At 40.4% G+C, this 53,288-nt stretch carries 43 protein-coding genes (1 of these 43 only partly in view); 27 read left to right on the top strand and 16 right to left on the bottom strand.

Annotated features, from left to right (window positions below; translation table 11 throughout):
* Both drmB and drmC read left to right on the top strand, forming a co-directional pair.
* Positions 1–107, top strand: the 3' end of a protein-coding gene (drmB, locus tag H6G14_RS15585; RefSeq protein ID WP_190568269.1) for a DUF1998 domain-containing protein. The gene continues 1,753 nt to the left of window position 1, outside the view; 107 of the gene's 1,860 nt are visible here — the last part of the coding sequence; its start codon lies off the left edge, out of view; the stop codon is at positions 105–107.
* The gene (drmC, locus tag H6G14_RS15590; RefSeq protein WP_190568270.1) at positions 104–907 is read left to right on the top strand and encodes a DISARM system phospholipase D-like protein DrmC; all 804 of its coding nucleotides are present in this window, start codon (positions 104–106) and stop codon (positions 905–907) included. Before drmB ends, drmC begins: the two co-directional genes overlap by 4 nt.
* Positions 908–1,360: 453 nt before the next feature.
* On the opposite strand, the gene H6G14_RS15595 is transcribed toward drmC, so the two are convergent.
* Positions 1,361–1,582 carry a helix-turn-helix transcriptional regulator gene (locus H6G14_RS15595; RefSeq protein ID WP_224311777.1) on the bottom strand — a complete coding sequence of 74 codons (222 nt, stop codon included), beginning with the start codon at positions 1,580–1,582 and terminating at the stop codon, positions 1,361–1,363.
* Between the two features lie 151 nt (positions 1,583–1,733).
* On the opposite strand from H6G14_RS15595, the gene H6G14_RS15600 reads away from it, so the two are divergent.
* The 6 genes from H6G14_RS15600 to H6G14_RS15625 all read left to right on the top strand — a co-directional run bounded on the left by H6G14_RS15600 (position 1,734) and on the right by H6G14_RS15625 (position 7,323).
* Positions 1,734–3,284, top strand: a complete 1,551-nt coding sequence (locus tag H6G14_RS15600) for a hypothetical protein (protein WP_011316681.1) — start codon at positions 1,734–1,736, stop codon at positions 3,282–3,284.
* Between the two features lie 133 nt (positions 3,285–3,417).
* Positions 3,418–4,005 (top strand): hypothetical protein, encoded by a 588-nt coding sequence (locus H6G14_RS15605; RefSeq protein WP_190568271.1) that lies wholly within the window; start codon positions 3,418–3,420, stop codon positions 4,003–4,005.
* A 279-nt stretch (positions 4,006–4,284) separates the two neighbouring features.
* The gene (iscB, locus tag H6G14_RS15610; RefSeq protein WP_190568272.1) at positions 4,285–5,562 is read left to right on the top strand and encodes an RNA-guided endonuclease IscB; all 1,278 of its coding nucleotides are present in this window, start codon (positions 4,285–4,287) and stop codon (positions 5,560–5,562) included.
* Between the two features lie 142 nt (positions 5,563–5,704).
* Positions 5,705–6,661 carry a hypothetical protein gene (locus H6G14_RS15615; RefSeq protein ID WP_242053451.1) on the top strand — a complete coding sequence of 319 codons (957 nt, stop codon included), beginning with the start codon at positions 5,705–5,707 and terminating at the stop codon, positions 6,659–6,661.
* 97 nt (positions 6,662–6,758) lie between these two features.
* Positions 6,759–7,049 (top strand): GIY-YIG nuclease family protein, encoded by a 291-nt coding sequence (locus H6G14_RS15620; RefSeq protein WP_190568304.1) that lies wholly within the window; start codon positions 6,759–6,761, stop codon positions 7,047–7,049.
* Complete coding sequence (locus H6G14_RS15625; protein WP_190568273.1) at positions 7,018–7,323, top strand: DUF3155 domain-containing protein; 306 nt, start codon at positions 7,018–7,020, stop codon at positions 7,321–7,323. The genes H6G14_RS15620 and H6G14_RS15625 overlap by 32 nt, the downstream gene beginning before the upstream one ends.
* 270 nt (positions 7,324–7,593) lie before the next feature.
* On the opposite strand, the gene H6G14_RS15630 is transcribed toward H6G14_RS15625, so the two are convergent.
* Positions 7,594–9,225 (bottom strand): cyclic peptide export ABC transporter, encoded by a 1,632-nt coding sequence (locus tag H6G14_RS15630; RefSeq protein ID WP_190568274.1) that lies wholly within the window; start codon positions 9,223–9,225, stop codon positions 7,594–7,596.
* Positions 9,226–9,477: 252 nt separating this feature from the next.
* Here H6G14_RS15630 and H6G14_RS15635 point away from each other — a divergent pair, with 252 nt between their 5' ends.
* The 4 genes from H6G14_RS15635 to H6G14_RS15650 all read left to right on the top strand — a co-directional run bounded on the left by H6G14_RS15635 (position 9,478) and on the right by H6G14_RS15650 (position 19,868).
* Complete coding sequence (locus H6G14_RS15635) at positions 9,478–10,761, top strand: flavin-containing monooxygenase (RefSeq protein WP_190568275.1); 1,284 nt, start codon at positions 9,478–9,480, stop codon at positions 10,759–10,761.
* Between the two features lie 137 nt (positions 10,762–10,898).
* The gene (locus tag H6G14_RS15640; RefSeq protein WP_190568276.1) at positions 10,899–11,078 is read left to right on the top strand and encodes a hypothetical protein; all 180 of its coding nucleotides are present in this window, start codon (positions 10,899–10,901) and stop codon (positions 11,076–11,078) included.
* 167 nt (positions 11,079–11,245) lie between these two features.
* On the top strand, positions 11,246–18,556 hold the full coding sequence (locus H6G14_RS15645) for a LamG-like jellyroll fold domain-containing protein (protein ID WP_190568277.1): 7,311 nt from the start codon (positions 11,246–11,248) through the stop codon (positions 18,554–18,556).
* A gap of 310 nt (positions 18,557–18,866) precedes the next feature.
* Entirely contained in the window at positions 18,867–19,868 is a 1,002-nt protein-coding gene (locus H6G14_RS15650) for a hypothetical protein (protein WP_190568278.1), read from the top strand.
* A gap of 50 nt (positions 19,869–19,918) precedes the next feature.
* Here H6G14_RS15650 and H6G14_RS15655 read toward each other — a convergent pair whose 3' ends face one another.
* The 3 genes from H6G14_RS15655 to H6G14_RS15665 form a co-directional block, all read right to left on the bottom strand.
* Positions 19,919–21,343, bottom strand: a complete 1,425-nt coding sequence (locus tag H6G14_RS15655) for an AAA-like domain-containing protein (RefSeq protein ID WP_190568279.1) — start codon at positions 21,341–21,343, stop codon at positions 19,919–19,921.
* A 66-nt stretch (positions 21,344–21,409) separates the two neighbouring features.
* Positions 21,410–22,159, bottom strand: coding sequence for a MinD/ParA family ATP-binding protein (locus tag H6G14_RS15660; RefSeq protein WP_190568280.1), 750 nt, complete (start codon positions 22,157–22,159; stop codon positions 21,410–21,412).
* Positions 22,160–22,197: 38 nt separating this feature from the next.
* Complete coding sequence (locus H6G14_RS15665; protein ID WP_190568281.1) at positions 22,198–22,596, bottom strand: hypothetical protein; 399 nt, start codon at positions 22,594–22,596, stop codon at positions 22,198–22,200.
* Positions 22,597–23,056: 460 nt separating this feature from the next.
* Here H6G14_RS15665 and H6G14_RS15670 point away from each other — a divergent pair, with 460 nt between their 5' ends.
* A complete protein-coding gene (locus tag H6G14_RS15670) occupies positions 23,057–25,099 on the top strand; it encodes a hypothetical protein (protein WP_190568282.1) in 2,043 nt (680 codons plus the stop codon).
* A 621-nt stretch (positions 25,100–25,720) separates the two neighbouring features.
* Here H6G14_RS15670 and H6G14_RS15675 read toward each other — a convergent pair.
* On the bottom strand, positions 25,721–26,617 hold the full coding sequence (locus H6G14_RS15675; protein ID WP_190568283.1) for a pyridoxamine 5'-phosphate oxidase family protein: 897 nt from the start codon (positions 26,615–26,617) through the stop codon (positions 25,721–25,723).
* Between the two features lie 133 nt (positions 26,618–26,750).
* Positions 26,751–27,347 (bottom strand): glutathione S-transferase family protein, encoded by a 597-nt coding sequence (locus tag H6G14_RS15680; protein WP_190568284.1) that lies wholly within the window; start codon positions 27,345–27,347, stop codon positions 26,751–26,753.
* Positions 27,348–27,605: 258 nt separating this feature from the next.
* Here H6G14_RS15680 and H6G14_RS15685 point away from each other — a divergent pair, with 258 nt between their 5' ends.
* On the top strand, positions 27,606–31,283 hold the full coding sequence (locus tag H6G14_RS15685) for a WD40 domain-containing protein (protein ID WP_190568285.1): 3,678 nt from the start codon (positions 27,606–27,608) through the stop codon (positions 31,281–31,283).
* Between the two features lie 4 nt (positions 31,284–31,287).
* Here the strand turns inward: H6G14_RS15685 and H6G14_RS15690 are convergent, their stop codons facing one another.
* Positions 31,288–31,506 (bottom strand): hypothetical protein, encoded by a 219-nt coding sequence (locus H6G14_RS15690; RefSeq protein ID WP_190568286.1) that lies wholly within the window; start codon positions 31,504–31,506, stop codon positions 31,288–31,290.
* Between the two features lie 30 nt (positions 31,507–31,536).
* On the bottom strand, positions 31,537–31,713 hold the full coding sequence (locus tag H6G14_RS15695) for a DUF4278 domain-containing protein (protein ID WP_190568287.1): 177 nt from the start codon (positions 31,711–31,713) through the stop codon (positions 31,537–31,539).
* Positions 31,714–31,982: 269 nt separating this feature from the next.
* Here H6G14_RS15695 and H6G14_RS15700 point away from each other — a divergent pair, with 269 nt between their 5' ends.
* Complete coding sequence (locus H6G14_RS15700; protein ID WP_199326176.1) at positions 31,983–32,825, top strand: peptidoglycan-binding protein; 843 nt, start codon at positions 31,983–31,985, stop codon at positions 32,823–32,825.
* Positions 32,818–34,095 (top strand): tetratricopeptide repeat protein, encoded by a 1,278-nt coding sequence (locus H6G14_RS15705; protein WP_190568288.1) that lies wholly within the window; start codon positions 32,818–32,820, stop codon positions 34,093–34,095. The genes H6G14_RS15700 and H6G14_RS15705 overlap by 8 nt, the downstream gene beginning before the upstream one ends.
* Before the next feature lie 90 nt (positions 34,096–34,185).
* Here the strand turns inward: H6G14_RS15705 and H6G14_RS15710 are convergent, their stop codons facing one another.
* Complete coding sequence (locus H6G14_RS15710; protein ID WP_190568289.1) at positions 34,186–34,587, bottom strand: endonuclease NucS domain-containing protein; 402 nt, start codon at positions 34,585–34,587, stop codon at positions 34,186–34,188.
* Positions 34,588–34,661: 74 nt separating this feature from the next.
* Positions 34,662–38,255, bottom strand: coding sequence for a WD40 domain-containing protein (locus tag H6G14_RS15715; RefSeq protein WP_190568290.1), 3,594 nt, complete (start codon positions 38,253–38,255; stop codon positions 34,662–34,664).
* Positions 38,256–38,403: 148 nt separating this feature from the next.
* Here H6G14_RS15715 and H6G14_RS34505 point away from each other — a divergent pair, with 148 nt between their 5' ends.
* Entirely contained in the window at positions 38,404–38,532 is a 129-nt protein-coding gene (locus tag H6G14_RS34505) for a ubiquitination-like system serine protease family protein (RefSeq protein ID WP_242053452.1), read from the top strand.
* A gap of 215 nt (positions 38,533–38,747) precedes the next feature.
* On the opposite strand, the gene H6G14_RS15725 is transcribed toward H6G14_RS34505, so the two are convergent.
* On the bottom strand, positions 38,748–39,230 hold the full coding sequence (locus H6G14_RS15725) for a hypothetical protein (protein WP_190568306.1): 483 nt from the start codon (positions 39,228–39,230) through the stop codon (positions 38,748–38,750).
* Positions 39,231–39,406: 176 nt separating this feature from the next.
* Here H6G14_RS15725 and H6G14_RS15730 point away from each other — a divergent pair, with 176 nt between their 5' ends.
* The 4 genes from H6G14_RS15730 (at position 39,407) to H6G14_RS15740 (ending at position 41,785) form a co-directional block, all read left to right on the top strand.
* Positions 39,407–40,489 carry a tyrosine-type recombinase/integrase gene (locus H6G14_RS15730; protein ID WP_190568291.1) on the top strand — a complete coding sequence of 361 codons (1,083 nt, stop codon included), beginning with the start codon at positions 39,407–39,409 and terminating at the stop codon, positions 40,487–40,489.
* Between the two features lie 316 nt (positions 40,490–40,805).
* Positions 40,806–40,964, top strand: coding sequence for a hypothetical protein (locus H6G14_RS15735; RefSeq protein ID WP_190568307.1), 159 nt, complete (start codon positions 40,806–40,808; stop codon positions 40,962–40,964).
* Positions 40,961–41,083: a hypothetical protein gene (locus H6G14_RS34030; RefSeq protein WP_277884317.1), complete on the top strand. Its 123-nt coding sequence runs from the start codon at positions 40,961–40,963 to the stop codon at positions 41,081–41,083. Before H6G14_RS15735 ends, H6G14_RS34030 begins: the two co-directional genes overlap by 4 nt.
* A gap of 231 nt (positions 41,084–41,314) precedes the next feature.
* The gene (locus H6G14_RS15740) at positions 41,315–41,785 is read left to right on the top strand and encodes a hypothetical protein (RefSeq protein WP_242053454.1); all 471 of its coding nucleotides are present in this window, start codon (positions 41,315–41,317) and stop codon (positions 41,783–41,785) included.
* 60 nt (positions 41,786–41,845) lie between these two features.
* Here H6G14_RS15740 and H6G14_RS15745 read toward each other — a convergent pair whose 3' ends face one another.
* The 4 genes from H6G14_RS15745 to H6G14_RS15760 all read right to left on the bottom strand — a co-directional run bounded on the left by H6G14_RS15745 (position 41,846) and on the right by H6G14_RS15760 (position 48,619).
* Positions 41,846–46,732, bottom strand: a complete 4,887-nt coding sequence (locus tag H6G14_RS15745) for a CHAT domain-containing protein (RefSeq protein ID WP_190568293.1) — start codon at positions 46,730–46,732, stop codon at positions 41,846–41,848.
* 50 nt (positions 46,733–46,782) lie between these two features.
* Positions 46,783–47,541, bottom strand: coding sequence for a DUF1822 family protein (locus H6G14_RS15750; RefSeq protein WP_190568294.1), 759 nt, complete (start codon positions 47,539–47,541; stop codon positions 46,783–46,785).
* The gene (locus H6G14_RS15755) at positions 47,538–48,233 is read right to left on the bottom strand and encodes a hypothetical protein (protein WP_190568295.1); all 696 of its coding nucleotides are present in this window, start codon (positions 48,231–48,233) and stop codon (positions 47,538–47,540) included. Before H6G14_RS15755 ends, H6G14_RS15750 begins: the two co-directional genes overlap by 4 nt.
* A gap of 125 nt (positions 48,234–48,358) precedes the next feature.
* Positions 48,359–48,619 (bottom strand): HNH endonuclease, encoded by a 261-nt coding sequence (locus H6G14_RS15760; RefSeq protein ID WP_185569292.1) that lies wholly within the window; start codon positions 48,617–48,619, stop codon positions 48,359–48,361.
* Positions 48,620–49,069: 450 nt separating this feature from the next.
* On the opposite strand from H6G14_RS15760, the gene H6G14_RS15765 reads away from it, so the two are divergent.
* The 6 genes from H6G14_RS15765 (at position 49,070) to H6G14_RS15790 (ending at position 53,205) form a co-directional block, all read left to right on the top strand.
* Positions 49,070–49,588, top strand: a complete 519-nt coding sequence (locus tag H6G14_RS15765; RefSeq protein ID WP_190568296.1) for a hypothetical protein — start codon at positions 49,070–49,072, stop codon at positions 49,586–49,588.
* A gap of 27 nt (positions 49,589–49,615) precedes the next feature.
* The gene (locus H6G14_RS15770) at positions 49,616–50,179 is read left to right on the top strand and encodes a GNAT family N-acetyltransferase (RefSeq protein ID WP_190568297.1); all 564 of its coding nucleotides are present in this window, start codon (positions 49,616–49,618) and stop codon (positions 50,177–50,179) included.
* Entirely contained in the window at positions 50,176–50,715 is a 540-nt protein-coding gene (locus H6G14_RS15775) for a hypothetical protein (RefSeq protein ID WP_190568298.1), read from the top strand. Before H6G14_RS15770 ends, H6G14_RS15775 begins: the two co-directional genes overlap by 4 nt.
* A 335-nt stretch (positions 50,716–51,050) precedes the next feature.
* Positions 51,051–51,350, top strand: a complete 300-nt coding sequence (locus tag H6G14_RS15780; protein WP_071524687.1) for an HNH endonuclease — start codon at positions 51,051–51,053, stop codon at positions 51,348–51,350.
* A 398-nt stretch (positions 51,351–51,748) separates the two neighbouring features.
* Complete coding sequence (locus H6G14_RS15785) at positions 51,749–52,351, top strand: siphovirus Gp157 family protein (protein WP_190568299.1); 603 nt, start codon at positions 51,749–51,751, stop codon at positions 52,349–52,351.
* A 425-nt stretch (positions 52,352–52,776) separates the two neighbouring features.
* A complete protein-coding gene (locus tag H6G14_RS15790) occupies positions 52,777–53,205 on the top strand; it encodes a hypothetical protein (RefSeq protein ID WP_190568300.1) in 429 nt (142 codons plus the stop codon).
* Positions 53,206–53,288: the final 83 nt, after the last annotated feature.

Consider the following 53,288-nt stretch of genomic DNA (forward strand, 5'->3'; position numbering starts at 1 on the left):
CTGAATCTTCCTGCGAACGTGGTAACGAATTTCTTGACCGGGCGCTTGTCGTAGCTACAGTTGAGGGTTTGGGTGCTGAGTTTTTTCTCAATCAGGAATTGTCATGACAGCGTTTCTCCAACTGAGCCGACCAGTTTTGCTCAGTTTGGCTACAGCCTTTGAAACAGGAAGGCTTCATTCACCCTTTAACATATCAACTATTAAAACCTACGTCCCAGAAATTCTCAGTAGCAGCGTTGTTGAGGAACTTAATCGACTTAATGCAATGGGTGCTAGTCCTGACCACATAGCTTACACATTGCGTCTACTAGCAGCAGAACGGTCAGCATCACAGGAAATACACGACAGAGTAGAGTTGGTTTGGACAGGACAGGAGGTTGTTGGTTCCCAAAGCCGCGATACTAGCGTTGTCGTGCGCGAGTTATTCAGCACGGCCAAAAGTAGCATCCTCATTTCTAGTTTTGCTGTTGACAAAGGGAAAAAAGCACAAGCTTTGTTTGGTGTGCTGGCTTCCCGGATGGATGCAAATCCAGAGATAAATGTCAGGATGTTCCTTAATGTGAAGCGATCGCACAACAATAAATTACCAGAGTCAACGCTTCTCAAAGAGTTTGCAGACACATTCCGTAAAGAGATATGGACGGGACAACGCTTACCAGAAGTGTTTTATGACCCCCGTTCGCTCGCCCCAGGTACAGGTACAAAAGCCTGTCTTCATGCGAAATGTGTTGTTGTAGATGAAGAACGCCTGCTTGTAACTTCAGCCAACTTTACTGAAGCCGCCCACGAACGCAATATTGAAGCTGGTGTACTAATTGATGACCCTGTAGCTGCTAAAGGAATGCGATCGCAGTTTGAAACTTTAGTGGCAAAAAATATACTACGTCGAGTACCGGGAATTCAATGATTTGACTAATTTCGCTGCTAAAGCATATGCGCTGGCAGCTGAATGTGATTGTGAAGCAGGTTGTCCAAGGTGTCTACATTCAACTGGTTGTCCGCAGCATAATGAAGCACTGCATAAAGACTTGGGTTTGTTTTTGTTAGATGCAATCAGTCAGGCAGTGTAGAACATTTGCGCCTACTGGGTTGAATAATTGCATCTTATACCGTATCAGATTTGACCAAGCCCACAAATGCTACTTGATACTGTTCACCCTGAATATTTCATACAGATCTATTTTTGATTCTGTAATTGCTACTGCCTGTGTTATCGCATATTCACCTTCCTGTTTCTTATTGTCCGTTAGTGCTTTGGTATTCGACAAGTAAATTAGCAAATCATCGGCTGATAATAGCTTGGTAATAGTTAAGTGCTATTCTCTCTTCCTTTGTAATCTTTAAAAACAATAGGAAATTTTCAATCTTGGTATTGTGAAGCATTAGCTATGGATTCCTTAACTGCTTGGTCTAATTCCTCAATTGAACATCCATAAAGCTTACATAATGCTGCTGTCTGATCAATTCTTAGTTTTGGTATAGTACGCCCTTTCTCCCAATTGCGTACAGAAGATTCTCCAACACCAACTTTACTAGCTACATCGACGGTTCTGAGATTTAACCGCTCTCTTAACTGCTTCATATCCATTACAGTAACTTTACCATTTGCATTACCGCAACGGGTTGACGCTTTTAGTTAACACAAGTAGAATTAGTAACAGAAAGCCGCTGCACTCGACTTCCAGGAAGAATCGCAACGGCTAACGTCAACCCCTTGCGAGGTCAATATAATCATGACACAACTGCAAGGAGCGATCGTAGTTTTACCCGACAACCAAGCGATCGCCCAATTAGAATTAGAGCAATATATCGAAGAACAAGCCGATGCCATTGCTCCTTTTGCAATAACTTACAGCTTCGATTACAACCAATTTAAAAAACCTGAACTACAAAGCAAAGCCCGAACAACGTTGGGTAACTTCTTAGGGTTTGTTCGCCAGACCTTTGATGGTTTATTAGAAAGTGGTCGAGCTTTGCAGCATGTCTATGACGACTGCATCGCTATGGCCACTGATGGGAAAAAGATTTTTGCAGCATGGCTCGATAGCCCTGACTTTGGGGCATCACGCTACATTGCTAAAGCCTCAATGGAAATATACACTTGGTTTGAGAAGCTTCCGAAAAGGTTACAACGCCTTGTGCGCGAGAAAGTACAGAATTGGAGCGTTGCAGCCCTGCGTCAGTTAACTCAAATCTCAACTGACTTAGTGAAGGAGCTGGTAGGTACTGGGAAAAAGACAGTAGCACAAATTAAAGCGGCAGCAACCTCAAAACTGCCTACTCCTAAAGCAAATACTCTTTATAACTCTAAGTCAGTTCTGGTTGTTAGGAAATCAGATTCTATCGCATTATCTAAGCCACAGTTTGCACCGGGAGTGCGGGTTATCGTGGTCGAGGACAATATGGGTTGTACTGGATGTAGGGGCATCATTATTTCTAAATGGGATAAAACTGACTCAGATTTGTGGTGGGTATTATTAGACCATACAGTTTCTATGGGACTAGAAACTAAGCGCCTGTTTGAACCAGAACAGTTACAAGTAGAAGTGTCCACTGCCGAAATTACTCCCAAACAGACAAAGCTTTACACAACTGAAAAACTCTACACTGCGGCTCAACTAGAGCAGAAAATAGCAGAAGCCTTAGCACAACAAAATCAAGAAAAAGCCGAAGAAGAACTGGGGCGGTTTGTTGAAATTCGAGATGCAGCACTAAAAGCAGCAACTGTAGAACTCCAAGCAGCAAGAGCATATGCCCAAAAAATGGCCCAAGCCAAGGAAGAAGTAGCTAAAAAGCTAATTGAAACAGAACGCGAACTAGGGAAAGTGCGGTCACTCCAAACAGAAAAGGCACAATTGGAACAACGAGTAGCCCAATTAGAAAAAGCTCTCGAAGATGCTAACAAAAACAGATGGAGCAATACATTCAATAGCCAAGCTGCTAAAGTAGTGAACTCGGAGTTGGAGAAAACTATTACACCTTTAATGTCGGAAGTTGAGCATTTAAATAATGTACTCTTATTACGAGAAGAAGAACTAGCCAAACTTCAAGTTTTTAATACCAAACAACAGGAAGAAATAACGCAATTACGCCAATTATTACCTTTGCCTAACATCGAAACCCAAGAATCAACAATTATTGCTGAATTTGGGCATATAGGAGAGCAGTTTGGTTGGGCTGGTTGGAGTCGTCAAGGTTATCTAGCAGTCAATGGAATTTTACATACAGGGATAAATGCTATTGCGGCTTTTGTCTTTGATTTGACTAATTCCCAACGTCATTAATAACAACAAATCACATTTTAGAGTTACGCCTAACAAATTACAGCTAGCTTCACATAATTGCTATGCAGAGAATACACAAAATGTATCTCTGTCCCTTGAGTTGCTGTAATTGCATTTAGGTGAGGGATCATTTATGAAAAACTATGAAATGCTCAAGAGTTTACCCAAAGAAAGGTTAGAAGCCAGACAATTTCTACGCCACTGTTTCGGTATTGCCGAACTCAGTTCTGGAGAACTTCTTGAAGAAGAAACAGATTCGCAATATCGAAAAAAATGCATCACTGTACTATGTGCAGTCTTAGGTGTACAAAGACCAACAGTTCGTAAGTGGGGAAGCGATCTCAACTTTGACGGAATACCTAACTATTGTAAATTTACACTTGCTTACATTCACGCCGCCGAAATCGTACCAAACCAGCTAAATAGCATCTTGACAGGAGAATACAATGCACCGGAAGTAGATGCTCAAACCTTTCTAGAAAAAATACTCCTTGAAGGGTTAACTGAAAAACAAATACTGCAAACTGTTTCCCACGCCAATTTTCGCGCAACTTGTGTCAAAACTCTCACGCAAGTATTACATATTGGCACCAAGTCAGTCCAAGATTGGGGTCAAGATATGTCGTTTCACAAAATGCCCAAAATTCACAAGCACACCTTGGGCTATGCTTTGGCTGCTATCTCTAAATCATCAAAAGCTTGGAACAAACAAGCAGCCTGAATTATTAGCAGTGACCGAAATAGGTAAGTCAACGACCTAACCGTTGAGTGCAAACCCCTATAAGGCAAGGGCTTGCAGTTAACTCTAGTTGACCAGTTCAAGTCCATTAAAGGGCTACGTTTACGACAAGCGTTTAAGAACTCACCTTGGGGTGCGTGCCAGCCCCAGGCTCTGAAACCAGATTGTTAAAAGTCCGAGGAGGTTTAGGACCGTGCAATTTGGATAGTTACCGATCGTAAACATGAACGAGGCAAACTTTACCCGTAAGGAGATGCAGAAATGCAAACCAATTATGTTTTTCTTGTTGACACCAATAAACAACCATTAAACCCAATTCATCCCGCAAGAGCGCGAGAGTTACTTAACAAAAATAAAGCAGCAATTTACCGACAATTTCCTTTCACTCTTGTGCTGCACAAGGCAATTGATAACCCAGTTGTTCGACTACTTACTCTTAAGCTTGACCCTGGTAGCAAAACTACAGGGATAGCATTATTAGATGGGGAGAATGTTATTTGGGCAGCAGAACTACAACATAGGGGCTGGTCCATCAAGGACGCACTTAACAGCCGCCGCTCGTTACGTAGATCCCGTCGTAGCCGCAAAACTCGTTACCGTATGGCTCGTTTTGATAACCGTAAGCGACCAGAAGGGTGGCTACCTCCTTCGTTGATGCATCGTGTTCTCACAGTTGAAACTTGGGTAAAACGGCTTTGTCGCTACGCACCCATCGCTCAAACTGTTATGGAATTAGTCAAATTCGACACGCAAAAAATGCAAAACCCAGAGATTGATGGCATCGAATATCAGCAAGGACAACTCGCTGGTTACGAAGTCCGACAATATCTTCTAGAAAAGTGGGGGCGTAAATGTGTTTACTGTGACAAAGAAGGCGTGCCACTTCAAATTGAACATATTCATCCAAAATCCAAAGGTGGTAGCAATCGTGTCAGCAATTTAGCTCTTAGCTGTAAACGATGCAATCTTAAAAAAGGGACACAACTTGTTGATGAGTTTTTGAAAAAAGATGCAAAAAGATTAGAGAAAATTAAACAACAAGCCAAAAAACCATTAAAAGATGCTGCCGCTGTTAATGCGACTCGTTGGACACTTTTTCATACCCTAAAAGGTATTTTGCCAACAACAACAGGAACAGGTGCTCAAACAAAGTACAATCGAACTCTTTTTCAACTAGAAAAGCAACACTGGATTGACGCGGCTTGTATTGGCGACATTAAAGCAATTAAGTTGCTAACATTGCAGCCACTACTAATTAAAGCGAATGGTTGGGGAACCAGACAAATGGCTGGTACAAACAAGTATGGCTTTCCTATCCGTCATCGTACTCGTCAATCGCTTCATTTTGGCTTCCAGACTGGCGATATAGTTAAAGCTGTTGTGCTTTCAGGGAAGAAAGTGGGTCAGTACGTTGGTCGCGTATTATGTCGCGCCAGAGGCAGTTTTGACATCGTTACCAAGACCGGAAGAGTTGGAGACATCAATCATAGGTTTTGCAAACCCATTCACAAGAAGGACGGATATTCGTATGCTTTTTAAGAGAAATCTTAGGCAGTTAAAATTGCCGACGAGCTTCACCCCCATTTCTCAAGGCAGAGGCACCCGGCCTTTAATTTGTGGTGGTCTTTTAAGACCAACGAGCTTTTAAGACCAACGAAATTAATGCAAAGAGAATTTTATCATGCCAGGAACTATCACATCAATCTCTTATCTCCAAAAACATCAATTAGATCCAAATCCAACCGCACATATCGAAACCAGCAGTCTGGAATATTTGCACGCTGCTTTCCTACTCTACGAATATAAAACCACCTACAGCAAGAAAGAATACCGAACCTTGCTCGATACATACGGTTGGGACAAAGGAAGTTCTGAGGAAAAACGAGCGATCAAAATAGCCGAAAACTTCCAAGAATTTTTAACTTGTCCTCAACACCTAGCCGCAATTCCAGTAACAATACTTCTCAGACTGTGTTCTCCTCAATACAAGCCAGTTATCAGTCAGCTACAAGATTATCCAATTGGGGGATTGACCTGCAAACTGGTACTGGAGTTAATCGAAGAGAGGAAAGTCCTTCTTAAAGCTCAAAAACAGGAACAACAAAAGCAGATATCAATCTGGCGCAGAACTCCAAAAGGCGTTCGCCCTTGGCGTTGGCGAAGCCATCGCTACTGTCAATTCCCTCCTCAGTGGGAAGAAGACCACCAAACAGGGGTACTCACACAGGAATTAATTGATGGGTATGGGCTACTCCCTCAGCAAATTCTCCGCGAAGCGATCGCAGACTATCACGCCAAAATTAAATCCCAAGAAAAAGAGCAGCCGCAGGAAGAGACTGCTGAATCTGAAGTGGTTGAGTCGAGTATGCTTCCACAATTAGAAACACCCCCAACAGAGAGAGAAAAAGCTCTAGAAGTTAATCCCAGACTAAAACAAAACGAACAAACCAGCACTAGTAACGCTACAGAACAGCAGCCAGTTGGAGAAGAAGTATTAATACTGGCAGAAAAACTCAAATCAGCTACCAGTTATTATCAAATTAGAAGTGCTATATATAGGCATCTTGCTGTTAAAGATGAAGCTTGGAAGCAGCTTACCTCAGAAGAACAAGAAAGACTCAACTGCGTAACTACGTAAACTACCACACTCAGCTAACGCCTCAGTTTTCAAAATAATCCTAAAAAAAGCATAAATGGAATTGTCAGGAAAAATACCCTCAATTCCTTGCTGCTACATGATTGAGCTATCTCGTCCACTTGGAAATGAGAAACATCAAGCTCGTTATTACTTAGGTTCATGTGCGAACCTCAAGAAAAGATTTCAGCAGCATCTACAAGGATCTGGAGCAGCATTTACTCGTGCTGCGATAGAACGCGGCATCGACTTCAAAATTGTTTACGTATGGAAGACCTCAAGTAAACAAGAAGCCCGTCAGCTTGAAATTAAACTTAAGCGATATAAAAACCACGCACAATTATTAAGGAGAGTGCAAAATGCCAAACCGAATTCGACAAAAACTAGGTAGATACCATTTGAAACGTAAGTTACGTGGAAAAGTTTTGCTATCAAAGGTTACAAGCTTTAGTTGCTATCAACAAAACCATCAAGAAAAAACCTGTACAACTGCAAGGAAATTCATTCGCAATAACAATATTCAACCACCATGCGTTATCACGGTACTCAAGATATCGGGTAGTGAGGAAAAATTTTTCTTGTCAAACAATGGATTATTTAGCTATAAATATGCTATTGAAAATCACAAATTATTCTCACCAGAAATAGCTTCTGTTGCTAGTTAAATCAACTATAATTTGAATCTATTACAGCCTGCTATACCTGGCAGGCTGTACGAATGCACGGTTTTTATGAAACTTTTACTGGATAAGGATATCGATCAAAAAATAGGCTAAATTATAAAATGCAAAAACTATTGCTATTAAAGGATTGTTGTACTTTAGATACGTTTGCCCCGATCTGGCTGGCTAAAAACGAATAGGACTTACTTGGCCCAGTTTATGAATTTAGTGCTTATTCTATTTGTTATAAATAGACAACAAAAAACTTTACATTTAAGGTGTAACTTTTTTATAAACATTGTTTACCTTGCCATAATCTAACTTAACTATGCGATCTGATAAATAGAAATATTGATCGTCATGAGTAACTACTATTACAGTTTTGCCTTTACTTTTCAACTCAGGTAATATCTGCGTATAGAAAATCTTTTTAAATACAGGATCTTGATCGGAAGCCCATTCATCAAATACATATATAGGACGGTCTTCTAAATAAGCTGTTAACAAGGCTAGACGTTTTCGCTGTCCTTGAGATAATAAGGTGGTAGAAAGGATTCCATTGCTTATTTGGACTTTTTTATCTACTTGTAATTGAACTAAATAGTCTTGAATTTTATCATCAGCGATATTTTTACCTAAATTAAATAAATTATCAAATAGATAAAAATCAGAAAACACTGCTGAAAAATGTTGACGGAACCATTCTTGATTTTCTGTAGTTACTAATTTGCTATTAAAATAAATTTTTCCGCTTTCAGGAATGTATAAACCAGAGATTAATTTGATCAGCGTAGACTTACCACTCCCATTACCGCCGACAATAAAAACAATTTCACCTCCCGAAACCGTCAAATCAATTGGGCCAAGAGTAAAAGCTGTATCTTCTGAGTCTTGATGATAGGTATGAGTGATACCCAAAAATTCTAAACTGTAACAAAAATTATCTGCTTCATCCCAATTCATTAAATTACTTTCATAACAGCGATTCGACAATAATAGTTTCAGTGATTCAAGCTTCTGTAAAGCAACAGTTGCTTGGCTAAAGGTAGGAACAGCACTCATAATGTAGTCTAAAGGTGAAAGCAAGTAGAGAATAGTCAATGCATATCCAGATAAAATATGATTAGGGATAGTTTGGAAAGTAGGTAGAGCAAAAATTACCAATCCTACAACCACAAAAAACAAGCTATTACCCCAACTAGCAGCAACTGCAAATATAGTCATTCCAACTACATTATTGCGTCTAGATAATTGTGCCGTTTCTCTAAGTTCTTGCTTTAAAAATATTTGTCGTCGTTCTTTGTGAAGCTTTAGTTCTTTAGTTCCCTCAGTTATACTCTGAAAATGCTTAAACAGTCGATCTTCTTGCTGACGAGCCAGGGTAAAAAATGAGGTTGCTTTGTATGCAATCTGTTGATAGCTAAATATTCCTAGCAATAGAGAAATGACCACCAGAAAAAATATCGTTGGGGATAACCAAAATAAATACAAAAGACAACTCACTACGATAGTCATATCAATACACAACGTAGGAATAATGTAGACTGTGCGAGAAATTGCTAATACATCGTCTGTTAATGTAGCTAATATACGATGTTTCCCTAACTTTTCTAGATGATATAGTGGTGCAGATAAAATTCTCTCGTTCAATGTAAGGCGTAATTCTACAATTGCTTTTTCTGCTAAATTTATTAACAAATATTTAGAAATAATATTTGTTAAAAACTTGACAAGACAAAGACCGATAAAACTGTAAATTAATATTATTCTCAGAGATGATTGATTAATATGTGTATTGATTGTTATAAGTAATCCGGCTGTACTAACCCCACTTAATAACCCAATACAGGTAGCAAGAGTGAGAATTTTCCAAGAAGAACGTAACAGCAAAGTTATTAAGTTCATGTCAACTCTTTAGTTATAACTAGTCTAACTATTTATATTTAGAAGTAGACGATTGCAGTGTCGATACAGAAAAGTTAAGGAGTTAGATAGGGAAATGACTTAACTTGCAAACTTAACTAATCAATAGAGGAAGCAGGAAAGAGAGTTAAGTAGGTTGGCAACGGCTCAAATTCCCTAACTAATCTATATCGACTATTGAAATACCAAATTTTATAAAGATAAGAGTTAAGATTCGCAATCAAAGTCAATTTTATGAACGCTGAACTAGACGTTATCGTTATTGGAGCTGGTTTTTGCGGTATTACTGTAGCTGCAAGTTTAAAAAAATTTGGAATTGATAACTTTGTTGTGATAGAGAAAGGTGAAACTGTCGCAACTATCTGGAAAAACGCCTACGAGCGATTAGTTACACAAAATCCTTATTTTACTTTACCTTTTTTTGAGGGTAAGGGAAAATATTCCACATTTAAGACGAAAGAGGAAATGGTAGAGTATTTAACAGAATATGCACATCATTTCCAAGTTGATTCACATATTCGTTTTGGTGAGGAAGTACAAAATATTACTAAAAGTTATAATCAGAATCAAACAGATGATAACTGGCAAATACAAACAACTAAAGATATTCTACGCTGCAAGGTTCTTGTTATCTGCACTGGGCTAACTAATGAACCTGTAATACCAAAGCTTGTGGAACAAGAAAATTTTTCAGGTAAGATTATTCATAGTAGTGCCTATCAAAATGGTATTCCTTATCAAAATCAGCAGGTTTTAGTCATTGGTTCGGGGAATTCAGCAGCAGAAATCGCACTTGATTTATATGAACACGGCGCTAAACGTGTAGATATGTCAATTCGCGGTAAACGTTGGGTATTTCCTCTTTATCCGAGACTGCGATCGCTACAATATTGGTTATGGCGCAGTAGGTCATACTTTAAACGTTTGTTTAATAATAATACAATAGATTCTCGAGTAGAAGCTATGGAGAAAGCCATAGATTTCTCACTAGAAGAATTACAAGCAGACATCAAGGAAACTGATAAATTTATTCAGCGTTTTGCTTTAGATTTAAGTGCATACTCTATCTATGCAGAAGATAAAGGGCCAATGGATGTGGAAGTTAATCAGGGACGTGTAGCTTGGGTAGATAGAGGTACGGTTAAACAAATCAAAAAAGGAAATATTCGAGTCATTTCTAATAGTATTCAACAACTTACAAAGACGGGCGTAATCTTTAGCAATGGTGTAGCACAAGATTATAATGCAATTATTTTAGGTACTGGCTTTCGTCCTGGTATAAATAAAATTTTGAGACAGCCGCAATTGTATCTTAATATGAACGATAGGTTATTACCAAAAACAGATGGTAAATGCCAATCTATTGTTGACCCTACACTTTACTTTGTAGGTTTTGAGAAAACTGTTGCTAGATCCGCAACTTATGGATATTACGGCTGGTGTACAGGTAAAAGAATTGCCTTGCAATTGCTGGAAAGAAAATTCTTATCACGTCAAAAATTGCAGATTTTACTCTAGTTAAGCATGATGCTGTAAAAGTTAAGTCTCAAGTTAAGTTAGCTTCTACATTTAATTCCTTAACTTTTCTGTATCGACTTTTAACTTTGCAAATTCTATAAAGATACCATAACACCTGCAATCAAGGAGTTGAACTGATGAAGACTTTAACAAATTCTCTGAACAATATGCGCTGGAACAGACTGTTTACATTTGTTTTATCATTCGGCATTTTATTATTTGCACAAGCTTGCAATCCTCGTTATGCAAAAATAGATTCTCCACAACCTACTGGAGAAAATTCTGTTAATTATCCACTCAATCAAGCTAGTAATTAATTTTTTTAAGCTTGAGAAATCAGCCAGATTTATCTATAACTCAAATTAATTTTTTCTGGTTGTAGCTACTTAAACTAATAGAACTTACACAAATATTTATCAGTGTAAGTTCTTTAGATTTAACTTGTTAAATACTCATTAACTGAACCAATAAATAGGAGAAAAATATGCAACCTCAATGGGACAACTATTTGCAGAGCTATACTAATAAAGTTTATCAGTATACAACTCTGGTAGAGCATACAGGGGTATTGATATCCTTGGCCATGGATAGGGAGCGTCGGATCTATTACACTGTTCTTGACCAACAAAATAGACCATTACCTATTGATGCTAGAAATTGGTCGCCGACACCAGAATTATTAACTTTCCCTAATGAAATTGCTGAAGTCGGTTTTGGGATTATTCCTAATAAAGTATTACCATCAGTAAAAACAAATGGTGAACCTGCTGTCAATCGCTCTGAAGTTGATGTATTCCGTTCATCTACAGCTAGATTAACCGCCGATGCACCATTTCAAGCCCTCAGTGATGGACAATATGTATATTTATTCCGTCAATCTGTTGATGAGAAAGACGCGAATAATATCACAATCAAAGGTGCAGATAGTAAGGATATCCCGATTGTTAACAATACTCTGTTAGTTGATAGATTTATCCTTTCTGGTAATAAACTCAAAACCTCGCGCGAGGTACGTTATCGTCGGAGTCGGAATAAAATTCTTAAAAGTAGCGCCAAAGATACCCTCGGTGCTATCGATATGAATAATCGACCATTTTATGAGCCGACATTAGAGTTAAATTTCATCCGTAACTTAAATAATGGAAGATTTGCTGTAGTTCAAGTACCAACCGGTATTCCTGATATCAAACGCTGGCAAATATTTGTCCATAATCAAAAGACTAATCGTCTAGATGCCTATAATATTGAACGGTCTAGTGATGGATTATTTAACACTAAAGGTACAGAAAGTCCAGCAGCTTTTGAAAAACTAGGTTTTGCAGAAACTGCGTTACGGCTAGATGGTAATACTTATATTGAAGCTAAAAGCCAAATCATCAATAAAGATGAATTTAATATTTCTGCTTGGATTAAACCAGAAACCACAGGTGTAATTTACTCTGAAGGGATGCCCAATGCTATCTTTACTGTTAGCGTGGTAGCAACAGAAATATTAATTGATGGACAAACAATCCCTGGTTATGGGTTAGAAGTTACTGCTTACAACGATAATGCTAAGAAATCTCAAACCTTGCGTTCTCTGCCCAATGTAATTAACATGGGGCAATGGAATCATATTAGTATTTCCTTAGTACGTCCTACAGAACCAAATTCACCTGCAAATTCAGGTTTGGTGAGAATTCAAGTTGGCGATAAAGTTATCAATGCAGGGGGAAGAGAAAATCAATATTTACTTTTACCTAAATATCCCATCAATTCAACCCAAAGAACTTACCTGGTAGTAGGACGAAATGTGAGTTCTTTGTATGGCGGAACACAACCTGCTTCTTCTTTGACTGCAACTATTGATGAGTTATCTATTTGGGGACGGGAACGTTCAGAAATTGAAGTTGCAGAAACTCAAAATATCCGTAAAGCTGGAAATGAACCAGGATTGATTACCTACTGGCAATTTGATGAAGGTAATGGTCAAACTGTTTACGACCAAACTGATAGTTTGAATAATGGCACAATTCTTGGGAATTTGCAGTGGTTACAATCAGATGCACCTGTAGGCGATAATCCCGGAATTCGTCGTTGTAGTTTTAGCTTTAGTGATAGTCGTACTGTTGCGGGTAAAGGGATATCGGCGTTACTTTACTATCAACAAGAAGAATTATCAGCCGGTTATGACAATAACCCTGCACCGACAAAACAAAGTGCGCGGGTGATGGTGGCGGTAGCTACTGGAAAGGCTAATAACGATCAAAAGAAAGTCGCGGTTTTGGATTTTGCAGTGACTAAACGGGGTCGATTGTCGCAAGTTCCTGATGTAATTAATTTACCTCTAATTGATATCACAGCGAAAAATCCAAACATATATATAGAACGTATCAATCAGCTAGAACAAATAGAAATTCCGAATACAAAAAATGCGATCGCATCTTTGGAATCTGAGATTGATAATCAAATGAGAATCATTGCTACTCTTGAGCAAAATTTATCTCAGAAACAACAACTAAAAACAAATCTAGCGAATAATGGCGTAACGGTCTATTCTTTGCCTAGCTTTGAGGGTCAACAACAAAGATTGCAGGTAGGCGAACATTCCCGGTTATCGATACCAATCTTTTCTGTAGATTTAGATGCCGGAGCATATATCATCCTCTACGATGAACCTAACTTTGGTGGTTCTTCCCGCGTAGAGTACCAAGATGGTAGGAGATATGGTGGTACTTACTCTATATCTAGCTATCAAAGTGCTAAGGTACGTCTGACTGATAGTACTGTGAGTCAAATTGACCTCTACAATTCTCAAATTAACCAAATTCAGCAGGAAATCACTAAAATTCGCACAGAAACCATCCCTGATTTACAAAAGCAGTTAGACGTAGTTAGAGAAAGACTGCAAACTTTACAAGCAGAACTACTCGATAAACGCAAACAACTGCAAGGAAAATTTGCTTTCCCTATGCGGTTAATTCATATCGATCCCAGTGGATTGAATGTGGTAGGAGGATTGTTAGATTTTGCTTGGACAAACGATGCACCGCAATTGTTTGAAAGCGCCAATGGCATGGTGAATTTGTACTTCCGCGGCAATACCGATCAGTTCTTTACTGTGGCTTACGATACCAATGTTTCCCGCTCTAATATTTTGCTGTCTAACAGCGTCAAATTGCAAGAGCGATCGCCTGGTTTGGGACGCAGTGAAATGAAGGTGATTGCAGCCGACGATACTAATTTAGATGGGACGACGGTAAATATTGCCGATAGTCTAGATGCCAATGTCTGCAAACTAACTTTAACTAACAGTTCCCTACAAATTACCGAGATTTGGGATCGAGTTCCCCGTAATAGTGGCAGTTTTGCTAAGGTGTTGAGCGGACAAGCACGAGAAGTATTATACCTCGGTCGTTTAGTCGAATCGGTAACGGGTACGGTGGATATCATTACCCTGTCTGAACCTGCAACACAACGCTACGAAGTAGGTGCAGTTTTGGTAATTGGTGCGGGGACTATTCCGCTACGAAAAGCGATCGCTCCTGGTGATAAAACAATAGCAGTGGACTCAATTACCCTAGATGCAACTATACCTGCGGGAACAAGCATCAATGTAATCGAATACGATTATCACCGTTACAGCAGTTTCAGTAATCAAGGCACTGCCCTCAACTCTCCCTATAATCTCAAATATGGTTCTATTCTCGTAGAAGTTGCAGGTTTGACCAACGCTAACAACATCGAGAACATCGCTACTCGTCCTCTGACTGGGGTATCCCAACCCAATGCTTGGGTGACAGCAGCCCCCGGAAATGCATTGAAAATTGAAACTGGTCATCTCATCGGTGATGCTAACAGGATGGCAAATCAGGGAGATATCAGCCTAGAAGCTTGGATTCGTCCCGAAAGGAGAGACATCAATCATGCTTGGATTGTCTCAGAAAATTCTCCCACATCGAATTATTGTTTGGGCATTCAAAACCAAGATGTTAACTCTGGTCTGCAATTTAATGGTACTAATGACTACATAGAAGCTGGTAATATCAACCTGCTCAATCAGTCCTTTACCATTGAATTCTGGGCAAAACGGGAAGCTGCTAGTGTCACCGCCAATACCTTTTTCTCAGCGATTCTCTCCCAAGGGATAGACAGAACCAATGAACAATTACACATCGGTTTTCGACAAAACCATCGTTTCAGCTTTGGTTTTTACCGCAATGATTTAAACACGGAGCAAGACCTAGCTAATGACGATCAATGGCATCATTACGCCTGTACCTTCGATATCCAGACTCGTCAAAGAATAATTTACCGTGATGGCGTAGAGGTTGCCAAAGATATTGCCCCGACGACTTATCAAGGTAAAGGTAGATTATTAATTGGGGTGATGAATAACCCTGGTAAAACCTTCTTCTTCCAAGGGGGAATAGATGAAATCCGTATTTGGCAAGGGGTACGCAGTGCTGGGGAAATTAATATCTACAAAGATTGTCGGTTAAATGGCAACGAAGCAAGATTACTTGTTTACTACTACTTTGAGAATCGCAATGTGAGCGATCGCACTGGCAATCAGGCTAACAATGGCACAATTATTGGCAATCCCCAACAAATAAAATCTCCTCTCAAAGCCTACAATGTAATTGCCGGAGTGCGAAACCGCTACCTTTCTACCAGTCAAATCCTGTGGACAAATTCTTGGGAACATATTGCCGCTACTTACTTAGAAGCTTACGCTTTAAATTTTAACGGTGTTGATAATTACCTCGATTGTGGTAATCAAGTAGCCTTGGGTGTAGAGAATCAATTGAGTATTGAACTCACCCTGAGTTTAAGCAGTCTCGATCGAGATATCTATCCCTTATTGCAAAAAGGCAGACTGGGGAGAAATCAGCCAGAATTGACCGCATGGATGGCTTTGAAGCGAGATTCTGGTAGTAACTACAGCCTTTATTTTGCCTATGAAAATAGTAATTCTGAACAACGAATAGTTTCTAGCCCTGTAAATTCCATTAGTCTCAATACTGCTATCAAAATTGCCGTCACCGCCATCAAAATTGATAACGGTTACAGTATCAGATTGTATTGGAATGGGACTTTACTCAATCCCAATGCGCCGGTTTTGTCTGGTGTACCCGTGACTAATCTCCAATCTTTAGAACTAGGTAAGTGTTTTGGTGTACCGACAGACACACCTCAAGGCAAAAGGATTGTTGGTAGTTCCCCTAACTACTTGCGGGGTACAATTAGCGAGTTGCGCGTGTGGAATCGTGCTTTAACCGCCAATGAAGTTCAACAAGGGACAGGAGATCGCTCTAAACTAGCAGGTGAATGGCTAATAAACGAAGGTGTCGGGAACACCACCATCAACACCATCGATAACAGCGAAGCGCGGATTCTTGGTGCTAGCTGGGTTGTAGACCCCAACCCCACAGCCTCCAAACTAGAACTTTACCTCAACGGTATTCCCGCGCAAACTAATCCTATTAGCGAACCCAACCTCACCCTCAACGAATTCAACTTGGGTAAAGACTACTTTGGCGAGATGGACGAAATCCGCATCTGGAAACAGTCCCGCACCCCAGAACAAATTCTCGATAACCTCTTTGGTCAAATCAAAGGAGAATGGGAAAACCTCATCGCCTACTACGAATTTGAATCAGATCCCGTCAACCCCGCAGCCCAAGAGCCCCAAGTTACCCGCGTCAATGACAGCAGTTTGCGTGGTAATCATCTCACACCATCTGCTAATAGTACTCTCAAACAAACCCTGTCCCAAGCACCCATAGGTGATGAAATTGCCTTGGTGCGTAATGCTTTGGGTAGTATTGCCAACCGCTTCCACGGTAAAATAACTAGCCGTCCTGGTATTGGCGAATACGCAGACATCCAAACAGGCAATAATGGCGAAATCACCGGAGTTCACAAACGCTGTTACAGCTTCATCGACAATGGGCAATGGTATTTGCTCACAGGCTACAAAGTCGGTAACTTAATTACAGAATGGGTGAGTCAAGTCCAATTTGCCCCACAAATCAAAGGTTACATCGAAGGTGCGCCCCCCGTTCCTTCCGAGAACCTCACCGCCGGCCCTATCGATGATTCGGTACGCGACTATGTAGATAGTACTACTGTAGAATTTGTCGAAGCTGATAGCGTTTCTTACACTTTATCTGCTATTAGAGACAGTAGTTTCAATTCCTCCTTTGAAGCATCCTTATCTGGAGAAGTTAGTCAGCATATTGATTCTGTAACTGCTCCTTTGGGTTTTGGAATTATCACTAGGGATATTCTTGCAGCCAGCGTTAAACTTGGTGCTTCAGCCAAATTAGACACCGAGTTGAAATGGTCGAGTAACCAGCAACAAAGTAACCAAACCAATGTCAGCAAAATGACATCTGTGGGTTTGGGTGGCGCTTGGGAAGACCCAGACATCAACAAACGCCTTAACAAAGCGATGCCTCGTCGTTATCAACCATCAAACTTAGGCTTTGCTCTAGTGGAATCGGAAACTGCCGATATGTATGCCATCCGCTTGGCACATAACCGCGCCCTAGTATCTTTCAGGATGATTCCTAATCCGAATATTCCCAAAGATACCAATATTATTCCTTTCCCTATCAAACCTGATTACACCAAACAAGGCACACTAGATGGTGCTGTCGGTTATGATCAAAACGGCAAAGTTTTAGATCCAGATTATAGAGGTTTGACAGGCTACCGCGAACAAAGTTACTTCAAACCCAGCGAAGCTTACACCCTACGCCAACGCATCCAGTCCGAAGAAACCCGCTTACGTACCTACTACGAAGACTTTCGCACCACACCCCCTGGTGCAGCTGGTATTGGAGTTGGAGCAGACAATGGCACAATTGCAAGTTTAGCTGCTGGTGGGCCGACTGGGTTGGCCGTTGGGATAGCCATCACTGGTTTAGTTGATGCTTTGACTAACAACAACAATTTGCCAGAGCAATACAGTAAACGTAACTTAGTCAACAGCTATATCTGGACAGCAGACGGTGGACTCTACGCTGAATCGACAGAAACAACCGATGTCCAACAAGAAAGTACCAGTGGGGCTTATAGTTTTACAGGTAACGGTAGTATAAATGCTTCCGGTTCTTTTGCAATAGGTAGTGTCACTTTAGATTTGGAGGCAAAAGCATCTTTTGGTGGCAGTTTAAACCTCACCAAATCCAAAACTAAAGAAGCAAGTCAATCCTTCAAAATTGAAGTCAAAAACAATACCCAAGCTGACTTACAGAGATTTCAAATGGATGACAGAGGTAACTTGATGCGAGACGAAGTTGGTCGTCCCATTCGGGTGTATGATGCCAACGGCAATCCTTTAGATGCTCCTGGTAAAGTCAACGCTTACCGCTTCTTAAGCTTTTACCTTACTCCCAATACGGAAAACTACGACACCTTCTTTAACACCGTTGTTGACCGCAAGTGGTTAGAAGAGAGTAATTCCCCCAATGCGATCGCACTGCGTCAAGCACGACAACCCCAAGGCGGCCCCGCTTGCTGGCGCATTTTCCACCGCGTTACCTTCGTCAGCCGCATTCTCCCAGAGTTCCCCGACCCCACAGCCCCACCTCTAGATCGGGCGATTGAGAATACTGACTTGAGCAGCAGTTACGAATTAATCAAATTAGTTGAGCCATTTGTCCGTAATGCTACGGCTCACGCTGCCCAATTCGATGCTGCTGCGAGGAATGCCATCCGCGTTTATTTGCCAGAGTTATCTGAGGGTTTGACTCAGGAGGTTGTGTTGACGTTGGCTAATTACTTCGGTGTGGAGGGTTTGAATTAGTTAACGCAATCTAAATAATACGTAAAATATAAGATGCGTGAGGCTTTTTGCCTCACGCACTTTTATCTCAAATAGAAACTAAACACAAAAAAATTTGCGTACAATAGATATCTAGCCTGCTTTAGCTCTTAGTTGAAGTAGTATTCAAAAAGATAACTATTGATATCTTATGTTTAAACTGCTTCAAGATTATCTGTAGAGAAGTGCTTAAGAAAGACTAGTTACTTGTCCTTATTTGTACTATTGTAATTAGTTGCTCTTTCCTGGCTTTTTAAATTCAAACAATAACTTTAAACTCTGAATAATTTATATGGGAGTTAAAAATTCAGTTTTTGCAAGCAAATCTGAACGTTATTTTTACTATGATAAACTTCAAAGAACATGGGGACACAAATATAATATTTGGCACAATCTTCCCTATTTGAATATTTTTACTACAGATAATATTATTGATATATCTGATTATACATCTCGTGTATGTTTAGCAGTGCTTGGATATGGTGAAAGTATCAAAAGTTCATTTGTAAAACTGATATCTATTTCTGAGAAAGAAAAAAATATTCTAAAGAAAACATCAATAGATTACACTATTTGTAATCAAAAAGATGAGCCAATTTTGTGCATTGAATTTGATGGGTTAGGTGAAGGTTTTAACACAAGTTTGGAGTATCATACACAGAAAAATGGAGTACCTAAATATAGAAAACCTTGGATGGAGCTTAAGCTTAAAGTTGCTCATGGAAGCTATATACCATATTTTGTGGTTGGATCGAAACAGTTTAATGAGTTGCATGAAGAGGCAAAGTTAACAGCAGTAGATGCCATAATCGGAAAAGTTATGGCTCATCAGGAATTTGATCGTCGTAAGAAAAAATTGGAAACAAACCCAGCTACAGAACTGGGAATTTCAGAAGAAGAGTATGAAAAATTATTCGATTGGGAACAACATGAACTTATACAAGATTGGGTATTTAGCACAGAAATAGAAACTGATTTCGAGTATAATCCAATACAAAAACAGTTAGCACTCCTTCAAAAAGAATTATCAGCATGGAAAACATCTTCAGAGTGGAATTATATTCCTGCGATTGAAGCAAACATTAGTCAAAAAGAGCGAATTAGAAAGACGCAGGAAGCTATTTGGGTAATTGTAACAACATATACACAATCTTCAAATCCATATCTTAAAGCAGAACAGGCAACGATTAGGCTTCCAAATTTCCAAATTCCTCACCTTGGAATGCCGGAAATAATTGCAGAGGAAATGGCTGAGTTAATTGCTTTATTAAAAATGAAAAGTCAAAATAGCTGATTAATGAAATACTGCATCAACTTCAGACGCAAATAACAGAAGTATCCCACTTACGCATCTACATATTTACCTGTAGCGTTTGAGCGCAAAGCTTCTTCAAAATAATGCCGATATAGCTCACAACTGGATATAACGTGATTTCCTTGCAGCTTGACTAACCCCATGCTGTGCAACTTAAATGCTAAAATCTGTTCCAACTCTACAGGATTTGATGAATGGATTACTTCCTCATACGCTGCTGCTAATTGCGGATGTTCTTGTAAGCTTCTTAAATGGCGATGCAAGTGATTACTATAAATACCTGCATCTGTAGCTGCGGTTTGGATTAACTGCTTTAAACTCAAATCTTCCTGCGCTAGATGGTATAAAGCCTGTTGTATTAAATATGGATGTCCGTCCACAAGCTGCATCAATTCTGATAATTCAGCTTCAGATAAATTAATCATATAAAGTTGGGCTAAATTAAATACTTGTTGGTAAGTAAATGCTTGCAATTCAATTGCTAAACCTACATTAAATGGGGATTTATTAATATCTAGAGGAATATATACTTCTGTGGAATGAACAATAACCAAACGGAAATTTTGCCACAGAGGATTACCGCTATCTCCATAAGCTGCTTCTTCATACCAGGAACGTAATAATGTAAAGAAATCATCAGCAATTTCTGGGTGTAAAAATACCTCTTCAACTTGATCTAAAGCTAAGACTAAAACCCCATGAATATCTGGAAGTAAACAATCTTCAAAATAAGCTGTACAGTTACTCTTACTGCCAAAAGTTTCACTCCAGTAATCCTCAACTTTATGGGGTAACTGAAGCTTGCGAGTAATCGCAGCACAAAACCAACGCAAGAATTTATCTAAGTCATTAAAAATAGAACGTTCTGCTCGCTGCAAGCTTAAGGCTACAGTACGTACTTCCCTATGATTTTGTTGTTTAGCATGAGCTAAAATTCTTACCATTAAAGAAGTCTTACCCATTTGACTAGGTGCTTTAATGCGAATTAATGCCCCTGGTCTAGTAATTTCATCATAACAGCGAGCTTCCACCGGAGGACGTTCTACATAGAAATTAGAATCCAATGGTATCAGTCCAACGGGTGATTCTAGTTCAAGAGATTGGGGATTGTATACTGAGGACTGCGGACTAGAAAATGAAGAATAATCTTCAATTTTGAATTTTTCAGATGCTTTTTGTGCGAGAACAGCCATCAAATTTGTTTTACTGACTTTTTCGCCTAAGCTAGATGAAAGTATCTGCCATAATTTTGGACCTACATCATGCTTGATATACTCTGGAGCATAGTCACATTCTGCGGCTATTTGGTCATACTTTTGACCTTGTAAAGCTCCCCGCAATACAGCTACTTCAATATTTTTTAAATGTCTTTTATGTTTGGTAAATACAGATTCATCTGCTACTTTTAAAGCAGTTTCAAATGTAATTGCTTGTTCTTGAACATTTTCAGCCATTGTCTTACGTTTACTTGATAAGGTTATCTAAAAATTTTTATAATTTGAGAAGTTAGTTTTAAATTTTTAACTTATTTTATCTGCTAAGCTTTGCAAAATTTGAGTAAAGAAATGGTCAGGATATTGCAAACAGAATAATCCACTACTACCGAGTTGTGCCATGTCTTCTGAAAGCGGAAATATACCTGCGACTGAAACATTATAAGTTTTCTCTATTTTTTGCTGTAGCGAAGAAAACTCCATGCGGCTTGGAGTTTTATTAACTATCATCATCATATTGCTAACTTGCAATTGACGAGAGATATTAATAGTCACTGCTGTGCCTTGAAAGTCTTGGCGATCTGGACGAAGAATCACAATTAACAAGTCAGAAATAGCTATAGATAGTAAAGTTTCTCGGCTTAAACCAGGGTGGGTATCAATAAATAAGTAGTCTAACTCTAACTCTTGAATTAATCTTTGAAATCCACTATTAAGTAAACTAACGTTGTATCCTTCGCTGAGAATTTTGGCAATTTCATCAGCATTGATACTAGAAGGTATGAGGAAAATCTTACCTTGAGTAATTGCCATAAAAGAAGTAACCTCATAGGCGGTGTCAGCAATGGAACTGCGATTCCATAAATAGTCATTCAATGTTTTACATGCAATTGTTTCATCAATGCCAAATAAAGCATGAATACCAGGAGATTGCAGGTCAGTATCTACAATTGCAACTCGCTTGTCTTGCAGTGCCATTGTTACTGCTAAATTTGCTGTTAAGTTAGATTTACCAGTTCCGCCCCGGAATGAGTGAATTGCAATAATTTTAGACATAGAATATTAATTTGTAATTCGTAATTCGTAATTCGTAATTAAGGTATTTTGGTATGGCGAAGGGATTCAACTTCTATTTGCAATTGTTGAAAGTAATCAGTTTGAGTAATTTCTGCTATTTGATGTGCGAGTTTGTTTAAATCAATCTCGATTTGCATCTCTTGAACTTGGATTTTTCTCGCCTCTTCCTGCTGTTTTAATAGATTTTCTAATTCAGCTTTCTCCTGCTTGACAATTGCCAACTCCTGTTGCAAAGCCGCAACTTCCGCTTTTAATCTCTCTTGAGTATCTTGCGAGTCATACTTAGCCTTGTGTTTTACCTTATCCTTCCTCAAAGGCATGAGAATATTGTTATTCGCTGCATTCTTAAACGCAGTGAAGCTAATAATTTTGCTGGGGACTGCTTCGATACCGATATCAAGAGGATTTTGCGGCATAGTTATTAACGCTTGTGTTGGCAGTGTGCGGATCTTTATCTTTCTAGGATTACGCGATCGCCACACTTAATAAAAGATCAGTTTTGTAGCGCCGCAGCCCTTGAAAAACTGACCTTGACAAAAAATACGTTTTGTGATTCTAGTAAGAATGCGGCAGTAACAGTTAAAAGTATTATGCGAGCTCGTGCGATCGCTCTCAGAAAAGTTAAGTTGCACAGATGGAAGCAAGTCCTTAACTTTTCTATATTGCTTCAGCAAGCTTGAATTCATATAACAAGATTAGCGATCGCGAAATCCACAACCGCAATTGCCTTGGATTCCTACCACACTCTTATTTTCAAATTCTATAACCACGTTTGGCACTCTTGACAGTGCAGACCGCTGCAACTGTCATACCAGGGCATTACTTTACGTGCAATTGCAACACAAAACCATACAAGTAAATTTAGGAGAAAATCAAATGGCAACATTTACAGTAACTCGATACGACGATATTGTTGACCCGAATGATAATTTGCTCAGTTTGCGGGAAGCTGTCAGTCAGGCAATTAATTCCTTCGGCGATGACACCATTAATTTGTATGGGATTGCACAGCTTAACCAACCGATCGTCATTACCCCCAATCCGGGCAGAATTACTTTTCAAGGCAATGGGATTAGCACCAGCGGTTTCAATGGGCAAAATCGCACCCAAATTATTTCTGTAGATCGAGCCGCAGCCAGCTTCTTTGACCTGAGATTTGTCAACGGCTATGCCTACGGTGGGGATGGACAGAAAAGCGGCGGCGGTGGTTTGGGAGCGGGTGGTGCCCTATTTATCAATTATGGTGATGTGACGGTCGATCGAGTGGCTTTCGTCGATAACCGGGCAGTAGGCGGCAATGGCGGCTTTAGCCTCCAGGATGGTGGGCGGGGTGCCAGATCCTCTGAATCTGCTCAATCTGGCTTTAGGGGCGGTGCCGGTGGCGGTAATCTCTTTGGATCTGTTCCCGGTAGCGGTGGATATGGAGGGGAGGGCGGCATTATTCTCTCAAATGGCAATGGACAAGCTGGACGCCCTGGCGGCAACGGCGGTGCCGGAGGTTTCGGTGCTGGCGGCGGAAGTGGTGGCGGTGGCGGTGGCGGTTCGATCGGTGCAGGAGCCTTACGCGCAGGTGCGCCTGGTGGTGCTGGAGGAACTGGCGGTGCTGGAGGTTTCGGTGCTGGCGGTGGCGGTGGTGGTGGTGGCGGTGGTGGTGGTGCTAACGCCTTGGGGGGTAGTGGTGGCTCTGGTGGCTTGGGGGGTGCTGGGGGTGCTGGGGGTGCCTTTGCTGGGTCTGGGGGTGCCGGGAGTGCTGGTAGCAGTGGCAACAGCACCTTTTTGGCTGACAGTTCCGGAGTAGGCGGCTTTGGAGGACGGGGCGGCGGCGGTGCCGGCTTGGGTGGTGCCGTGTTTTTGACAGAAGGTGGACGCTTTAGTGCCGGGAACAGTGCCTTTATCAACAACTCTGCTACGGGTGGAACAGGCAACCAGAATGGACAGGGTCGAGGGGGTGCTATCTTCGGCCAATCTGGTGCGGTTATAGGTGACAGAGGTAATAACACGTTCTCCAATAACACCGCATCCACTGGAGATCTCAATAGCAATGTCTATCCAGTCAAAATCAACCGGGGTGATGGCACTATTGTTGTTGAAGACTTCACTGGCGTAGGTCGCGGTAGCAATCCCTCTGAAGAAGTACTATCTACCTTTGATGAATTGGTGTTCAAAGGAGCCAATTTAGTTGCTAAAAATTTACTTCTGACTCAAGTTGGTTCTGATTTAGAAGTCAGTTTTGAGGGTGTAGATGATACCAAAGTTATCCTGAAAGACTTTGCTCTGGAGAATCTGGATAATCTAGCAATTCCTGGCGGTCAACATGGACAGGTGGGCAACATTGTATTTAGCGATAGTCCCCGACTGAGCGACAACTTTGATGTCTTCGATGCCGACTCGACCCAAGACCAGATATGGAAGCGTAACACGGTTACTTTCCTCAATGACCTCGACAACAATGTACGCGGCTTTGCCAACTCCGACGATGTAATTAATGGTCAAGGTGGTAATGACATCATTCGCGGCTTGAGTGGTAACGATCTCCTGCGCGGTGGTGATGGCGATGACATTCTCTATGCTGGAGTTGGCGCAGACATCGTGATTGGTAATGCAGGTAATGATAGCCTATATCTCAATCATGACCGCGATGTGGATACCGTCATTTACCGCAGTGGCGATGGTAGCGATGTGATTCGCCAGTTTAATCGCCGTGGCGGTGATTTACTCCATTTTGAAGGAATTGAGGCGATTGATGTGGTGGTTCAGGGTAATAACACTTACTTCCGCCTCAGAGATGGCATCGAAAGCAATAGCGGATTTGGTTCCGGTCAAGTCCTGGCCGAATTGCGTAGCGTGACGGGCTTTACCAGCAACAATATTGGCGCGAATTTAGCGGCTGGTAATACGGCACAGTTTTTGTTTGCTTAGAAATAATTTTGGATTGAATAAGATTGAATTTGGCGATCGCTAGTTAACTACTGCGATCGCTTTATTATATTTAAGTTTGTTGTTAAAAATTGTCGTTATAAAAAGGCAAAGGGCAGATTGTGATTTGAATCAAATTATGATTCAAAGGACACAGATGGTGAAGCAGTGCGGTCTTGGGGGTCTCCCCCATGAGCAACTGCTGTTAGCGAAGCGTTAGCGACGTACTCCTGCGGAGAAGCAAGCTACGCGTAGCGTCTCGCAGAGAAGGAGCGTCACCTGAAGGGCAAAGGGGCAAAGAATCCGAAAGTTAAAATTAGAAACATTACAGCAAGATATTGCGTAGGCGTAGCCCGTCGTAGACATCGCATCTGAACAGCTAAAGCATGGAGAATATACTCAATATGATGATGAGTCCTTGCCTAATTTGCTGGAAAATATCAAAGTACGAGGGCAGAGTAAGCTAAAGCGGGATAGCTGACAATGAATTACATTGTGTTTTACACAAAAATAACTGACGACATAGAAATTTTTATAGTATTACATCAATCAAGAGATGTTGAAGGCGAATTTTCGTAACTTATAGTTATTTATTAAATGCTATTGACCTAAGTAATTACTCTTTCATCCAGGATTCACTGGCGAATATTCCCCAAATTGCCAACGCAGAGAACAAGCATTTCTAATTTTCAACACCTGCTCAATATCAAACTCTACTAAACGTTGTGCGCCAGCAAACTCACTTAATCTCTCTGCATCCCAAATTACCTTTGCTTTTCCAGTCAATTGCAATGTGTGACCTTGAGCAAAATCGATAAACAATAAACCTGCTTTGGGATTGACAATCAAGTTACCAAAGGTCTGAAACATATTATTACCAGAGTAATCGGGAAACACAAGTTTATTACTATTCACAACTTGCACAAAACCCGGAAAGCCACCCCGGTGGGAAGCATCAGCCCCACTTTCTGGATGATAACTGGCGATGAAAAATGTGTCAGATTGGGCTATCCAAAGTTGATTTGTATCACTCAAGGTATCTCTAATAAAAGCTTCAGTTTTTCCTAATGAATCAGTTACAGTTTTTTCTATGTGACGTACCTGGATGTATTTAGGACAGTTAAAAAATGCTTGTTGAATTTGTACTTTGACATTCTCATGATTTACCTCTGCTTTGCCATTTAAACGTAAACGCCTGCGGTTTGTTAAATCAATTACTAATAGACCAATATCATTGTTATTTTGTAAATTGTGGTGTACGGGATCGATATGTATGAGGGTTACATTAATCTGTAAGTTCTGTTCATTCAATACTTGTACAAAACCAGGTTGTCCTGTTAATAAAGATGCCCAGACTTTACCGTTTACATCCACTGTACTTGCAACTGCTAATTGTTGCGTGCAAAGGAATTCTTGAGCAGATGGCTTGATTGTGCTGCTGATGACGTGACACAGACGTTGCGCCTCGTCTCTCACCCCCGCCTGGGTTTGGACTGTAATTTCTCCATCATGAAAAGACATTGTATTAATTCGTAATTTATAATCAATGAATTTAGACAATTTGATAAAGATGTATGAAAAAGTAAAAATAGATATTGAATTCATCTTTATTTTTACTTTTAACTTCGAGTGAAGTGACAGAAATTTTCAAGTTTTAAAGTCCTGGCATTCCAATGTAACCAGGTAGTTGTTTTATCCGCTCAACCCACGCAATCACATTTGGATAGGTATCGAGAGATATTTTGCCATCTGGAGCTAGCGCAATGTAAGGGAAACAGGCAACATCTGCAATTGTCGGGCGGTTTAGTTCTAGCCATTGGCGATCGCTCAAATGTTCGTCGAATACTTTCAGGACTTCAGCTGCTTTTTCTGTGGCTAGTTCCACATCTAGAGGAATTTGAAACAGATGATAAAGCCTAGCAAATTCTGGCCCCTGACGAATGTAGTTAGCTGCGGTGAACAACCATTGCATAACTTTGCTCGTGGACTGGGCATCAGTTGGCAACCAATTTTCATTCCCATAACGCTGCGCCAAATAAATCAAAATTGCATGAGAATCTCGCACCACAATATCCCCATCCACAAGTATAGGAAGTTGACCAAAAGGATTGAGTTTCATGTATTTTGAAGATTTGTGTTCTTTGGTTGCAAAATCAAGCAATATCTGTTCATGCTCAACACCCAGTAGCGACAGCATCAATCGCACTTTGTGGCAATTTCCGGAAAGTTCAAAATGATACAGCTTTATCATGATATTTCTTTCATGCGTAAATAGTTTAATTTCACTATCTCAATCTTCTGTATCTGTAGAGAAATGATATTGTGCAATTTCTATACATTTATTAAATATTCTTCATATAATCCGAACTTTCAAGATCAGTTTTGGGTTGATTGTGATCGCCATAACTGATCTTGGCGATCGCATAATTTTATGGTATTGCAATCAACATTGCGGTTCTGCAAATATATCTATAAATGATTCAGATATACCAGGACATACTCAAAAATTGTGGCTACTCTCAAAGCTTCTCAACAAGGACTCGCAAGGATTAAACAAGCTAGAAGTGAAAAGAGTTGGTCTGTTGATGATTTTAGATGGATAGAGTTAGCCAGTGAAGTTTTAGGAGTCTCTTGGAAAGAAAAAGGTGTTCTCGCTATTGGTATATCAGAAGGAACCTGGAAACGTTTCTTAGCTGGAAAGCAGGCAATTAATTCTGAGGCATTTAAAGCCTATTGTCAGGTGCTTGGGCTGAATTGGGAAGAGGTAGCACAAGAGAAAGAAGCAAGGGAGCAGGGGAGCAGAGGTGCAGAGGTACAGGAGAAAAATTCCCCCCATATCTCTATCTCCCCATCTCCGTCTCCTCTTACAGATTGGGGTGAAGCACCGGATGTATCAATTTTTTACGGACGTTGTGAAGAACTGGAAATTGTTAAGCGATGGGTGACAGAGGAAAATTGTCGCCTGGTGACGTTGCTAGGAATGGGTGGGATTGGGAAAACGACACTTTCTGTCAAGCTGACGCAGGAAATTATTACCAGCAGAGGTGAAATATCAATTTCTCAGTTTCCTCAATACATAATCTGGCGTAGTCTCCGCAACGCGCCACCTGTGGAAGATATTTTGGCTCAATTGATTCAATTTTTTTCTGAACAGCAACAAACAAATTTACCAAGTGAGTTAAGCGCTAGAATTTCGCTGTTACTCAAATATTTACGTTCGTCGCGCTGTCTGATGATTCTGGATAATGCTGAATCAATTTTACAGGCAGGCGATCGCACTGGTCGTTATCGTCCTGGATGTGAAGGTTACGGTCAACTTCTGCAATATGTAGCAGAGACTTCCCACCAAAGTTGTGTGATTCTCACTTCGCGGGAAAAGCCCCAAGGACTCGCTAAGTATGAAGGGGAGAGTTTGCCAGTGCGTTCTCTGCAACTTACTGGGTTATTAGAAACAGAAGGGCGCGAATTATTTCACGTTAAAGGTAAATTTACTGCTACCTCAGACCAATGGCAAGTTTTAATTTCCCGCTATGGCGGTAATCCGCTAGCACTGAAAATTGTAGCCTCTTCTATCCGCGACTTTTTTGACGGTAATATTTCCCAATTCCTCGAAATTTCCCAGCAAGGTATATTCATCTTTGATGATATTCGTGACTTGCTAGATCAACAGTTCCATCGCCTTACAGCTTTGGAAAGAGAAATTATGTACTGGTTAGCTATCAACCGCGAACCTATTTCTCTAGCAGAGTTACAAGCCGATTTTGTGGCTCATGTCCCACCCCGCGAATTGCTAGAGTCACTAAGTTCACTCCAAAGGCGTTCTTTAATCGAAAAAAGTGCTGGTGGCTTTACTCAGCAACCTGTGGTGATGGAGTATGTCAGCAATCAGTTAATTGAGCAAGTTTGTCAAGAAATCGGGCAGTGGGGAATAAAAAAGCCATTTTCTTCACCTACTCCTTTATTTACAAGTCATGCACTCATTAAGGCGCAAGCTAAAGATTATGTGCGGGAGAGCCAAATTAGTCTGATCCTTCAGCCGATTATCGATAGATTAATTACAGAACTTGGTAGCTTAGAAAACATAGCTAATTGTCTGACTCATATCCTTTCCACTTTACGCGGAAAATCGCCGCAAGTAACGGGCTATGCTGGGGGAAATGCTCTAAATCTGCTACATCAAGCACAAATTGACCTCAGTGGCTATGATTTTTCCGGTTTAACTGTATGGCAAGCTTATCTTCAGGGCGTAAACTTGCATGATGTTAATTTTTCCAATTCAGATTTATCTCACTGTGTTTTTACGGAAACTTTAGGTAATATTTTATCGGCTGCTTTTAGTCCAGATGGTCAACTTTTAGCTACCTGCGACACCGATTGTCATGTCCGTGTGTGGGAAGTGAAAACAGGTAAATTATTACTCATTTGTCAAGGACATACTAACTGGGTGCGGTTTGTGGTGTTTAGCCCGGATGGCGAAATTTTGGCGAGTTGCGGTGCTGACCAGAATGTTAAACTCTGGAATGTCCGAGACGGTGTTTGTATAAAAACGTTAACAGGACATGAGCATGAGGTATTTTCTGTAGCATTTCATCCAGAAGGTGAGATTTTAGCCAGTGCAAGCGGCGATCGCACTGTTAAACTTTGGAATATCCACGATGGTACTTGCTTGCAAACGTTGACAGAACATACAGATTGGGTACGTTGCGTTGCTTTCAGTCCTGATGGGCAAACCTTAGCAAGTAGTGGTGCTGACCACACAATTAAACTTTGGGATGCGCGTCAGGGTAAATGTTTGAGAACTTTGCAAGCGCATACAGGATGGGTGCGTTCGGTGGCGTTTAGTTTAGATGGACAAACCTTGGCTAGTGCAAGTGGCGATCGCACAATTAAAATCTGGAATTATCATACAGGTGAATGCCTGCAAACTTACACCGGACATACTAACAGCGTCTACTCCATTGCCTATAGTCCTGATAGTAAAATTTTAGTCAGTGGTAGTGGCGATCGCACTGTCAAAATTTGGGATTGTCAAACTAACGCTTGCATCAAAACTCTACATGGACATACCAATGAAGTTTGTTCCGTCGCCTTTAGCCCAGATGGTCACACGCTAGTATGTGTCAGTTTAGACCAAAGCGTTAGGCTGTGGGATTGTTTTACTGGTCAATGCTTAAAGACTTGGTACGGTAATACAGATTGGGCATTACCTGTAGCTTTTAATCCTGTTCGCGCAGCGTTCTCCGTAGGAGTTGGGCGAATTTTAGCCAGTGGTAGTAATGACAAAACAGTTAAGCTGTGGGATTGGCAAACTGGCAATTGCATTAGAAGCTTAGAAGGGCATACAGATTTTATTTATGGAATTGCTTTTAGTCCAGATGGACAAATCTTAGCAAGTGCAAGTACAGATTCTTCAGTGAGGCTGTGGAATATTAGCATAGGTCAATGTTTCCAAATTTTACTGGGACATACAGATTGGCTATATGCCGTTGCTTTTCATCCCCAAAATAAAATACTTGCAACTGGTAGCGCCGATTGTACAGCCAAGCTATGGGATATTAGCACAGGTCAATGTCTCAAAACCTTGAGCGAACATACCGATAAAATCATAGGAATTGCTTGGAGTCCAGATGGGCAAATTTTAGCTACCGCCAGTGCTGACCAATCGGTAAAATTGTGGGATTACAGCACAGGTAATTGCATCAGCACATTACAAGGACACAACAGCCGCGTATATTCAGCCATTTTTAGTCCTGATGGAAAAATCATCGCTACTTGCAGCACTGACCAAACAGTGAAACTATGGAATGTTAACACTGGTAAATGCCTCAAAACATTGACTGGACATACAAACTGGGTATTTGCCGTTGCACTTAGTCCAGATGGAAAAACCCTTGCTAGTGCATCCCATGACCAAACTGTGAGAATTTGGAACATCAACACAGGAGAATGTCACCATGTCTGCGTTGGGCATACACATTTAGTATCTTCCGTAGCTTTTAGTCCAGATGGGGAAGTAGTTGCTAGTGGTTCTCAAGACCAAACTGTAAGGATTTGGGATGAGAAAACGGGCAAATGTATCAAGATTTTGCGGGCGAAACGGCTTTATGAGGGGATGAATATTACTGGCGTGAAAGGGTTAACCGATGCGACGATTTTAACGCTGCAATCTTTGGGTGCTGTGGTTTAGAAGTTTAGGAAGTTTTTTCTGGAATATTTAAACGCCACAGCTTTTCTAACTTGGTAATTCGGCGGCGGACAATTTGCGCTTGACACTTGCGATAGCCAGTAATTGCTAAAAGTACAATTAGCGGTAGAGAAATAATTAAATATCCTGTTAGCGGATTTATCGCAATATCATTCTGTTTGTTGGGATGAACTTGAGCTTGAACAGCTAGTTGTAAATATATCATTATTCAAAACCTACATTTTTTTATTTACTACTAATGAATATAGGTAACACCGCGATATTTAAGCTGAGATTTGCTAGGAGTTTTAATTGTTGTATGTTTGACAATGTTGTAACTAACTCCGCGATACTTTGCAGTAGTAAAATCTTGCTGCTCAGGTAATAAGGCGGTGCTTGCTTGATAATGAAAACCGCGATAAGACAATATCATAAATTAATCTCTGTGATTGACTAGCGTTTACTGTTATCACAATAAGATTTACCTGAATTTAAGTCGATATATAAAAGTTATGCAGTTTTAGAAGCTCAACCAGACTTAACTTTTCACTAACTATTATTTCCACTTATAAGTTGTAATTCCTGAGATTAACCATAAATCGAATTGTTTTTGGTATCCACCAGCGAGCAAAATCCTTAACTTTTCTGTATCGACTGTTGAATAGACAAATTCTATAAAGAAATTGTCTTGGAGAATCAACCATGCTGAAAGTAAAAGATGTAATTGAAAAAGGTGACACAGGTTTAGTCAGAGGTCTGAGCCTGCAAATCATTGCAGTTATGAACTCAATCTCGCCCAATGTTTTAGTTGACTTCAGCGATCTCAACATCGATGTGAATGGAAATCAAATCAATCCCTTTGTGCAACCAGCAGCCAAAGAATCACTCCGATTAGCACTCAAGCAACGGGGTACTAGACTAGTTGTAAACTCAGTCTATCGCACAGTTGCTCAACAGTACTTGCTACGAAAACAGTTTGAGCGTAAGCTATTTGGCATTACGGCTGCGGCTTTACCAGGTTCTAGTAATCATGAAAGTGGGTTAGCGTTAGATATTGAAGATCCTGATGGGTGGGAACGATTTTTTGAACCTCATAACTGGATACGGTTGGGGCGAGATTTTGACTATCCTCACTACGACTACAGGCTTCCGGGTGCAACCAAGCGAAATTTGGGCAAAATTGGTATCAGTGCATTTCAACGCTTGTGGAATCAGTATAATCCCAACGACCTCATTGCAGAAGATGGTAGCTTCGGGCCACAAACGGAAGCGCGTTTAGCAAATTCCCCGGTAGATGGTTTTAAACTGCTGTTCCCCCGTACTTTACGACTTCAATCGCCTCCCTTACAAGGTGATGATGTTACTAAGGTGCAAGAAGCATTGCTGAGAGCGAAAATTACGCAAATCAATCTCCAAGTAACAGGAATATTTGATTCCGAAACTGAGCAAGCTGTCAAGCAATTTCAGGCGGCAACTCAGAAATTGGCTGTGGATGGAATTGTCGGCCCGATGACTCTGCAAGAATTAGGACTTGAGTATGACTAATACTATCAATACAAGCTCTCAAGATGGTCAAGAACTTCAGATTAGCCATGTCCTCAATGATTACCTGCAAGCTATTGAGGAGCTAAAATCAGACGTATCGGCACAGCAAGCCTTAGCTGTTTTGTTAGCGCGGGATGCAGTTCACGCAGAACTCATGTTGAAGGTGGCTCGCATACCGCCAGATGAAGTTAGCAAACTTATGGAGTTGGATAGGCGACTGAAGGCTCAAACCAACAAGATTGTCAAAGCTGGACAACTGAAAGACTGGCGCAGCAGCATTCATCCGCCAGCAGAAGCTTGGTGGTGGTTTTTGGAACAGGATGAACCAGATCCTTGGAATCGCTTTGATGCGATTTGGGATGGGCTGACAACCATTAATCTTACGGCTGTGGTCAGTTTTTTAACAATGTTCAGTTCGCAATTTATTGTAAGTGGCCTGGATTTGCTAACAACCTTCGGATTAGTTGGGAATGGGGCAGTTGCACTGCTAGTTTTTGGTAGCCTGACGCAATCCGGACGAGAGAAGTTAAAAAAACTGTTGCATCAATTGAAATTACCTGCACGTTATTGCAGTGAAGTATCCTTTGGAATTTCGGCATTTTTATTACTGGGTGCAATTTGTTTGCAAAACTCATTACCTCAGTTGGCGAATTATTACTATCAACGTGGGGTGAAAAGTTTTGCTAAAGCCGAATTTACCGAGGCTAAAAATGAATTGAAGCAAGCGATCGCATTTAATTCCGGTAACTTTGATGCTCATCTCCTGCTGGGTAAAACCTACGAGAATTTGGAGAACTTAACCAATGCCCGTACTGAGTATATGCAGGCTTTACCCGGTAATAACGCTGAGACTTATAACAATTTAGGTCGCTTGTATCTTGGCGATCGAGATTACTTGACGGCGGAAAGTTTCTTTTTGCGAGGTTTAGATTTAGTCAAAGCTGATAATTTTGCCACTCGATATTCGTTACTGACAAATCTCGGTTGGGTGCAGGTTGAGCAGAATCGTCATACAGAGGCGGGGAGAAGTTTGGTAAGTGCGATCGCCCTTAACCAAAAACAACCTAGTAATCAACAGCGATGGGAAGCGAATTGTATATTTGCCAAGGTACTGGAAATGCAAAAGGACAGAAAAAGTGCGATCGCCCAATCCACAACCTGTGTGAATAATGCTTCTAGTTACACCACATTTGATTACCGTTGGGTGATTCTGGCAAGAAGGCGGCTAGAATCTGTCGGGACAGAAGGTGTTAATCTTAAGCAGAAGTAATAGGTATTAAAATTCTATTTTTATTGATCGTGTGTCAAATCCGAATCCAAAAGTGAATGAGTTACCTCCCACCCATAAATTCCTTATTTACTAATCAGCTTTATAAGGTGTATCTTCCGAATTTAAAAAAAGCGTATAACCATCAACTGGATAATCAACAGTACGTACAAATTCAGAAAATGGTAGTATTAACTCATGCCAATCAGTAGAAATTATAATAGTTCGCAGGTTTTTATAAGGTATTTCTAACTTTTGCCTTATCAATCCAACATATTTATTTAACTGATGTAAAGCATTTTTTGCAGAAGAATTACTTGTTTTAATTTCTATTATTACTAATAGATCAAATTTATCTTTGGCTATGATGTCAATTGAACCATCTGAACCAAAAATATTTGGTAATTTAAATTCTGTTTTTATAGCTTGTAAACCTTCTTCAATTAAATGTAAATTCTTTACAAGATAATCTCTGATTTTTGCTTCTTTATTCATATTGGATTATTGCTGAATATTCCCCACTTCCAAAATATTGCATTTTCAGCACTTTTCTACGATACAACAGCTACTTACTGTGATGCTTTTACTGTACTCATACGATGTCTACGACGGGCTACGCCTCCGCACAAACCCCTTTCGTCTTCCTTAACATCTGCACTATTGAGCAAATAATCTCTCACAGAATTACAAGCCTGCGCCAACAATTTCTCAGGACTGGAATCAAAATCTAAATTCCAAAGAGTGACTTTACCCAGGGAATCTGAAGAAGCCAAAACCTGGCCATCTGGGCTGAAACTCACACTTTTAACCCCAGTATCCAAACCTGCAAGGGTTTGCAGCACTTCTCCCTTACGGTTCCACAGCTTAACTGTCATATCTTCACTAGCTGTAGCAATCGTCTCTCCATTTGGGCTAAAACTTACAGCATTCACCTCACCTCTATGTCCGCGCAGAGTCAATAGTTCTTTACCCTCTCGGTTCCAGAGTTTCACGGTTTTATCTTTACTGGCGGTAGCGATAACCTGACTATCAGAACTGAAACTTACAGCCTGTATCCCCGCTTGATGCCCTTTGAGGGTAACTAATTCTTGACCTTGCCGATTCCAGAGTTTAGCTGTTCCATCTTCACTTGCGGTAGCGATAATCTGACCATCAGGGCTGAAACTTACACTTCTGACACCGGCTTGATGTCCGCGCAAAGTCATGATTTCTCTACCATCCAAATTCCACAGTTTAACTGTTGTATCCCAGCTAGCACTAGCAATAGTTTTACCATCCGGGCTGAAAGTTGCGCTTCTCACATCTGCTTGATGTCCGCGCAAAGTTGCTATTTCTTTTCCAGACAAATTCGACAGTTTGACGGTTTTATCTCGACTGGCGGTAGCGATAATCTGTCCATCTGGACTGAATTGCAGACTTCTTAAGGTATCGTTATGACCGTTAAGTGTTACTAGTTCCTGTCCTTGGCGGTTCCAGAGTTTCGCCATTGTGTAACGACCAGTCGTACCCAGAATTTTACCATCAGGGCTAAAACTGAGACTTCCGGCAGCAGCTTCACCAAGATTGAAACTTAAGGATTGGAATTTTCCGGCTTCCCCGTTATCCATATTCCATAATCTCACAGTTCCATCTTCGCCACTGCTAGCTAAAAGTTTTCCATCTTTGCTTAAATTTACACCCCAAACAGCATCGGTATGTCCTCGCAACACTTGCAATTCCTCGCCTTTGCGGTTCCAAAGTCGAATGGTTTTATCCCAGCTGGCTGTGGCGATGGTTTGACCATCGCGGCTGAATACTGCACTCGCAACAGTATCAGTATGACCGCGTAGTGTCGTCAATTCTTTACCGTTTAAATCCCAAATTTTCGCAGTTTTGTCTCGACTCGTTGTCACCAAATTTTTGCCATCCCGGCTGAAATTAACATACATTACCCAATTGTGATGCCCTCCCAAGGTCAACAATTCTTTGCCATCCCAACTCCAAACCTTTGCTGTACCATCTCGACTGGCGGTAGCAATCATTTGTCCTTTAGGGCTGAAATGGATGGCGACGACTGGGGCTTTATGGGTACGGAAAGATTTTAACTCCTGTCCTTGTAGGTTCCAGAGTCTCATTGTGCCATTCCATTCCATTGATGCCACTGTCTTGCTATCGGGGCTAAATCCGACACAGGCTACCCAATCTTGATTATTGAGGGTGATAATTTCTTTACCATCCTCAACACGCCAGACTTTTACGGTTTTATCTCGACTGGCACTAACTAACATTTTACCGTCGGGGCTAAAATTCACACTCCATACTGCATCTGTATGACCGTGCAGGGTGTGGAGTAACTTACCATCACGTTGCCAAATTTTTACGGTTTTGTCCCAGCTGGCACTAGCTAACTTTTGCCCATCGGGGCTAAATTTAACTCTTGTGACTACATCCCCATGACCTATTAAACGGTTACGTTCCCGTACCCAGTAGAGAGATTGGCGTAAGGTCTTTTCTACTTGCACCTTTAAATCTGTATCTGCATTATCCCAGCCCATCTGGTTTAACTTGATACCAGCTTTGAGGCTTTCAAGTAAAGCATCAAATGTGTTATGGGACTCAAAAGCTGTTTCTGATGAGAGAGTCAAGGCTTTAATCTCACCCAAGCTTACTTGTCGCTTTTGTTGTGCGGTTTGCCATGTGAGTAACCCGGAGATTCCCAAGAGAGTGACAGCAACAACAGACAGCACCGACAACCCCATCATTCCCCGGCGAATCGTTTGTTTGGCTTGCTGTTCGGCGTTGAGGAGAATTTGATTTGCTTGTTGAGATGCTATCAGCGCACTTTGTACTTGGCGTTTTTCTAGTTCCTCGCTAGCGGCTAAAAAGCGATAATCCATGTTACTCAAACTTTTGCCTTTCGCCCAAGCTTGAGCATCTTTGAGGGCTTGTCCTCGCAGCAGGTTGGTTTCATCCTGATAATTTGATGCTACCCAAGCATTAATTAAATCGGCGTAGGGACGCAATTTCTTTAATTGCTTTTCTACCCATTCGATATGAAAAACTTCTTGATAGATGCGATTGTAAACTTGTAAGCTACCTTGTCTTTTAACAACTAATCCTGATAGGAGTAATTCAATTTTTTCTGGGGAATCATCAGCAGGTACACCACCATTTTGTAATATTTGTAGATAAAGCCCTAATAATCTGCTGGCGCGTTGTTCATTGCAAAGTAATCTGTCGCGGATGGTTCTTAAATGGGGTGGTTCATCAAGAGAAGCCCAGTTATCTATGATATGCGATCGCACTATAGCAGATACTTGGTCGGCAATAGCCTCACTTGGGGTCAATATCTCCTGCATCAGTTTCTTGAGGAAAGGGGATTCTATGGCAGAAAGGTTTCCCTGTTCTCCTGTTCCCCCATGCCAATGCTGTGTAACTAATTGACAAAGTTTTTGAGTTAAAAATGGTTGACCTCCTGTCCAAGCCAGTATTTCCTTCAGTGCTGCTTGGGGATTTTCTACTTTATGCGCTAACCCTATTTCTAATGCTTGAACTTCTGCAATATTGAACCCATTTAACTCAATTGCTCGTCCAATATTAAACGGTGTACGAGTTTTATCTATAATTAAATCTGAAGGTGTAGCTACTCCCAGCAGCGCAAAAGTAAAACGCTTATGTTCGTGGCAAGAACGAATCAAAGCAAAAAAATCATCTGTATTAAATGGTAAGCTGATAGTACTATCAATTTCATCAAAGAAAATCACAATCTGCTGCTGAATCAAATCAGGTAAAACAGATTGTAATAATTCAGCCAAGCGACCAACTGGTGACAGGTCTTGTCTTTCTCCTAACCAATTGCGGACATTAATTTCAGTAGAAAGCCGAAAACTTCGCACCAGCCGCATGATGATGTCTGCATACCATTGGTCAGCAGTGATGTTGCTGTTTCCTATACCTGACAGGTCAACCGTTGTACAAGCAATACCATCCTCTTGTAGACGTTTCGCCACCTGTACTCGCAAGCTAGATTTACCCATCTGCCGACAGTTGAGGACGTAACAAAACTCACCTGCTTTTAAAGCATTGTAGAGTTCTTCGTCTGCCTGTCTTACCACATAGCTGGGTGCATCAACTCTGAGGCGACCGCCAACTTGATATTCATAGGATGAAGTCAGTTTTTGCACGGATATTCCTGCCTTACAAATCTGAAGTTTTGCGATGGATCACAAAGTTGACTGTGATATTTATATAGGTTCTAGCCGTCACTGTCGATGTAGAAAAGTTAAGGACTTTCCTGACTTAACTTTTGATTTACAATTTTGTTATTGAACATTGCTTTCATCACAATCACTATCATGGGCTGGTTTTCGTTGCCCTGGAGAATGTGGTGAAAGTATTTTGCTGTCCTTGAATCAAAAGCAGCATCCTTGCTGGGCGATCGCTATTAATTCTTTGGGGTGACCGACACTTAATCCTTCTGTTAGGCAGCTTAACGAATGCCACTGCCAATGAATGGGTACGTCAGGGAATTGTTGAATGGTGCGCTGATTCAGGGCAGGAATGAACTTTATGGTTTGGTGTCCCAGGAAAAGTCTAGCGTAAATTAGACTATCTTACGACCTATCTAACTATGCGAAAGATACTAGCTGATTGGATTGGCGACAGGTAGCTCTTGCTTAGGTTAACGGTAGTTCAGCGGCGGAGCCTTCCCCAAAAATCCAGTCGCTATCACTGTCGGCATCACCTTCGCCATCCACCTGAAGATTTAAGGAAGGTATTAGCTGTTCAATTTGGCTTTCAAGTCGGGAGATCGCCAACGTTAAAGAAGCAAGTTGCTCCCTATCCTTCTTAATTTCATTTGAAATCCCCACCCGCAATTGATTTAACCGCTCTTGGAGGGTATTCACTTCCGTTTTGGTTGCAGAAGGAATATTCACCTTCTCTTCCAGGGCGGCGATTTGAGCTTTCAAAGCTTCAATTTCGGCAGCAGTTGCATTATCTGCATCATCCGGACTCTCTTCCACAAGTGCTTGTTTAATACAATTCAGCACAAACTCCTTAAAAGTGAGGCGCAACTCCTCAGCACGCTGCTTGGCCTGCTTCACCAACTCCCGGTCTTCTTCAGACAGAAGTTTTATATTTATCTGTGGATAATCCACCATCACGTATCCCAACACGGCTAATACCATCATCGCATACGGGATATCCGCGGATATACGATATAGATTATTTTTGATGAGTAATTTTGTGGTGCTTGGGAAAGAATTATCATAAAGATACCGGGAATTACAGTTCTCGGCATCATAATTATCAGTGGGGGTTGGGGAATTTTATTATGGAAAATTTACCCGTCAAAAGCGTGGAATCACTTGCTGTGGAGGTGGTGACTCTACCGCTTGATGAAGCTCGTGTTGCGCTTGTGGATTATTATTTTCCCAACCGCCAGAAAATTAATTCCACACAGCAGCTAATTGAGCTATGGGTGCATTCTGTCACTATCAAAAGCGACCAAACGCGACGGGCATATCGGCAAATTGGTTATGAGCTTGTCGATTATATGCAGTCGCGGTTTGGGATATCTGATTTGAGGATGGTAACTTTATTCCATCTACACGCTTATCTGGCTTGGCTCAAGGATGAAAAGCCAGTACGGGGAAAGAAAAATACTTATGGAATTAGTAAAAATACTGCGGCTAAGTACACGGCAGCGATTAAAAGTTTGTGGGAGTGGGGTACTAGAGCTTCTATTGGTTATTTTGCTATCGACTTGGGCAAGGACTTAAGCATACAGTGGGATGATAAGCTCGCAGAGCGGATTCTCTCGGAACGCGAGATTGCTAAGTTGGAAAAAGCGGCGATTGAAGTAGACTTGCAACACAACACTAATAAGATGCACTGGCTGCTGTTTACTCTCATGTTTTACAGTGGGGTGAGGGCGGGAGAAATTGCCCGGCAAACTTCTGATTATGGTAAGCGCGTAATTACGCCGGGGTTATTTTGGCGGCAGTTTCGGGAGGATGGGGACTGTCTGTTGTTAACTGTGACGGGGAAACGAAATAAAACTAGAACCATTAGTCTCGATCCAGAGACTAGTGCGGTGCTACTGGATTACCGTGGGGATGCCAGCAACGATCAGCCGGTGTTTCCTAGTCCCAGTCGGCGGGATAGGGGTAAACCTTTAAGCGATCGCGGGTTGCGACTGATGATGGAGGAAATTTCTACTTGTGCGGGAATTAAGTTCAGCGCCCACTTTCTCCGCCACACTCACGCAACGCTGGCTAAGAAAAATGGAGCTTCTGATTTTGACTTGCAAGCAGATTTGGGCCACGCTTCCCCGGCGACAACTGCAAAGTACATTCACCATGTCGGGCGTGTTGGGACTTCTCACGCACTGCGTAGAAAAAGCAAACATAGGTAATAAAAAACGTAGGTGTACCCTACCCCTATGGGGAAGCCACTCCAGATGTCCATTAAAGAATTATTTGTCAATTTTAAGGAATTAATGTCTTGCTGTTTTAGAGGCTAAAAAGCTTATACAGTAAGTATTTTGGCCTTTTTAGGGCTTTTATATTCTTTGGAGACTTTTAAATAGTTAAATGCCTTTTCTCTAAAAACTGACTTCTGAAAATTTAAATAATTAAATGCCTTTTCTTGAAAAAGTGGCTCCTCTCAGCTTAAATAATTAAATGCCGTTTTAAGCGGAAGTTGCACGTTTGTGATACTTAAAAGCAACAATGCTAGAAAAGAAAGTTAGCCAAGGTGAACAAAATAATCTGTTTGAGGTGACACCCGTAGGTATGCAGTTGACGGCTCCCACTCAACAAGACCACAAAATCTTGATTGAGCAAATTGAGGATGCCCAAACCACTGTTTCAGCACCCGTTAGGTCATGATTTTACTACTGTGGGTGAAAAATGACACTAATTCTTTAAAACTGGAATTTACCGAACTAGAGCATGGCTCTCATTCCAAAGAACTCAAAAAATCGAGTGACTGGACATTAATTCCTTAAAACTGACAAATAATTCTTTAATGTACACCAGAAGGCATCGCCTCCGATGGGCGGTTAGGCCATCGCACTCATACGCTCATCATGATAGTGTCAAGGTAGTTATCAAGATGGAAACACGCTCAGTTGTTCCTGTCCGCAGACTAGTTTACCTAGACATTACCTAGACATTACCTAGATATGAGCAATACAGGGAGAACAAAGAAGCTAGCATCTTTCAACTGTGACCAAAAGATGTGGGAGCAGTTTATCGCCCGTTGCAACTCGAAAGGCACGACGGCAACAGCGACGCTCACCCGTTTTATTGAGCTATACCTAGATGGTTCTCTAGATGACCTTGATGCAATTGCTGGTAATGAAGATAAACGCCTGGACTCTTTAGAACAAAAAACTGAAGAGATAACAACCCAAATGAAACAATTTGCTGAGGCGATTATTAAAATTCAAAATTATCTCAACAACCAACCGAAACGGCAGAAGAAATCGTACAACAACAATTCATATTATCAAGGGCAAACTCCTCGAATCCAACCGCTAACGGAAGAAGGTTTAGCTGCAAGACTTGGTGTAAGTATAGAAACTATACGCGAGCAGCGAATTAATCTACCACCACCGCTTTTTGTGGGATGGTGCAAAGGCAAGGATAGAGCAGGGTTAGGGTGGGAATTTAATCAGGATACGGGATTATATCATCCGGCAAGTTAGAATTTTTATTAATTTTAATAATTTTTGAATTTAGACTGAATACTTCAGAGATTGCAGTTATCAATTTAACCCGGAACAGGTGAAAGCTGCCCAATAATAAGGATGAGAGAAAGGTTTAGATTCTCGACAAAAAAGTTCTAAATCTTTTTTTGCTTGATAAATCAATTTTCCGATTTTGTCGTATTTTTTGTATTCTTCATTGCATTGTTCATATAATAGGGAACTATGTGGATGACTATCCCGTTCTTTTTGAATTTTTTTACGCAGCGTGTCAGTTTCCTTGAGTTTCTGTGTCAAAAAATAACTTAACTTAGGTTTGTAAATAGTAGTAAGAGTTTCACCAGTAAGGGTACGCAGTTCAAATTGAGCTTGTCTGATTGATTGCAGTCGCTTGTTTCCCTGATGTCGGGATTGATAGTAAAATACTGAAAAGAGTGCTGTTGCCAAGTCATTTACTGCCCAGAGTGTACTGATAACACTTTTAGCACCAGCACAAAGGAAAGCTGTTGAAAAAGTGAGAATATCGTCAGTTATTTCAGTCACACTTAAACCAGTTTCACAGCAAGATAGAAATACATCTTCTAACTGAGGATTGCGCCAACTTGGAGTTAATAACTGACTTAATGTAATACAGCCATCTCCTAAAAATAATGCGGATTCTAGAGGATTATCGAGCCGCGAGCGCGCATGATGACTAGAATGAATTATTTGGACTTTTTGTATCAGTTGACGATAGTTGCTGACACTAGCTTCTTGACTACCTTTTAAACGTTGATTATTGGGAATATTATATAAATTTGCTAGTTGTTCTCCTTCCCAACTAGCGTAGGGTAAATCTTCAGTAGCATCTTCAACAATACCGTAATTCATAATATTACTTACTGTGGGGCGGTTGTGACAAAATTCTAAAATTTGGCAGCTAGGAACATAACGAATGAGAAATTTATCTCCCAAATATTGATTTTCTCCAATTGGTAAAGCTGCAAAAGGAATTTGATGTAATGCCAGATGAGGAATAAGAATCAATTCATCAATATTTTTCAGATGTTGTGCAATTAAATCATTTAACTTTAAGACTTCAGCTAGTTCTGCTATTAAAAAACTAAATTGCTCTTTCCAGGTATCTTTGTGATGAACATATTGCCCTAACCAGTGAGTTAAAATCGATTCTTGTAAAGTCTCAAATCCTAAGTCAGTGCAAGTGTGCAAAGTAATTTGACTCTGCCGGATGATAAAGATATGAGTGTCATTCGAGGTAGTATAAAAGCTCAGAATAGCTGTGGTGGGTAGGTCAATTAACTGCTGTATGGATGATAAATTCATAGGGCTTACTTGAATTTGACCAGCCAGGACAGGATCTAGACGGCGCATTTGTTCCCAAATTTGCTGTTTGTCAGCTTCCAAATCTGCAATTATTTTGTTATGAGCTTCGATAGCAGCACGGTTCTGTGGGCTTTTACCGAGTTTACTACCATCAAAGTTATTGCTATTATTATAGTGTCTTAGTTCATTATCAATTTGCCGTTGTATAGCTTCAAAATCTTGTAAATACTGTTGAATTTCAGCAGGAATTTCACCATCTGAATAAAGGTCATTACTTGCCATTAAATCTACGAGTCGTTTTGAGCGAGAACGTTCGACATATTCAATAGCTTTATTCAGTTGTTTATTATTAATACAAGCTTGCACCATATTTTCATAAACATGGAGAGAATCAGCTAAGATTTCTTGACGGCGTGATTCTGAACTTGCCCAAGTGCGACTGGTTTCTACAGCTTCAATTGCCACACTATAGCCCCTAATCGCTTCAGCCCAATCACCAATTATAAAAGCAGTGTTTCCCAGGGTTTGTCCTACTTTTAGGCATTCATTAGGGAAAGCGGTGGGAGTGAAGATTTTTAAAGCTGAACGATAACAGCTAATCGCTGCTTCTATTTGCTCTTGTTCTAAGAAGACATTTCCTAAATTCATCTGAGCCATAGCCCACTGTCGCGGAAATTCTTCTTTGGTTAAGACTTGTAAAGCTGATTGATGAGCAGCGATCGCCTTTTCTAAATTTTCGCGCCTATCCCCATGAATTCGGTGAAGATAGGCATTAGCTAAATTCATGTGTACTTCTGCCCAACCTTGGGGGAAGGCTGCTTTTGTGTAGACTTGTAAAGCAGATTGATTAGCAGCGATCGCCATTTCCACATTTTCTGCTGCATCACCTCTGAGTCTCTGACGATAAGCAGAGCCAATGTTGAATTGAGTTTGCGCCCAAAGTTCCGGGAAGTCTTCACGAGTACGAATGGAAAGAGCATTTTGATAACAAGCGATCGCTTTTTCTAAATTCTCAGCCTTGTCACCGAGAATGCGTTGGCTTTGCCCGTCGCAGGCATCGCGGTAAACAATGCCTAGATTGTTTTGTACTTGCGCCCATTGTTCAGGATCTTGATCGCGTGTGAAAACCCGCATCGCAGCTTCACCAGCCTGGATTGCTAGTTCCGCATTTTCCACCTGATCGCCACGAATCCTAAAACCATAAGCAATAACCAAACTATTTTGAATTGTTGCCCAGAGTTCGGGAAACTGTTCACAGTTACACACTTGCAAAGCATTGTGTAAGTAAGAAAGTGATTGTTCCAGGTTTTCTGCTTGCTCACCCTTGATTCGACGGTGGTAAGCATTGCCCAGCATACTTTGACACAGACACCATGCTTCTGGTGAATCTTCGTAAGTCAATACTTTAGAAGCAAGTTCATACCCTGTAATGGCAATCTCTAAATTATTCGCCTCATTACCGTGTCGAAATTCTTTAATCAGAAGGCTCAAACCTACAAGGCTTGCAGCAAGGTCTTGTGCATATTCTGGCGGTGCTTCAGACAGCATAGCTTCTGTCTTCAAACGCAATACAGTCGCAAAGCGTTCATCAAGTTTGTGTTTATTTGCTTCCAGTAATGGATATACAACAGCTTTAGGATTGTCTAGGTTCTTGAAAACTGCTTCAAATAGCTGAATCTGAAATAGTTCGCGGCTCGCATCTTCAATCTGTTCCCATTGTTCAGGAAAATCTTTCTTAGTAAAAACACTAGCCGCTACCTCATAACCTGTAGCAGCAATTCTTAAGTTAATTGCTGTATCGCCTTGGGGAAACTCCCGAATTAAATTGCTAAAACTTAAAGTAGTTGCAGCAAGTTGAATGGCTTGCCCTGATGTCATCTCTTTGCAAACATCCTCAAGCCTTTGCAAGTAATGAACAAATTGTTCGTCTAATTGATTCAGGTTATTTTCTAGTATTTGATATACAGCTTGTGAGTCACCATTGCTTTCGCTTGTTGCTTGTAATACCTGTTCAAGAAATTGCGAATTTAAGGAAATTTGTTGAATTTCCTTACTATCTAAAAGATTTAAAAGGTGTTGATAACCAGAACGTTCGGCATACTCCCTGGCTTTATCTCGTTGCCCATTAGTAATGCAAAATACCACCATATTTGTGTAGGCAAGTATCTCTTCTGGAATTTCTTGTTTATGAGAAATACCTGCCCAAAGTCGGCTTTGATCAACAGCTTCAATGGCAACGGCATAACCTGCAAAAGCTTCTGTTTTCATGCCAGCAGCCAAGGCTGTTTTACCTAAAATTAATCCGGTTTGTATGCAATCTCTGGGGTAATCGGTAGGAGTGAACACTTGCAAAGCAGCGTGGAGACAGTCAAGTGCCTCAGTAAATTGACTGGCTTCATAATAGGCATTCCCCAGATTGCTTTTTGCTCTTGCCCATCGTTCAGGATAAACAGAAATAGTGTAAACTTCTAGGGCATTAATATATGCTGAAATTGCCTTTTCTAAATTTTGTTGTTTATTGCCTAGAATCCTTCGAGTATAGGCAGTACCAAGGGTAAATTGACTACTAGCCCAATAATAGGGTGATGTGGAACGGGTACGTACTTGTAGTGCTACTTGATAGCAAGCGATCGCCTTTTCTAAATTCTGTGCTTCGTCGCCTTGAATTCTAACAAGGTAGGCATTCCCCAAATTATTTTGAAGGCTACCCCAAAGTTCAGAAAGTTGAGCGCGGTTAACAAATTTTAAAGCAGTTTCATAGCAGGCAATTGACTTTTCTATGTTTTCAGCTTTGTCTCCTGTAATTCTGTCTGTATAGACAAGGCCGAGATTATTTTGTAGTGTTGCCCATTGTTGGAGAAAACTGTCACGGGTGTAGATAAGTAGTGCATTATTACAAGCAGCAATTGCCTTTTCTTGATTATCGGCGCGATTTCCTCGTATTCGATTACGGTAGGCTGGTGCTAAATTTAATTGGATATTAGCCCAAATTTGTGGGACAACATCAGGAATAAAAATCTTGGCAACTGCTTCTAAACCTGTAATTACAATTTCCAGGTTAATTGCCCTGTTCCCCAAGGGAAACTGCCAAAGCAACGTACAGAAATCTATCAGGAATAATCCTAGTGATAATTGTTCTTTTTTTGACTCGCTGCTAATAAGCGTTAAGTTTATCCAACTACAAAACTGTTCATAAAAATTATCATTGAGTTGATCTAAGTTAGCTTGAAGTAGGCTGTAAACGGCTTGTGGGTTGCTTTTATTTTGTGCGATGCCTGCGGCGGGCGTAGCCATCGCCCACAAGATTTCATCTAAGAAAGCTGGAGGTCTAATAAAATTGGCTGTTGCTGAAGGCTCATCTCTATATAATTCCAGTTCTTCAACTAGCCAATGGGCTAAATTTCTCAAAAAGTAAGCAGAACGAATATCTCCTTGATTAAACCGGATTTGAGCTACCATTTCCAAAGTTTCTACGAACCCAGCATCAACCAAGTATGCGTGTTTCCTGAGAATCTTCATTTCTCTGCCATGAGCACAGTTGAGTAGCTGTTTAATCAGTCTGAAATAAGCTTTTTGGCGTTGAGTAAAATCTGGTGATTTCTGAGAACCGAAGCCTTTCGCCATGACAATTAAATGTTTTGGGTGATTATATACATCATTCCCTGCCCCAAAAACTACGCAACATTTCCCCAAATTTGGGCTAATTTCTCCAATAGCATTTCGGCTAAATCTTGTAATTCGCTATCATCTTGCTGGGTTATTTCACGGGTAGCACCAACAGCAAGAGTATCTCCAGCTAATATTTCCCCTCCGGCGTACCGCCACTCAAATTCATCGCCAGTCCGGTAAAGAAGCTCAAATTTTGCCACAATCTCTGATAAAGGTTTATTGTCTAATACAGAACGTACTTTTACTGCCACTGAGTCATCAGTTTGTAGAAAAGCGATCGCTTCTTCAAGACGAGTGATTTGCTCAATCAAAGCATCAATAGGTTGGAGTTGTGACACTTCTAACTGTGCAGGCGGATTTACTTCATCAAAGGCAGGTGCAAATCCCAATAGTTGTACTGAATCTAGGCTTTCCTGAAACTGTATAGCTACATAACCAATCCGATTTTCGCTAGTGCCTGGTAATAATATGACAGTTTCTTGGGGTAAAACTGGACGGCATTCTAAAGTTCCCACATTTGGAATTACCAAATCAGCTGCATTCGATAAAGCTGCTTTTACTGGATTCCAACAATCTGATTCCTGAAAGTTTGTTGGTATTTGCAACCATTTTAAATAACTATGAACTGCGTAAACTGCTAACGCATTCAAATAAACTCGCTTACCTTTTTCTACTGTGCTTTGTTGAGCCGCTAAATGTCTGGCTCTAGAATGAATTTCTAAATCTAGCGGAACCATTAATAAAGGGGAAGTTGTGCTACTCATAACGATTGCTCCTGTTTATATCCCAAATTTTCAGCAATTTTTTTCAGCATCGGTTTGCAATTTCTGTTCCAATGCGAATTAACAGTTGTGTAAGGAATGCTCAAGTCTCGCGCTATATCTGCAACTTTGTCAGGTGGTTCTTTGAGTACTAATCGTTGGCTGAGGAATTGGCAATTACACTCAACACAAGAACGAGGATAACTATTTTTGAGCTTTTCTTCGGGATCTTGCTCAATATAATGCTCTAATTGAAGACCAATTCGTTGGTTATTTTCTCGCTGAGAATTTTCAATTAGACTATCCAAACCACTCAAAGTAGAATTGGGTAATTTATCCAGCAGAGTTATTTCCCCAAAATCTGAGGCTATGGGAGCATCTAAGCTGAGTGGAGCATTTTTATCTGGAGAGTATAAATCTTGAATCCGCCAGCGAAGGTAACTGTTAACCCATCTCACCAAACTTTCTGCAACCGAGTCAGAATTAGGCTCAAATTCAGAAATATTATTGCTAATCCACTTGAATGTAAGGTTTAGAGCTTCTGGATAATCAGGATGAGAGGATTTGCGTAATCCTGGAAATTGCTGGATTTCAAGTAGTAATCGATTCATGGCCAATCGCCATTGTCGGCTCTTAGGTACGTGTTGACGTATCTGCGTAATTAGACCGATCAACTGTTGCTCTAGATCATCCATGCCACTTTTTTAATAGGCGGTTTTTGCGATCGCTATTATGGCATTTGGCTAGAAGCTTACACCTATAACGATATCTAATAATTTTCGGGGGCATCTTTTCACAAAATTCAACTGGATGGTTGTTCTTAGGAAGTTTTATTTGCCAGATCAAAAAGATTTCTTAACCGTGGAGGTAACAGACTGTTACCACGAGAATTATTGCAACTGAAACAAGCCAAACGCAAATTCGAGAGACTATTAGATCCACCCAGGCTCTTGGGAACCAAGTGTTCAATGGTTCTTTCCGATTTGGTCATTTGCTTACCACACCAGCAACAATGGTTTCCATACATTTGTAGTAGTTGGTGTCTCTTGCGACGCTTAGAGGCTGGAGACATATTAGCCATAATTCAGCTGCCTGAGTTTCAAGGTTTGAAGGTGTTCACTTGCTTAACAGGGCAGTATTAAAAAATGACGCAAAATTTTTAAGGGCGTTTTAAAAAGCAGAAACTATAGCAGTTCTCGTTTGGATGCAACGGTAGCTTATTGGTGTCAACTCAACCTTAAAAATGCGGTTAGAAACCGCACGCCAGTCGGCTCAAGCCGAGCCAACCACTTGCCGGGGGAACCTCCATTGTGGGGACTGGAGTAGGAAACCATGCACGGCAGTTCCTCCACGAGAAAACCTCCAAAATCAGACTGCCGATCTGCGCTAACACTACGGTGCTCGCTCGTTACACAAACAAAACTTCCCTCCAGGTAAGGGATTAGAACCAACAGAGCGTTCTGATTATTTTGTAACTGAAAGCTAAAATTTTAATAATGTAGGGGTATATCTGACGAAGCAATGCAGGGAAATGAGCGAACTATATAAGGCTGGAATCATTGAGGTAACAGAAGCAGAAGACGAAGATGAGGATGAAGATTTATTTGAAGTTGCGGTACATTTTGACGGCGATATTTTTCTTCCCAGCGTTGTTTTTGAAGGCAAAGACCACGCATTGAGGCAAGCTAAAAAACTTTATGATTGGCTAGAAGCTAATCCAAAAGAAATTAAGGGTGAGCGACTACGTTGGCAATCATTCACAGTTAATCGCGAATCTTTAAGAGAATATCCAGCTTGCTATTTACCTTACTACTACTCAAGATATGAGCAAAGTTTAGAAGTTTCAATTTTTGAGCGAGACCAAGAAGCCATTGCTTATGGTTGGTTGAGTGCTGAACCTTTACCTTACTATGTGGATAAAGAAGATAGTTTGGTAGTTCTTGGAGACATTTCAGATGATGCTGTGCTTGCTGGTTGGCATAAAGCTATTGATATACGCATTCACATTTACTCTTTTATCTACCAGTCAAATAGCAGTCACAAGCTTTAATAATCAGTTGACAATTAGGAGCTTTAGGTGCAGCGAAAAATTTCATTAAAAAGAGGTAGCGATAACACATCTGTTGAAGCCTATCTGGTAGATTTAGGACAAAAAAATGTTGATGATTATGTCAATGATTGGGTCGAAAAGTTAAGGTTATTTACTCAAGAAGATAAATACTGGGACTGGATATTTAAATTAAGATATATTGCTAATCAAGCAAATCTTGAAGGTTATGCAGTTGAGTGCGAAAACAAAACTCAAGGATTAATGATAATAGAAACACAAATGCACGGTTCCCGGTTGAATATTGGTAAGAGACTAGTTTATGTTGATGGTATTGCAACTGCCCCCACTAACCGAATTGAAATTCAGCGTCCGCCTCAATTCAAAGGTGTTGGTCAAGCACTGTTAAATTTCGCCAGAATTAGAAGTGTTGAGCTAGGGTATGAAGGTAGAGTTGGGTTGCATTCTTTACCAAGGTCTGTAGGATTTTACGAAAAACAAAATATGTTTAACTGCGGGACTGAAGAAGAATACGATAATTTGGTTTACTTTGAGTATGGTGTATTGAGACGAAAATCAGGTGAAAATTTATGAATCATCAACAGCAAAGTAATAATTCTCAGGTGAATGAGCCAGTAACAACCCAAGAAGCTATAGATTTACTTTTTGGTGAAGGATGGCTCGATGAAGCTGTTCGTATCGAAGATGAAGCCAATTGCACTATTGGTGCTGGTTTGGATTGGGGTAATGCACTACCACCTTTAATGCTTAACCTTCCTTTATTTGGTCGCCTATCAACGCTGCGTGTATCACTTAACCGTGAAATCAGGCTAATAATTGAAACATGGGATTTAGGTGTAGGTACAAAAGCGGCAACGGAGACTGCAAGAAGACGCATAAAAGAACGGTTGCTATCTCCTGAGCCTGAGCTATTACCTTACTTAGAAGCCACCCTGCTGCAAGATGATTTATACGGTGAAGAGTTTATATCTAACCGCGAAGCACTCAAATCGCTACTTGCAGTACTGCTTACTGATTCTGATAGAGCAGAAATTGCAGAGACAGCTGCTAATTCAATACGCGCACAAGTTATGTCGCGGGTGAATTTTTCCGAAAAACTTTCTGCTTAAATACTCAATATAAAAACAATAATATTGCATCAAATTAAATCAAATTCATCAAAGGGGCAACCGCAAGAGTAATAGGTACTTTGTGTGCGTCAATCATTAGCTTGCTCCGCTAGAAATCCATACCAATATCAAAGACTTATATTTTATTTTTTGGCGTAACTTGCGTTATTCAATTACAATAATCAGTGCATATCTATTCTTTTTTAAAAGTTAAGAGTCCCTTAACTAAGCAAATAAATTTATAAACCAAACTGAATATAAAAAATTAAGTATATTATGATAAACATTAACGATATAATCAAAATTATTTTTGTGTAACCCAAAAGGACTGATTAATGACTAGCAAAACCCGCAGTCGCTATTCTTCAAACTGGGATACTATCGCACTTGAGGTCAAATCAAAATCCGACTGGAAATGCACACGCTGTGGTATACAATGCTTACGCCCAACTGATAAAAGAGATGGGTTAAATCGTAGAGAACGCAGTATTAAAACTTTAGTAGTTCACCACTGGAATTATCTGCCCGAAGATAATCGAGTCGAGAATCTCGCGGCTTTATGCACGGCTTGTCATCTGCTGTTCCATACGCGACGACGGGGAAACATATCACCAGGACAACTATCTTTGTGGTAGAAAAGCCAGTAGTTAAAGATAAATCAATAGTAGATAGTTATGAGAAAGGTAAAAAAGAAATATTATCTTTCTAAGTCAATATCACAACATTTGCTGACGCAATAACTTCATTGAAAAATTGAAGTTGTATAGACATGAAAACTACTACTAATTATAATCTAAAAGCTAACAAAAAATTAGTAACCTCTGCCCAGCAAATTCAACAAATAAGCACCTTAATAAGCGAGGCGGATTACTACGACTACGAAGCGGGATTAGCACAAGAAAAGTCAGATTACTATCACTTGCGGTACGGGTACTAGATTCAATCTCCCTTCAAGCATCAACTCTTCCTAGTCAACAAGCAGTAGCAGGTAACTAGGTAACTGCTACTGGCTTTTCATATCAAAAAGTAAATCATGACTCAAGCAATTGAACGCGAAATCAATCAACTCACGCTCAAAGAGTTAAGCTTAGATGCTGCTAAACTCTGGTCACAGATAGAAGAAGCAAGCGAGTTAGGCGAAGAAGGTAAAGTAGAACAACTCGTACAAGAACTTATAGGTGTTCAAGATGGTATCGAAACCAAAATTGATGCGATCGCCTGGGTAGTAGACCAGTTAAATCTTGACCTTGAAACCTGGGAAGAAAGAAAAGCACGAGTAGCCGAACTCCACGATCGGGTAATTTCACGTCGTAAAACTCAACTTGAACAAATCAAGCGTACCCTGATCCATCTGCACGAGATTGGATTAATCAGTGACAAAAATATTGGTAAAGAAAGGGTAATTGAAATCAGGGATAATCCGCCCAAAGTCGCTAACTTACTAGTAGAGGTAGATGATCAAGATTTTCCTGATGAATTTAGAGTTATTAAGTACCAAGCTAATAATAAGGCAATTCTTGAAGCCTATAAATCTGGTAAAGATATTAGCGATGTTGCTGAGATAACTATTGGGAAACAGGTACGGTTTAAGGTGCAATCAGCTACTAAGGGGCGCAACAAGAAAAACCACAACTAATGGCATACGCCTTAACCATGTAAATCAAACACAGGTATATCCCATCATCTTACAAATATATCATCAAATGGTTAAGAGTCAAATCTTAATCATTTTTATTTTTTTTAACCTATACCTCAATTTCAAACTTATTAAAAAAATTATCAAAACTTTGCTTAGATTTAAAATCAGTGAAGATTTAATCGGTAAAACAGTAAATATCAATTTTAGCAACAGTAACTATACCTGGCTAAGTACAAACATTGTTATGATAGTTTGGTAAATTTAACCTTATTTGGTGTGGTTCAATAAGTAATTGAATTTATTATGTATTTTATAATTTCCAACTATCAAGATGATAATTCAAACTAGCCTTAAGTTTAATCTTAAGGTATGCAATCACCATAAATAGAAATTAAATATTAGCTATCGGGAGCCACCTTCAAATGTCATATCATCAAAATCGAAGTATAGTTATCCGTAAGGCTATTATCAACAGTTTATTTATTATTTGGTGTTTGGTTTGGCGTACTGGTTTGGGGCTAATCTTTTTCATCATATATGCTTCTCTTGGCTACATATATAACTGGCCATTCTACCTTCCAATTTCGATTATTTTGGGATTTGTTCCTTGGGGCTGGAAAGTGCAAGAAGAAAGAAGGATTAGAGAAGAAGAACAAAAAATGAAAAATTTGAAAAACAAAATTGAGGATGGTGTTATCTATGCCAAAGTCGAATCAAATGTCGAGATAAATTACAGGGGAGTTATCTTCCTTAAATCAGTACTTGGTCTATTTGTTAGCGGATTTTGGGGAATGATACTTGGCTGGAAAGCTATTTGGAATATGATAACTCATTTCTTGCACCAACCGTAGTCACACGCACACGCAAGATAAACAAGTGTTTAACTGTAACAGCAGGTGAATAGAATCAGCTAAGTAATTATTGTTTTAAAAAG

It is taken from the genome of Nostoc parmelioides FACHB-3921 (genome assembly GCF_014696625.1).
GTDB lineage: Bacteria > Cyanobacteriota > Cyanobacteriia > Cyanobacteriales > Nostocaceae > Trichormus > Trichormus parmelioides.

Bases quoted from the DNA above. Each gene is read 5' to 3' on its own strand.
- drmC (WP_190568270.1), top strand. From the start codon at position 104: ATGACAGCGTTTCTCCAACTGAGCCGACCAGTTTTGCTCAGTTTGGCT.
- H6G14_RS15595 (WP_224311777.1), bottom strand. From the start codon at position 1,582: ATGAAGCAGTTAAGAGAGCGGTTAAATCTCAGAACCGTCGATGTAGCT.
- H6G14_RS15600 (WP_011316681.1), top strand. From the start codon at position 1,734: ATGACACAACTGCAAGGAGCGATCGTAGTTTTACCCGACAACCAAGCG.
- H6G14_RS15605 (WP_190568271.1), top strand. From the start codon at position 3,418: ATGAAAAACTATGAAATGCTCAAGAGTTTACCCAAAGAAAGGTTAGAA.
- iscB (WP_190568272.1), top strand. From the start codon at position 4,285: ATGCAAACCAATTATGTTTTTCTTGTTGACACCAATAAACAACCATTA.
- H6G14_RS15615 (WP_242053451.1), top strand. From the start codon at position 5,705: ATGCCAGGAACTATCACATCAATCTCTTATCTCCAAAAACATCAATTA.
- H6G14_RS15620 (WP_190568304.1), top strand. From the start codon at position 6,759: ATGATTGAGCTATCTCGTCCACTTGGAAATGAGAAACATCAAGCTCGT.
- H6G14_RS15625 (WP_190568273.1), top strand. From the start codon at position 7,018: ATGCCAAACCGAATTCGACAAAAACTAGGTAGATACCATTTGAAACGT.
- H6G14_RS15630 (WP_190568274.1), bottom strand. From the start codon at position 9,225: ATGAACTTAATAACTTTGCTGTTACGTTCTTCTTGGAAAATTCTCACT.
- H6G14_RS15635 (WP_190568275.1), top strand. From the start codon at position 9,478: ATGAACGCTGAACTAGACGTTATCGTTATTGGAGCTGGTTTTTGCGGT.
- H6G14_RS15640 (WP_190568276.1), top strand. From the start codon at position 10,899: ATGAAGACTTTAACAAATTCTCTGAACAATATGCGCTGGAACAGACTG.
- H6G14_RS15645 (WP_190568277.1), top strand. From the start codon at position 11,246: ATGCAACCTCAATGGGACAACTATTTGCAGAGCTATACTAATAAAGTT.
- H6G14_RS15650 (WP_190568278.1), top strand. From the start codon at position 18,867: ATGGGAGTTAAAAATTCAGTTTTTGCAAGCAAATCTGAACGTTATTTT.
- H6G14_RS15655 (WP_190568279.1), bottom strand. From the start codon at position 21,343: ATGGCTGAAAATGTTCAAGAACAAGCAATTACATTTGAAACTGCTTTA.
- H6G14_RS15660 (WP_190568280.1), bottom strand. From the start codon at position 22,159: ATGTCTAAAATTATTGCAATTCACTCATTCCGGGGCGGAACTGGTAAA.
- H6G14_RS15665 (WP_190568281.1), bottom strand. From the start codon at position 22,596: ATGCCGCAAAATCCTCTTGATATCGGTATCGAAGCAGTCCCCAGCAAA.
- H6G14_RS15670 (WP_190568282.1), top strand. From the start codon at position 23,057: ATGGCAACATTTACAGTAACTCGATACGACGATATTGTTGACCCGAAT.
- H6G14_RS15675 (WP_190568283.1), bottom strand. From the start codon at position 26,617: ATGTCTTTTCATGATGGAGAAATTACAGTCCAAACCCAGGCGGGGGTG.
- H6G14_RS15680 (WP_190568284.1), bottom strand. From the start codon at position 27,347: ATGATAAAGCTGTATCATTTTGAACTTTCCGGAAATTGCCACAAAGTG.
- H6G14_RS15690 (WP_190568286.1), bottom strand. From the start codon at position 31,506: ATGATATATTTACAACTAGCTGTTCAAGCTCAAGTTCATCCCAACAAA.
- H6G14_RS15695 (WP_190568287.1), bottom strand. From the start codon at position 31,713: ATGATATTGTCTTATCGCGGTTTTCATTATCAAGCAAGCACCGCCTTA.
- H6G14_RS15700 (WP_199326176.1), top strand. From the start codon at position 31,983: ATGCTGAAAGTAAAAGATGTAATTGAAAAAGGTGACACAGGTTTAGTC.
- H6G14_RS15705 (WP_190568288.1), top strand. From the start codon at position 32,818: ATGACTAATACTATCAATACAAGCTCTCAAGATGGTCAAGAACTTCAG.
- H6G14_RS15710 (WP_190568289.1), bottom strand. From the start codon at position 34,587: ATGAATAAAGAAGCAAAAATCAGAGATTATCTTGTAAAGAATTTACAT.
- H6G14_RS15730 (WP_190568291.1), top strand. From the start codon at position 39,407: ATGGAAAATTTACCCGTCAAAAGCGTGGAATCACTTGCTGTGGAGGTG.
- H6G14_RS15735 (WP_190568307.1), top strand. From the start codon at position 40,806: ATGCTAGAAAAGAAAGTTAGCCAAGGTGAACAAAATAATCTGTTTGAG.
- H6G14_RS34030 (WP_277884317.1), top strand. From the start codon at position 40,961: ATGATTTTACTACTGTGGGTGAAAAATGACACTAATTCTTTAAAACTG.
- H6G14_RS15740 (WP_242053454.1), top strand. From the start codon at position 41,315: ATGTGGGAGCAGTTTATCGCCCGTTGCAACTCGAAAGGCACGACGGCA.
- H6G14_RS15745 (WP_190568293.1), bottom strand. From the start codon at position 46,732: ATGGCGAAAGGCTTCGGTTCTCAGAAATCACCAGATTTTACTCAACGC.
- H6G14_RS15750 (WP_190568294.1), bottom strand. From the start codon at position 47,541: ATGAGTAGCACAACTTCCCCTTTATTAATGGTTCCGCTAGATTTAGAA.
- H6G14_RS15755 (WP_190568295.1), bottom strand. From the start codon at position 48,233: ATGGATGATCTAGAGCAACAGTTGATCGGTCTAATTACGCAGATACGT.
- H6G14_RS15760 (WP_185569292.1), bottom strand. From the start codon at position 48,619: ATGGCTAATATGTCTCCAGCCTCTAAGCGTCGCAAGAGACACCAACTA.
- H6G14_RS15765 (WP_190568296.1), top strand. From the start codon at position 49,070: ATGAGCGAACTATATAAGGCTGGAATCATTGAGGTAACAGAAGCAGAA.
- H6G14_RS15775 (WP_190568298.1), top strand. From the start codon at position 50,176: ATGAATCATCAACAGCAAAGTAATAATTCTCAGGTGAATGAGCCAGTA.
- H6G14_RS15780 (WP_071524687.1), top strand. From the start codon at position 51,051: ATGACTAGCAAAACCCGCAGTCGCTATTCTTCAAACTGGGATACTATC.
- H6G14_RS15785 (WP_190568299.1), top strand. From the start codon at position 51,749: ATGACTCAAGCAATTGAACGCGAAATCAATCAACTCACGCTCAAAGAG.
- H6G14_RS15790 (WP_190568300.1), top strand. From the start codon at position 52,777: ATGTCATATCATCAAAATCGAAGTATAGTTATCCGTAAGGCTATTATC.